Origin of the sequence: Rhodovulum tesquicola (assembly GCF_024128855.1) — a bacterium.
In the GTDB taxonomy this organism is placed as follows: Bacteria; Pseudomonadota; Alphaproteobacteria; order Rhodobacterales; family Rhodobacteraceae; genus Rhodovulum; species Rhodovulum tesquicola.
Window position 1 is genome coordinate 1 of sequence record NZ_JAMYDV010000010.1, and the last position, 57,225, is coordinate 57,225.

Sequence of the window (57,225 nt, forward strand, 5' to 3'; positions counted from 1 at the left end):
TTCCGGCGCGAAAGCCTCGTCCAGACGATGCGTCAGATCGCCGGAGGACAGCGCCGTCAGACCCCGCCCCAGCCGCTCCACCGCAACCGCCTGCTCCGCGCGCGACCGCTCGCGCTCGGCATCGGCCGCTTCGGCGGCGGCAAGCTTGTCGCGGAAGGCGAAGAGGCTCCGCCCGAGAACCCCGAACTCGTCTCTCCGGTTTTCGACCTCGATCACCGTGGTGTAGCGTTCACTGGCCACGTCGTTCATCGCGCCAAGCGTGCTTGCAAGGGGCGCGGTGATGCTGCGCACCAGAAAGTAGGACGTCGCCGCCAGAAACAGCAGGCCGACCGCCAGTGCCGCAAGCGCGGTATTGCGCTTGGCGGCGAGGTCGGCCTGGATGTCCGAGACATAGGCACCGGTGCCGATCATCCAGCCCCAGGGCGCGAAGGCGGCAACATAGCCCATCTTCATTTCGGGGATGTCGGTGCCCGGCTTGTTGAACCAGTAATCGATCCGGCCGGCGCCGTCCCTCTTCGCGATCCGGTGCATTTCCTGGAAGAACATCAGGCCCTTCACATCCCGGAACCCGGACTGATCCGCGCCGATCCAGTCCGGACGGAAGGGATGCACCTGGAAGACCAGATCGTCGTCGAAGGCGAAAAAATAGCCGTCTCGCCCGAACCGATAGGTCGACAGGGTCTGGCGGCCCATGTCCTGCGCCGCTTCGAGCGACAGCGTGCCCTCGGCGACCTGGCGGTCGAGATCGGCCAGTTGGCTGATCGCTGCGTCGGAAAGGGCGCCAAGTTCGGCCTCGCGCATGTCATAGGCGATTTCGACGGCCCGCAGCATCAGGAAGCTCGCCAGCGCAAGGGACAGCAGCAGCGCCAGAACGACGATCGCGTAGATCCGGGTGGAAATCCTGTGGAGCATCGTGGTCATGGCTGGTCCCTTTTGATGGCATGCCGGATGATGGTCGGAGTGATCCGACCCCATGATGAAGTCCGAGAGTGCGGAGCCTGCGTCGTCGCGGTCGCGCGGCAAGCCGGGGTTCGGGACCGCGGCGCCGCAGCCCCTGGATCGCGGCGGCGGCCGATCCGCGCTGCGGCTGGCGTGTGTGGCATGCGTCCGACCTCCTGCTTGTTGACGCGCCACGCGGGCACGCATTCTCCCACAAGGCCATGGCGGGGATTGCCATCCGGTTACCCGGGCCGCATCCCGATCGGGAAACTGCGACAAAATCGATCAAAAGACGTCGATATGGCCGCCGGAATGGGGCGCCTCGCGGCGGGTCGGCCCGCCGAACAGGGCGCGCAGCTGGTCCAGACGCAGATCCTCGAGCACGCTGCCGGGAATGCAGGTATCGGCGGGCGTCTCGCGGGCCAGACGCTCGGCCAGCGGACCCAGATCGTCGAGGATCTGGATCACCAGGTCGACAAGCTGCAATTCGCGCGCCCCGCCCGCGGAGGGTGCGGGCGTCCCCGTGCGCGCGAGCACCGCACGTTCATAGCGACGCAACAGATCGGCGGCATGGCCGAGCTCATGCCCCAGCCCCCCGAGCAGCCGCGCCAGGTCGAGCGGCGCGGCCTCGCCGGGCAGGTCGATCCGGACCGGGGCGGTCACAACCGGCCTACCACGGCCTCGATGGCCTTCTTCATGGTGGCGGTGGTGAAGGGCTTCTTGACGAGATTGTTCAGGCCCAGTTGCTGGCCCTTCTGGATCAGTTCGGGCGTCGGCGTGCCGGTCACCAGGATATAGCCGATGCGATGGGTCGACCGGTTGCGCCGCAACCCCTCGAGCAGTTGCAGCCCGTCCATGCCGGGCATGTTGTGATCGGCAAGGACAAGGTGGACCGGGTCGGCGACAAGCCGGTTCAGCGCGGATTTCCCGTTGTTTTCCGCGCTGATCTGGAAAATCCCGATCTCTTCCAGCGACTGGGTGACCAGGCCGCGGCTGACGGCCATATCGTCCACGACCATGACGCGAAGCGAATCCTTGAGCGACATCTTCAGTCCTTTCCTTCTGGTAACGATGGCCTCGGCGCGCCCTGGGCGCACTTGCGGTAGGCGGTGACCCCGGCGGTCTCGAGCAGGCCGGTGGCCGGGCCGGTCACCCGCTCGGAATGGCCGATGAAGAGCATGCCGCCCGCGGGCAGCTTCTCGGCGAAGCGCAGCCAGAGCGATTGCTGGGTGGCCTTGTCGAAATAGATCGCCATGTTGCGGCACATGATCGCGTCGAACAGGCCCGGCATCGGCCAGGGGCCGTTGATGTTCAGCCGCCGGAAGGTGATGAGCGGGCGCAGCTCGGGGCGGATCTGGCGCTGCGCCTTGTTGCGCTCGACCGGGTCGAAGATGCGCGCCTCCCAGTCGCCGGGCGGCGTCTTGCAATCCTCGGCGGGATAGCGCCCCTCCTCGGCCCGCCGGAGCACGAACGGGTCGAGATCGGTGGCCAGGATCTTGATGTCGAGCCGGGCGGCCTCGGGGCAGAGCTTCAGGACACTGCCCGCCAGCGAATAGGGTTCCTGCCCGCTGGAACAGCCCGCCGACCACAGCCGCACCCGCCCGCGATTGCGCGCCCGCGCGATCAGCGGCGGCAGCACCTCGTCCTCGAGCTGGGTGAAATGGTGATGCTCGCGATAGAAATGGGTGACATTCGTGGTGAGGGCCGAGATGAAGTGATCGCTCTCCTGCTCGAGATTGGCCTGAAGATAGGCGTGATAGGCGCTGAAATCCTCCAGGCCGAGGACGACGATCCGCTTGCCCAGCCTGGAATGGATCATGGCCTTCTTCGAGGGTTCCAGATGCAGCCCGTATTCCGTCTTCGCGAATCCGGCGATCCGGGCGAAATCGCTTTCGACGAACGGAATGTCCGCGGAACGCCGGAAGGCGGAAGAGGTGGGCTGCGCGGTCATGCGACTTCCCGCAACACGCTGGGCAGCAGCACCGAGGGCGAGAGGATGCGCGACATGCCTTCCTCGATCGAGATCAGGCCGAGGATGCTGTTGGGCACGTCGCCGCGGCCCATGGCGGGCGCCTCGCAGATCTGCTCGCCGCTGACGGTCAGGATTTCCGACACCGAGTCGACCAGCAGGCCCACGGTCTTGTCGCCCACGGCGACGACCATGATGACATGGCGGGGCGAGGCGTCGCATTTGCCAAGCCCGAGCCGCGCGGCCAGGTCGACGATCGGGATCACCGCCCCGCGCAGGTTCATCACGCCCAGCACGGCGCTTTCCGCCTGCGGCAGCGCGGTCACCGGCGACCAGCGCCGGATCTCGCGGATCTGCGTGATCTCGATGCAATAGCTCTGGCCGCCCGCCTTCAGGGTCACGAACTCCAGAACGTCGTCCTCAGACCATTGCTGCGGTCTTGCCATGCTGCGTCTCCTCTATCAGCGCCACGTCCCGGCCGAGATCTCCGGCAAGGGTTAGGATGGCATCGGTGTCGATGATCAGGGCGATACGGCCATCGCCCAGGATTGTGGCGGCCGAGATCCCCTCGATCGCGCCGTAATTGCCCTCGAGGCTCTTGACCACGACCTGCCGCTGGTCGGAAATCTCGTCCACGGCCAGGGCGACATGGCCCGAGCGTTCCGAGCGGATCAGGATCAGGATATTCTCCGAGGAGATCTCGTCCCCGCAGGTGAAGCCGAGCAGGTTGCCCAGATGCACGATCGGCACATAGGTGCCGCGGATCGACAGCAGCCGACCCTCGCGGCCATAGGGCACGATATCCTGCGGGCGCGGGCGGATCGTTTCCAGCACGCTAGAGAGCGGCGCGACCAGCGTCTGGCCGGCGGCGTGGATCACCATCCCGTCCATCACCGCAAGCGTCAGCGGCAGCGAGATCGAGAACAGCGTGCCCTCGCCCGGGCGGCTGGAGATCGTCACCTTGCCGCCCAGCGTGGTGATCGCGGTCTTGACCACGTCCATCCCCACGCCACGGCCCGACAGGTTGGTCACCTTCTCGGCGGTCGAGAACCCGGCCATGAACAGCAGGTTGTCGATCTCGGGCTCGCTGAGCTTGGCATCCGCCGGCACCAGGCCCTTGGACACCGCGATCTCGAGGATGCGCTTGCGGTTCAGCCCGGCACCGTCATCGGCGATTTCGATCAGCACATCGCCCGAACGATGCGCGGCCGAAAGCCGGATCGTGCCCATCACCGGCTTGCCCGCGGCGATGCGTTTCTCGGGGCTTTCGATGCCGTGATCGACGGCGTTGCGGATCATGTGGGTCAGCGGTTCGGCAAGACGCTCGACCAGGGTCTTGTCGATCTCCGTCCCCTCGCCTTCGGCAACCAGGACGACCTCCTTGCCCAGGCTGTCCGCGGCCTCGCGCACGATGCGCTGCATCCGCTGGAACAGGGGCTTGACCGGCTGGGCGCGGATCGCCATGACGCCTTCCTGCAACTCGCGGGCGAGATACTGGTAGTCGTCCAGATCGCTCATGATGTCGGAATTCGAGGCCAGCCCGGTCTCCTGCAGTTTCTGCGCGATCACCGCCTGGTTGATGATCAGTTCGCCCACCGTGTTGATCAGCCGGTCCACCCTTTCGGGATCGACCCTGAGCGTGGTCTGCGGCACGGGTGACGCGGCCTTCGCGGCGCCCTTCGCCGGGTTGACCGGCTCGGCGGCGACCGGGGCGCGCGTTTCGGCGGCAAGCGCCAGCTCGATCGGCGCCGGTGCCGTCTCGCGCGGGGCGGCGGCGCGGAACTCCACCTGCGGCGGCGCGGTCTCTTCGGCCACGGACGGGGGCGGGAGGTCCGGCACGGGTTCGGCCCCGTCCGCGCCGGGATCGTCGACCGCCTCGATCTGGCAGAGATCCTCGAGGAACATGAAGACGTCGCGCACGGCATCCTCGGTCATCTGCCCACGCAGCGTCAGGTCCCAGTTGAGATAGCACCGCTCCGGGTCGAACGCGTCCGCCTCGGGCAGCGCCGACAGGTCGCAGCGGGTCTCCACATGGCCGAGCATGGCAAGCTCGGAGAACAGCAGGACCGGGTCATGGCCGTTGCGGAACAGATCGGAGGACGCGGTCAGGCGGATGCGGAAGCAGGTCTCGCCCGCCTGCGCGGGCGCCGTGTCCTCGTCCCCCTCCTCGCCGAGCGGGTCCAGAACGAGCGGCTGGAACCCGAAGAAGTCCATGTCCGCGCCCATGTCCGCCGCGGCGTCCCCCGCGTCCTCCGCCGCCGTGCCCGACAGCTCGTTCAGCTTGTCGAGGATGGCGGGCATCGCCTCGGGGATCTCGGTGCTGTCGGCCTGGGCAAGTTCCACCAGATCGGCCAGCATGTCGCCCGAGCGCAGGATCGTGTGCAGCGCATCGGTATCGGGCACCAGCTCGCCCGAGCGCACCCGGTCGAGCACCGTCTCGAAGCAATGGGCGAAGGTGACCAGGTTCTCCAGCCCGAAGGCCCCGGCCGCGCCCTTGATCGAATGCACCGCGCGGAAGATCGCGTTCACCGTGTCGTCGTCGGCACTGCCGGCGATCATGTCCTGCGAACCTTCGGACAGCTGTTCCAGAAGGTCCTCGCACTCGGCGAAGAAAGTGGCCTTGAGATCATCGCGAGACATGGTCAGCGCACCCCCGTCACACGGCGGATCACGCTGATCAGGCCTTCGTCCTCGAACGGCTTGACGATCCAGCCCGTCGCCCCGGCATTGCGCGCGCGTTCCTTCAGCGCGGGGCCGCTTTCGGTGGTCAGCACCAGGATCGGCACGCGCGCGTTCACGCCGCCGCCGCGGATCGATTCGATCACGCCGAACCCGTCCATCTTGGGCATGTTGATGTCGGTGATGACCGCGTCGTACTGGTCCTGCTGGAACACGTCGACGCCATGCACGCCGTCATTCGCCGTGGTCACCGAGAAGCCGGCCGAGCTCAGCACCTCGCGCACCATCTCTCGCATGGTCAGGGAATCGTCGATGGCAAGAATGTTGATCATTACTGCACTCCTTCGGTGCCGAGAATCGCCTCGCCCAGGCCGAGCAGCCGCAACCCCTCGACGAAGCCCTCGGAGGGCTCGAGGATGTCGAAACTGCCGCCGCCGGCCTCGACATGGCGCCTGAGAAAGGCAAGAAGCTGGGCCGCGAGCGCGGTGGGCGCATCGGCCCCGTCGGCGTGCAGGGTCACGGCATGCGGCCCGTCCCCCAGCACCGCCTTCACGATCTCGCCGGGCGCGTCGGCCCAGGCGGGATCGCGGATATCGAGATCCAGGTGACGATCAGGCTCCATTCCGAATCCCCGTTTTCCTGTGTGTCAATCAATGTCTCTGTCTGTCTAAGCCCGCGAAGCCTAAGAACTGGTGAACATGTCCCGTCCGGCCCGCCCCCCACAAAGGCACCCCGCGGAGCCCCTGCCTATCGCCGCCCGATGGGTCGGTTTTTGGGCGGCGGCTGGACGTCTCGGTGGCACGGGCATGTCATCGGCGGCGCGGGGCCCAGCCTGTCGGGGGGCCAGGGGCCGTCGCCGGGAGGGGCGGCAAACCGATTCGCACGGGGCATCCGGGGCGGGTCGTCCGGGCCGATCCGGGGAATGCACCGCGCGGGGAAGGGCCGGAGGCCGAAACGGGCGGACCCGGGACGCGTCGGGGGGCATCGCAGGGGTCGAACCGCCCGCCGACGCGCCCCTGCGCCGCATGCGGGCGACCGGCGCCGCTAGGCCGCCGAGGCGCGCAGCGGCACCGCCCCGTGAGCGGCCGCATGGAACCGCGCCACCAGCGCGCGCAGCCGTTCGCCCTCGGCCTGGAGCGTGTCGCTCGCCGCCGTCGTCTCCTCGAACATCGCCGCGTTGTGCTGGGTCACATGGTCGAGCTGGCCGACCGCGATGTTGATCTCGCCCAGGCCCACGGATTGCTCTCCGGCCAGCTTGGCGATCTCGCTGACCCGGTCGGTGACGCCCTCGACCGCCGCGACGATGGCGTCCAGCGCCTCGCCGGTGCGCCCGACAAGGCCCACGCCCAGCTTGACCTTCTCGCCCGAGGACGAGATCAGCGCGCCGATCTCGTGGGCGGCCTCGGCGGTGCGCTGGGCAAGCGCCCGCACTTCCGAGGCGACGACGCCGAAACCGCTGCCCGCACCGCCCGCCCGCGCCGCCTCGACCCCGGCATTCAGCGCCAGCAGGTTGGTCTGGAAAGCGATGTCGTCGATCACATGGATGATCCGCGCGATCTCTCCGGCCGAGGCGTCGATCTCGCCCATCGCGCGCACCGTCTCGCCCACGATCTGCGCGCCGGACTGGGCCTTGCCGATGGCATCCCGGCCGATCGCGTCGGCGCCGCGCGCGCCCTCGGCGGTGGCGCCGATCGAGGTGGTCAGATCCTGCAGGGCCGCCGCGGTCTCTTCCAGCGTGGCGGCCGCATTCTCGGTCCGCTGCGACAGCTCATGCGCCGAGCCGTTGATCGCGGCGACGCTGGCATTGATCGTCTGGGCCGAATCCGTGATGTCGGCGATCAGTTCCCCAAGGCTGGCAACCGTGGCATTGTAGTCGCGGCGCAGCGCGTCGTAGCCTTCGCCCAGATCGGCGTCGATATGCGCCCCCATATCGCCCGCGGCCAGCCGCCTCAGCCCCTCGGCCAGGGTGTCCACCACTGCCTTCTGATGCGCCTGGGCGGCGTCGCGGTCGCGTTTCAGCGCATGTTCCTTGGCGATGCTTTCGCGGAAATGGACCAGCGCCTCGGCCATCTGCCCGATCTCGCCACCGACCTTGCGGTCGGCCTGGAAATCGAGGTCGAGATCGCCCCCGGCCAGCCGCCGCATCTTGGCGATCATCCGCAAGAGCGCCTTCGAGATCTGCCCGCTGAACAGCACCGCAAGGCCCAACCCCGCCAGCAGCGCCACCGCCCCGGCCCCGAAGGCCAGCAGGCGCATCTGCCCCGCGATCGCCAGATAGGCGCTGCGCGGCACCATGACATGCACGAGCCCCGCGGTATTGCCTGCGAAATCGGCCACCGGAATGATCCGCGCGGCATAGCTCTGCCCGGCGATTTGCAGTTCGCGCGCGGCGTTCGCCTCGTCCTCGGCCGCCTCCGCCGCAGCGGGCGTCAGCAACGGGTCACCGGCGATGGTGGCCACCGCGCGCTGGATCGTGGCATCCGTGGCCGAAAAGCCCGCGATGCTGGTATCGGGCAGGATGTAGAATTCAAGCTGCGTGTCGCTGTTGCGCACCAGCCCCTGAAAGAACGCCGCATCCAGATCGAGCCCGATCTCGACCGTGCCGACATGCCGCCCCTGATGGGCCACGGGGCTGATGCCGCGAATGCCCAGCCCGCCCCGGCCGCGTTCCAGACCGGCCAGCGGCGCCTTGCGCGCATTGGCCTCGATCACCGTCTTGCGGAAGGCCGACAGGTCGTCGCCGAACTGGTCGGGCTGATGCACCCGGAACAGCGAGGTGGCGGGCGGTTCGTGGAACTGGAACTGCACGATGCCGCGCTCGGCGCGCATCTGCGCGAAACCGGGCACGAACAGCGCGGCCAGCCGGTCGCGGTCCTGCGCGGCGGCGGCGGCTTGCACCTCGGGGATCGCGGCGACAAGGGCGGCGGTGGTCAGCGCGCTGCCGATCCGGTCGTCGATCGCCGCCTGAAGGCGCAGCTCGAACTGGTCCAGCTCGCGCAGCGTGCCGCGGTCGATCAGGCCCTTCATGCCCCAGAGCATCGGCGCCAGCACCAGTCCGGCGGTCATCAGGACCGACACGGAAATCGCCAGGATAATTCTTTTTCTGAAGGACATGGAACGCTCCCCCTTGTCCGGGACTGGGCGCCGCGAAACATCGGCACGCGCGAGGAAGCATTCAGAACAGATGTTACTTCGGGCTTAAGCCGCCTGTCGGGGATCCTTCGGATTTTACCGATCCCGCGCTGCGGGGCGCCTCAGACGCCCAGATAGCGTTTCAGAACCTCGGGCCGGGCGCGCAGATCGGCGGCGTCCACCGTCTCGCGGCTTTGGCCGTTCTCGACGAACACCACCCGGTCGGCGGCCGACAGGACCGCGTCAAGCCGTTGTTCGACCAGCAGGATCGCCACGCCCTCGGATTTCAGCCGGACCACCACCTGCCTTATCGCCTCGATCATCGAGGGTTGCAGCCCCTCGGTCGGCTCGTCCAGCAACAGCACCCGCGGCTCAAGGCACAGCGCGCGGGCGGTCGCCAGCATCTGCTGCTCGCCCCCCGACAGGGTTTCGGCGCGCTGGCCCATCCGGTCGGCCAGCCGCGGGAACAGATCCAGCACCCGGGCCAGCACATGGCGCGGGCTGTTCCGCGTCATCAGACCGATTTCCAGGTTCTGCGCGACCGTCAGCTCGGCAAACAGCCGCCGCCCCTGCGGGATATAGCCGATCCCGCGCCGGGGCACCTCATGGGCGGGCAACCGGCCGATATCCTCGCCCTCCAGCGTGATCCGGCCCGCGCTCAGCGGCAAGAGCCCCATGATCGCCTTCATCGTCGTGGTCTTGCCCGCGCCGTTGCGGCCCAGCAGGCAGGTGATCTCGCCCGGCCGCACGGCCAGCGACAGCCCGCGCAGCACCTGCACCGGGCCATAGCCCGCGTCGATGCCGGTCACCTCAAGCATCCGCGCCGGTCCCCAGATAGGCCGCCTGCACCGCGGCCGAGCCATGGATCTCGGCCGGGCTGCCCTCGGCCAGCACCTCGCCGAAATCCAGAACCGTGATCCGGTCGGCCAGCGCCATGACCACGCCCATGTTGTGCTCGATCAGCAGGACCGTCGCCTCGGCCGCGACATCGCGGATCAGCCGCCTGAACGCCGCGATCTCGCCCTCGGCCAGCCCCTGCGTCGGCTCGTCCAGGATCAGCAGGCGCGGCGCCTGCGCCAGCCCCATCGCCAGTTCCACAAGCCGCTGGTGGCCATAGCTCAGATCGCCCGCCAGCGCATCGCCATGGCCCGCAAGCCCCACCCGTTCCAGCACCGCAGCCGTCTCGCGCGCCACCGCGGCCCGGTCGCCGCCCAGCCTGCGCCGCGCGGCCAGCGCCACGTTCTCGGCCACGTCGAGCCGCGCGAAGACCGAGGTGATCTGGAACGTGTAGGCCATGCCCAGCCGCACCCGCGCATGCGCCGGCAGCCGGGTGATGTCGCGCCCCTCGAAATGGATGGTCCCCGATGTGGGCGCCACCCGTCCGATCAGCATCGACACGAAGGTGGTCTTGCCCGCCCCGTTCGGCCCGATCAGCGCCCGGATCTCGCCCGGTTCCAGGTCGAAATCGACCTCATGCACCGCGCGCAGCCCGGCAAAGGATTTCGACAGCGCCCGCGTGGACAGAAGCGCGCTCATGGCAGCCACCGCAGCCAGCGCCGCCGCACCTCGCCCACCAGCCCCTGCGGCGCGAACAGCGTCAACAGCACCAGCGCCACGCCCGCGACCAGCATGTAGGCCGGTGTCAGCCCCGACGAGATGTCGATCAGGTAGAACATGAACAGCACGCCGAAGAACGGCCCGATCACCGTGCCCGCGCCGCCTAGCAGCACCCACAGAAGCGGGAATATCGAGAAATGCACCTCGGCGAAACTGGCGCCGACATAGCCGAACATCAGCCCGTAGGCCGCCCCCGCCGCCCCCGAGAACATCCCCGACAGCACCACCGCCGCCAGCTTGTGGCGGAAGATGTCATAGCCCAGCAATTCGGCCCGCTCGGGGTTCTCGCGGATCGCGACCAGCACCCGGCCAAAGGGCCGCCGCACCAGCCACAGCGCCGCGGACAGGCACAGCGCGAACAGCCCCAGCGCCAGCAGGTAGCGGATATCCGGATCGGTCAGGTCCAGCCCGAAAAGCACCCGGTCCGCCCCGGCCAGCACCAGCCCCTCGTCGCCCCGCGTCCAGCGCGCGGCCAGCAGGATCGCCAGATAGAAGGCCTGCGAAAACATCAGCGTCACGATCATGAAGGCCACGCCCACCGTCCGCAACGCGAGCAGGCCGACCACCAGCGCCAGCCCCCCGGCCGCCGCGATCCCGGCCAGAAAGGCCAGTTCCGCCCCCAGCCCCAGATGGTAGAGCGGCATCCCCATCCCGTACATTCCGGCTGCAAAGAACATCGCATGCCCAAGGCTCAGAAGCCCGGTATAGCCGAACAGCAGGTTGTAGCCGATCGCATAGCAGGCCAGCACCATGACCCGCGCCAGATTGCCATGGTGATAGACCGGCAGCACGAAATGCAGCGCCAGCAACAGCGCGAGCAACCCGCCATGCAGCGCGAGGATCCGGGCATTCATCGCGCGGGCTTTCCCATCAGCCCCTGCGGGCGGAACACCAGCACCAGGGCCACCAGAAGCGTCGCGACGATCTTGGCCAGCGTCGGCGAGAAGAACACCGACAGGATGCCATCCGACAGCCCGATCAGCAGCGCCGCGATCAGCGTGCCGGGCAGGCTGCCCAGCCCCCCGATGATAACCACGATGAAGGACAGCAGCAGCGCATCGCCCCCCATCAGGTAATGCGCCTGCTGGATCGGCACGATCAGCACGCCCGCCAGCGCCGCCAGCCCCGCCCCCAGCCCGAAGACCAACGCATAGACCCGCTCCACCGGGATGCCGAAGGCCTGCGCCGTCTCGCGATCCAGTTGCGTGGCGCGCATCACCAGCCCGATCCGCGTGCGCGTCATCAGGATCCACAGCAAGGCCAGAACCACGACCGCCGCTCCGATCACGAACAGCTTGTAAGAGGTGATCGACAGCCCCCAGGGCCAGTAAAGCGACGGGCCGCCCGCGCCCCACTCGACCCAGGGCAGCGCGATGCGCTGGTTGAAGGGGGCCGCCACCGGCCGCGCATCCGGGCCATAGCCCATCAGCGTCACCTGCTGAAGTATGTAGAGAATCCCGATGGTCGCGACGATGGTCCGCTCGGGGTCATAGCCCACCCGTTTCAGCACCGTGACATCGGCCGCCACCGCCAGCGCGCCCACGATCAGCGGCACCGCGACCAGCGCCGCGACGAAGCCCAGGGCGCCCCCGCCCGCCATGCCCGCGACGACAAAGGCCAGCACCGCGCCCAGCATGTAGAATTCGCCATGCGCGACATTGACCACCCGCATCACCCCGAAGACAAGGCTCAGCCCCGCGGCCATCAGCGCCAGCACCGCGGCCGTCACCGCGCCTTCCAGCGCTGCCAGCATCAGGTAGGGACCGAACTCCATGCGGTCGCGTTCTCCTGTCGGGGGGACGGGCGGCGCTCAGAACGGGCGCGTGGTGTAGTCCACCTCGTCGGGATAGAAGGTCTCCTCCAGCGGCACGGTGCGCACCACGTCCAGACGCCCGTTTTCCAGCCTGGAGACATGCTGCTGGCCGAACACCTGATGCGTCCGCCCGTTGAACAGCTTGGCGCCCTGCGGATGCTCGTTCGATTCCGGCATGTCGGTCATCGCCTCGACCGCCTCGACCAGTTTCTGGCGATCCTGCGGCCCGGCATAGCCCGCCGCCTCCATCCCGCGCTTGATGACGTGAAGCGTCTCCCAGCAGCCGAACATGTGGGCATAGGTCGACACGTCGCGCGGGTCGCGCACCGAGGCGCCGTTCTCGTCGATGCCGACTTCGGCGCGGAAATGGCGGTCGAACCCGGTCTGGTCGGGCTGGATGTAACGCGGCATGCCCTCCCAGAAATAGCTGCCTTCCAGGAATTCGAGCCCGGGGCTGCGCAGGTCCACCGCCTCCAGGCTGTCGATGAAGCCGAAGATCGCCGGGCGCGAGGGGCCGAAGAACTCGCCCATCTCCTTGACGAAGGTCAGCACCGCGGGGCCGACCATGACGTGATAGATCACCTCGGTCTCGCGCGGGATGCGGGGGAAATACCTGGTGAACGAGGTCTCGGTGGGCGGGATCGCCAGCTTGGCAATCACCTCGCCGCCCTGCGCCGCGATCGCCTCGGAGAAGAAGTCGCGATGGTCATGGCCGAAGGCGTAATCGGGAAAGATCATCGTGACCTTCCTGCCCAGCGTCTCGGCCACGAAGGGCGCCATGGCCAGAACCTGGCTCTTCACATCCGTGATGCCGGGCTGCAAGGTCCAGCGGTTCAGCATTCCGCTGGCGACGTGATGGCCCTCGGAGACCACGAAATAGGGCAGCTTCAACTCGCCCGCCCGCGGGGCGGATCCGATCACCACATGGCTGAACAGCGTGCCGAAGGCCACGTCCACCCGATGCTGGTTGGCGAATTTCTCGACCACCTCGGCGCCGCGCCGCGGGTCGGTGCCGTCATCCTCGGTCACGATTTCCAGCGGCCTGCCATTGATGCCGCCCGCCGCGTTGATCACCCGCGCCGCGGCCTGCGTGGTGCGGTCATACCAGCGCCCATAGGCCGCCCCGATGCCGGTCGCATGCATCTGGAACCCCACGCGGATCGGCGCGGCGCTCTGGGCATGGGTGTAGCGCGCCCAGAGCGGCAGCGCGGCAGCGGCGGTCCCCGCCCCGGCCAGCGTCTTCAGCGCGGCGCGGCGGGGGGGATCGGCGGGCGTGGCGCCCGGTTTGGTCGGATCTGACATGGCTTCATCCCCCGGCAAGGAACGGCGTTGTGGCGTCTTGCGCGCCAGTCTGTCGGGCTGCGCGGGCTTTGTCCATGTCTGACGGTCCCGCGGCGCCGCAGAGCCCGCCGGAACAGGGGCCTGCCCGCCCTGCCCCGACACAAGCGCGGCCCGGCGAATCGATGACGCCCGGCGACATGGAAATCAGGTTGCGCGCCTGCGGCGCATTGCATTGTCTCGCCAGCGGCTTGCGCCGCTTGCTCGGATCTGCCTCCGGCGGGGATATTTGGGGCCAGAAGAAGGACGCAGGCCCGCCTATTGGGGCCGACAGTCGCAGCCGGTCGGCAGGCCCTTCTCGTCGAGCTCGGGCGAGCAGCATTGCTGCCCTTCCTGTGTCGTGCAGCAATAGATCTCGCGCCCGGCCACGCCTTGCCCGGGCCAGGGGCAGGGCGCGGCCGGGGCCGGTATGGCCAGCGTCGCCAGCATCGTCAGAAATGTCATCATCCGCCTTGCTCCCTTGCCCTGGCCCCGCGCAGGGGCGTCATTCCGCCGCGAAGCGCGGAAAGACCCCCCGGATCACCGCGCGCAGCCTGTCCGGATCCGCGTCTGGCGCGCGCTCTGCCGTTGCGGCCAGATAGGCCTTGACCGCCTCCAGCGTCCGCGGCCCGGCGATGCCATCGACCCGGCCCGCATCGAAGCCCGCGGCGTTCAGTTCCTCCTGCAGCAGGCGCACGGAATGGAACCCGGCGGGCAGCCCCGCCCCTTCGGGCAGCGCGGCGGGCGCGCGCAGCACCGTCAGCACCCGTTCCGCGCCGAACCGGTTCTCGCCGGTCACGAGCGCGGCATAGCCGCCATCGGGGCTGATCTCGATGCCCTGCACGGGGGCGGCAAGCTCGATCCCCCCCCGTGCGCGCAGCCGCCCATCGTCATCCACCCCGAAGCGCAGCACCCGGCGCATCGACGTGCCGGAGACGAGGATCTCGGCCCCGTCGCCGCTGGCGGCCAGCAGGCCGAAGGCGCCGGTCCGCCCCTCGGCGGCCGCGCCGTCCAGCGCATCGAGGCCGATCTCGGAGGAAAGCGCGCGCGAGATAAGCACCTCGCCTGCGGCAATGATGATCTCGAAGAAATAGAGCCGCCCGATATTGGGATCGAGCGCCAGAACCCCGCGCCAGGGCGGTCCCCCCTCTTTGGCGGGGGGGCGCTCGATCAGCGCGTGACGCACCGAGAAGAAGGTCGTGACCGGGGTTTTCTGGGCATAGATGTTGGCGACGCGGAAGCATTCGACATGACCGGGCTTTTCCTCCGGCCCGGCCAGTCGGCCGAATTCCAGCGCCGCCCCCTCGATGGTCGAGGACACATAATATATCTGGCCCTCATCCTCCAAGATCGACAATTGCGCGGAGGCCCCGCAGCGCAGATCGAAGGTTCGCCGTTCCGTGCCGGGCGCGACATCGGAGAAATCGTCCGGCACGGACAGGATCGAGAAGGCCACCGGACTGCCGAAATGGGCCATCCCCGAGGCATCGAAGGCGACCGACGAGAACTGGCTGATCCCGGCGGCGTTGTCGGCCACCTGGTAGAGCCGGAACCAGTCCTCGATGCCTTCCCCCGGCGCGATCGGAAAGGCCAGGATGCTGCCGCCCAGCAGCATCAGGCTTTCGCGGTTCCAGCGCTGGCCGGCCACGAACAGGTTGCCCGCCGGGCTGATCGCCAGGTCCGAGGCCAGCGTGTCCAGTTCGAGGCTGGCGCGCAGTTCGAGCGGGAACAGCGACCAGTGCATCAGCCGCCCGTCGGCGATGGCGAAGAGCCCGGCATGGGCCGGATCGAAGGCCATGCTTTCGACATTGCGCAGCGAAAGGACCGCATCGGCCTCGGCCCGAACGTCCCGGGCGGCAGCGGGGGCAGCCAGCACGAGCGCCAGTGCAAGCGTTATGAGGGATCGGAATGGCATGTCTCGTTCTGGTCCAGCCTAGGGGTCTCGGAACTCAGAAGGTCGCTCATCTGCCGCGCCGGGTCGAGGGGCAGCATGCCGCCGCCGGTGGCGCCGTTCCCGGCGCTGTAGACCTTGCAGGGCAGGATAACGGGGCTGTCATAGCCCTCCTCCTCGTCGATGGTGGCGTCGATGATGGCGCGCAGCACGATTTCCGGGGCCGTGCCGGCGGTGCCGGACGCCTCGCGGACCACCTGAAGGTAATACCACCCGTTCCAGGGTTCCAGCCCGCCCGCCGCATGCCGCGCCTCGGCGGCGAAGTAATGCTGCTGCACGAAATTCTCGGCATAGGGATACTGGTACTGCCCGCTCGGCGCGAGCAGCGGCGCGCCCTCGCCGCCCGGCGCGGGGCCGCGGCCCGACAAGCCGGCATGGTCGATCGACTGGCAGGTGCGCACGATCGCGGGATTGCTGCGGAACCGCTCGTCCAGCAGGGTGAAATAGCCCCGCACCGTGGGCATTTCCGACACGGTGACATCGGCCCCCGCCGCGGGCAGGAACAGCGGCGTCAGGCAGAAGCGCAGCGCGGGGCTGAAGACGGGCGCCGAGATCTGGCGTTCATAGGCCAGCGTCATCGTCACCCAGCCGCCCTCGATGCGGCCGGAAAAGCGCCAGACCGGCTTGGCGAGGTCGTCATAGATCTCGTCCAGCGTGCGGCGGATCGGGCGGCCCTGCAACGCCTCGGCCACGGCCTGCTCGAAGGTCTGCTGGGCCTGGCGCTGGACGATGTCCTCGATCCGGCCCGCGAGGCTTTCGAAGGTCTTGTCGGCCACGGTCTTGGTGGTGTTGAAGGCCGCGCGCAGCTTCTGCATGTCCGCCGACAGAAGCCCGGTGCTTTTCTCGACCGCACCGGCGCGGGCCTCCAACGCCTCGGCGCGCGCGCCCATCGCGTCGATCCGCGCGCCGATCTCGGACCGGGCGGCGGCCAGATCCTCGGCCAGATCGTCGATCCGCGCCGCCAGTTCCGCAGGCCCCGGCAGGTCGGGATAGCAGCCCGCCACGTTCTCGCTCAGCCGGAAGGTCGCCGAGGTGATCGCCGCGATCGGGGTCATGCCGTAGTAGTCCGGCTCGCCGATCGCGCTGATCTCGACGCCCGAGACGATGCCGATCAGGCTGGTCTCGTCCTCGGCCAGGATCGGCCCGCCGCTCATCCCCTGCGCCAGCAGGCTGTCGGTCTCGATCACGCCATCGGGCGTGGTCTCGGTGGTCGAGAGGATCCCCGCCCGGAACGAGGGGCGAAAGCTGCGCGTGCCGTTCGGAAAGCCGGCGGCGAAGATGCGCTTGCGGATCATCCGCTCGTCCAGCCGGCAATAGCGCAGGAAGGGATAGACCTGCGTCTCGGCGAATTTCAGCAGCGCCACGTCATATTCGCCCGGCACCCGTTCGGGTTGCAGCACCATGACCCGCGCATTGTTCGGATCGGCCACGCCCGGCAACCCGCGGCACTGGCTGCCCGCGGGCGCGACATGGCGGGCGGTCAGCACATGGCCCTCGGCGCTGACCAGCACGCCCGAACCGACGCGCTTGCGGCCCTCGGGATCGGTGCATTCGATATAGACGACCGTATCGGCCACCGGATCGGCGCGCAGCGCCCCGCCCGTTCCCACCACCGCCAGCGCCGCCAGAACCAGCCCCCGCCCGATCATCGCCCCGCCTCCGCGCCCTGGTCCGCGATCCATTCGGCGATCCGGCGCATCCGCTCGGGCGTGATCCGGGTAAAGGCGTTGTGGCTCGCCCAGGGCTCCTCGCCATGCAGCCCGTTGGTATGCACGCCGACCAGAACCGCGCGATCCGCGCCCAGGAAGACCGGCGAACCGGAGGTGCCGCCATAGGTATCGTTCAGATAGAACCCCTTGAGATCCCGCAATATCCGCAGGCTGTCGGTGCTGACCCATTGCCGCCCCGGCGGCGCCTTGTCGGCGGCATAGCCCTGCACCACCGTCACGGCACCCAGTTCGGCCTCGTCCAGCACCCGCACCCCCGCCCAGCCCGTCGCCTCGCCCACCCGGCAATCGAGCTTCAGCGCCCCGAGGTCGTAATCGCGCGCCTCCTCGGCGCTGGTGGCCGCGGTCCAGCCCTGCAACACATGCGCGCGCCGCACCCCGCATTCGCCAAAGGGCGTGGCCGCGCGGTTGCGGCCGGGCAGCACGCGATAAGCCGAATAGGCCCGCCCGAACACCGTGCCACCATGGATGCAATGGGCCGCCGTCAGCACGGTATCGGCCGAGACCATCATCCCCGAACACAGGCTCGTGCCGCCAAAGGCGTTCCGGAACAGGATCTGCACGATGGCGCGTTCGGGAAACCCTGTCGTGTCGTTCACCGCCACGCGCTCGTCCTCGCCGATCACCGAGAACGGCACCCAGGTCTCGGGCCTGACCGACAGCCCGCCCATCTCGTATTGCGCATAGATCGCCGAGGCGTCCGACAGTTCCGCCGCCAGGTCGGGCGCCATGGTGGGCTGGGCGACGGTCCGGCCGGTGCCGGTTGCGGGCGGCAGGTCCACCGGCGCGGCCGCACCCGCATCGCCGCCCAGGTCGAAACTGACGCTTGCCTCGGGCGCGGACAGCGCCGGGCGCGGCGCGCCCGCCTCGGTCATCGGCTCGAACAGCGCCGCCCGCGTCGCCCCGTCCATCAGCCCCGTCTCGGGCAGGCCAAGCTCGTGCTGCAAGGCCCGGATCGCCCGCTCGCGCCGGACCTCATCGGCCCCCACAGCCCCCGCTTGCAGCAGCGCCGCAAGCACCAGAACCAGAGCGAACCGCATACCCCCAGACCTCCCCCACGGGTGGACTGCCCGGCAACAGGGCGCAATCGCAACGAAAAACCCATGCGAACTGTCGCGCCCGCGCCCCGGTCCTGTCAACGGTCCTGTCAACCTCGGCGCGCAGGCGCGTCAGTCCAGCGGCCCGAATTCCGCGACCGCCGCCCCCGGCGCCAGCAGCGGCTGGTCCTCCATCGCGCCCGATTCCGTGCCGGTCGCGGACAGCACCGTGCCCAACAGCGCCAGCACCTGATCGTCGCGGATGCCCCAGACCAGGTCCTGCCCGCGCAGCGTGACCGTGCCGCCCGCGCTGCCCGTGACCTCGGATTTCAGCGCGGCGGCCAGATCGCGCTGCACATCCATCGCCACCGACCCGTCCGCGCCGCTGCGCGTCGTGGCGGTATAGGTCACATCCGCCATCAGCGCGGCTTTTATCATGGTCAGCGGCTGGCCCGCCGACAGCCGCAGCGCCACCGCCTCGGCGCAGGCGGCATCGCGCCGGGGCAGGCCCCGGATCACGTCGTCGTCGGACAGTTCCAGGATCCGCACATTGCCCAGCGTGATGCGGATCTCGCTGATCTCCTCCAGCCGCCCGCCCGCCCTGATCCGGTCCAGCAGCCCCGCATCCAGCGCCAGCGTCCGGTTCAGCGCCGAGGAAAGCTCGGTCGAGATCGAGGCCGAGACCGGGATCTCGGCCAGTCCCAGCCCCAGCGCCTGTTCCGGGCGGCAGACCACGCCCAGCGCGACCGGCTCGGTCCCCGTGACCAGCACCAGCGTGCCGGGCAGCGCGCTTTGCGTGGGCGGGCGGAACTCGGTATAGCCGTTCTCGGCGAGGATCTCGCCGATCGTGGCCGGGCGCGCGCCGTCCATCAGGCCAAGCGCCACATAGCCGCCCACCCCCAACACGGCGAGTCCGCCCAGCCCGGCGATCAGCTTCCAGTTCATCCCGCTCCCCTCCCGCTCAGGCGCGGCCCCTGTCCGGCGGGGCAAGCCTAGCACAGCGCCCGGCCCGGGTCGCGGGTGATCTGGCCGCCCGGTCCGGCGGGATCCGACCGGCCATGGGCGCGGATCGGCGCAAGGAGATTTGCCATATGAAAACCCGATGGAAGTCCGACGAAAGTCCGATGGAATTCCGATATCCCGTTCCGCCCGCCGCGCAGGCCCCGCCGCCCCACGCTCCCGGCCCGCGCAATGGGCTTGACTCGAATCCGGGCATCCTTGACGCTCAAGGGGTTAGGCATGATCAGAGGCGTGTCTCGAAGGTATGCCGGCGATGCCGCGACCGCATGCATCAGGTATTGCGCATGCGCCGGGGTGTTGCCCTGCTGTCCTGTGGGGGGATGGAATTTTTGTTCGAGTAAAAGGCTTTAGCTGGTAAATTTCCGCGCGCCCGGCGGCTTGCAGGCGCGCTTTCCTGGGATGTCGGGCTTTCGACGCGCTGTTGATGCAAGGAGCATCCAATGGCTGTCGCAGTCTCCTATCCCGGTGTATACATTCAGGAAATTCCCTCCGGCACCCGCGCCATCGCCGGCGTGCCCACCTCGATCGCCGGTTTCGTCGGCTACACCGCCCGCGGCCCGGTCAACGCCCCCGTCCAGCTTTTCAGCTATGCCGATTTCGAGCGCAATTTCGGGGGGTTGCATCTCGACAGCCCGCTGTCCTACGCGGTCAGCCATTTCTTCCTGAACGGCGGCGCCAGCGCCTGGGTGGTCCGCGTGGCCGAAGGCGCGGTGCCCGCCGCCATCGGTATGCGCACCGGGGCAGGTGACCTGACCCTGACCGCCACCGCCGCCAGCGAGGGGGCCTGGGGTAACGCCTTGGTTCTGAACGTCGATTACGACACCGCGAACCCCGACGAGAGCTTCAACCTGACCGTTACCGAGTTCATCGACCGCGCCGGCCGCATGGTCCCCGCCCGGACCGAGGCGCATCGCAACCTGTCGATGGACCCCAATGCCGCGACCTATGCCCCGACCGTCCTTGAGGCCGATTCCCGGATGATCCGGCTGACCGACGAGGGCGCGGGCGGTGCGGCGGCCGGAATGGCGCGTTCCGGGCCGCTCACCGATGCCGAGATTGCCGCGCTGGACGACACTGCACGGCGGCTGGCGATCTCGATCGACGGCGGGCCGTTCATCGAGTTCGACCTGTTCGGCGAAGGCGGCGGGCTGGCCACGCTGGCCGCGCTGCGCACCGCGCTGAATACCATCGTGCCCACGCTGGAGCCTGCAAACCCCGGATTTTCCGGCTTTTCCTGCGCCATAGACGGCGACCGTCTGGTGGCGACATCGGGCAGCACCTCGCGGCAAAGCTCGGTCCGGTTCCGCCGCGCCTCGATCCGGTCCGCGGCGGCGCGGCTGCGACTGGGCCTGGCCCAGGGCGGGCGCGAGATCCATGGCTCGGCCCCGACACGCCCCGTGCAAAGCGGCACCGCTGGCGCGCGGATCGAGGATTTCGACGCGCTCGATTTCAGCACCGATCCGATGACCATGTCGGTTCAGGCGCTGGATACCGCGGGTGCCGCGCTGGCCGATATCACCGTGGTCCTTCAGGACAGCGGCGCCACGCCCCCCGTGCCCGCCCCCACGACGCTCGCCGAGGCGCGCGCGCGGATCGAGACGGGGCTGCGCACCGCGACCAACGAAGCGCTTTCGCGCGCCAGCGTCCAGACCATCGGCGGCGCGATCGTGGCGCGCGCGGGCGGGGCGGATCCGTCGGTCCGGCTCGATTTCGGCGGGGCGGGGGCTGCGACGCTGGGGATCGGCGGCGGCGGCGAATTCGTCAATGTCGCGGGCTACCGCATGGGGTCGGGTCCAGATCTGGCCGCGCAGGTGGGCGCGGTCGGCGGCGATGACGGCAGCGTGCCCGACGAGAACGCGATCCTGGGCTCGCGGGCAGCCAAGACCGGGCTTTTCGCGCTGGAGGATGTGCGCGATCTGAACATCCTGAACCTGCCCGAGGTGAATGACGCGGGCGTGCTGGCCAATGCCATCGCCTATGCCGAGGAACGGCGCGCGATGATCCTGATCGACATGCCCGGCAATGTCACCGATTTCGAGGGCGCGCGCGCCTGGATCGGGGATCCGGCCAATGCCGGGCTGCGCCACCAGAACGCCGCGGTCTATTTCCCCCGCGTGCGCATGCCCGACCCGCTGCAAGGCAACCGTCCGCGGTCCTTCGCGAATTCCGGCCTGATGGCCGGGCTTTACGCCCGCACCGATGCCGCCCGCGGCGTGTGGAAGGCCCCCGCGGGCATCGAGGCGCGACTGCGGGGGGTGACCGCGCTCGACTATGCGCTGTCCGACCCCGAGAACGGCGTGCTGAACCCGCTTGGCCTGAACTGCCTGCGCAGTTTCCCCGTCTTCGGCCAGGTCAGCTGGGGCGCGCGGACCATGGTGGGGGCGGATGCGCTGGCAAGCGAATGGAAATATGTCCCCGTGCGCCGGATCGCGCTGTTCATTCAGGAAAGCTTGTATCGCGGGACGCAATTCGTGGTGTTCGAGCCCAATGACGAACCGCTCTGGGCGCAGATCCGGCTGTCGGTCGGCAGTTTCATGAACCAGCTTTTCCGCCAGGGCGCGTTCCAGGGCGCGACCCCGCAAGAGGCCTATCTGGTGCGCTGCGACCGCACCACCACCACCCAGGCCGATATCGACCTCGGGATCGTCAACATCGTCGTGGGCTTTGCGCCGCTGAAACCGGCCGAGTTCGTCATCATCCAGATCCAGCAGCTTGCCGGACAGAGCCAGAGCTAGGGAAAGGCCGGGACCATGGCAGAATTCAGCGTCAATACCCACCGCTTCGACCCCTACAAGAACTTCAAGTTCCGCGTGAAATGGGATGGCCGCTATGTCGCGGGCATCTCGAAGGTCGGCGCGCTGAAACGCACGACCGAGGTGGTCGAGCATCGCGTCGGCGGCGACCCCTCGACCAGCCGCAAATCGCCCGGCCGGTCCAAGTTCGAGGCGATCACGCTGGAACGCGGCGTCACCCATGACCCCGAATTCGAGACCTGGGCGAACCTTGTCTGGAATGTCGAGGCCGGGCTGGGGGCCGAGGTCGCGCTCAAGGATTTCCGCAAGGACATCATCATCGAGATGTATAACGAGGCGGGCCAGCTGGCGCTGGCCTACAGCGTCTACCGCTGTTGGGTGTCCGAGTTCCAGGCCCTGCCCGAGCTTGACGCCAATGCCAATGCCGTGGCGATCCAGTCGATCAAGCTGGAAAACGAGGGCTGGCTGCGCGACCGCGAGGTGGTGGAACCGCAGGAATAGGGGCGCGAACGGGCAGACGGCCCGGGAGGGCCTTGAACGATGCGGGCAGGACTGAACCCAGAGGCGATGCTGATGGCCTGGGAGGCCGGGCTGGGCCGAGGTCCGCTTGACCGGGCGCTGGTGCTGCTCTGGGCGGGCGGGTACGGGGACACGGCCGATCTGGCGCTGGCCGAGCGTGACCGCTTGCTGCTGGCGTTGCGGCGGGCAACCTTCGGGCCGCTGCTCGACTGCGTGGCCGCCTGCCCCGCTTGCGGCGCGGATGTCGAGGTGACGCTGGAGGCCGACATGCTGGCGGGCGCACTTGCGGCGCCCGTGCCCGGCCCGCTGCGGATCGGCAGCCGCGCGGTGACGCTGGCGCCGCTGACCAGCCGCGATCTGGCCGCCGCACGCGGCGTCGCGCCCGAGGCGCTGCCGGGCTTCCTGCGCGCCCGCCTCGTGGCCGAAAGCGACCCGCTGTCCGAGACCGAGGCCCGCGCGATCGAGGCCGAGATCGAGGCCCGCGCGGCCGCGACCGAGGCGCGCTGCGTGCTGAGTTGCCCCGATTGCGGCGCCGACTGGCGTGAAAGCGTCGATATCGCCGCCCATCTCTGGGCCGAGGTCGAGGCCGCCGCCCTGCGCCTGCTGGCCGAGGTGGCGGAGCTTGCCCGCGCCTATGGATGGCGCGAAGCGGATGTGCTGGCGCTGTCGCCCGCCCGCCGCGCGGCCTATCTGCGCCTTGCGCGGGGGGCGGCATGAGCGCGCTGGCCCGCCTAATCGCCCGGGCAACCGGGCAGGCGCCCGCGGGGCTGCGCCCGCGCCTTGCCGCGCGGTTCGAAACCGGACCGGGCGCGGATGCGACACTCGCCGAAACCGTGACCGAGACGCTTGCCCCCCGCCCCGCCGCCGAAGCGGCCCCGGAGCCCCACCCCCGCCATACCCGCGCAAACCCGCCGCCCGATCCGGCCGCCGAACCGCGCCCGACCCCGCCCCCGTCGCGCGCCGCGCAGCCTGCGCCGCCTGCGCCGCTGGACCAACCCGCTCTGCCCCTTTCACAGGCGCAGAAGCCCGAGGCGCTGGCCGAGGCAAGGGTCCCGGCCGCCCCTGCCCCCGCGCCGGCTGCGCCGCCCCAACCGGCCCCCGCCCCGACAGCGGCCCGGCCCACACCCCTGTCCCCGCCGGAACCCGCATCCGCGATGCGGACGGCCCCGCCCCCCGCCGCCACGCTCGGCCCGCCGCCCGAACCGCTGCAACCGCCCGCCGCTGCGTTGCCCCGCGCTCCGCAGCCCGCCCCGCACGCGCCGCCACCGGTTGCGGCAACGCCGCCCCCTGCCCCGCCCCCGCCGCCCGAGATCACCATCCATATCGGCCGGTTGCACATCGTCGCCGACCCGCCCCGCGCGACACAGGACCCGCCCCGCACGCGCCGCGGCACGGCCCCGCTGGCCGATTACCTGCGCGGCAAGGAGGGCGGGCGATGAGCAATGTGCTTGCCCTGTCGGCCGTGACCCAGCTTCTGAAAAGCCTGCTGCATGACGCGCTGATCGAGGCCGATGCCAGCCAGGTGCTGGGCGGCGATTTCGCGGTCACGGCCCTGCCGCCCGACCGCATCCTGACCGACGATGCCGAGGCGCAAGGCAACCGGCTGAACCTTTACCTGCACCGGATCACCCCCAACGCCGCGTTGGGCAATGACGAGCTGCCCAGCCGCGATGCGCAGGGGCGGCTGACCCGGCGGCCGCGGCTGGCGTTGGACCTGCATTACCTGCTGACGGCGATCTCGGGCGAGCAACTGAATGCCGAGACGCTGCTGGGCTTTGCGATGCAGACCTTCCACGAAACCGCCATCGTCCCGCGCGAGGCGATCCGCAACGCCCTTGCCGCCGGGATCGCGGGCGATGTCAGCCCGACGCAAGGCTGGCTGGACCAGGCGGTGCGGCTGGCCGATCAGGTCGAGCGGATCAGGATCACGCCGCGCGCGCTGTCGCTTGACGACATGTCGCGGATCTGGACCGCGATGCAGACCAGCTATCGCACCACGGTCGCCTATGATGTCGCGCTGGTGCTGATCGAGCGCGAGATCGAGACGCGCCCCAGTCTGCCGGTGCTCAGCCGCGGCGGGCTGCGCGATGCCGAAAGCGGGCGCGATCCGGGCGTGGCGCTGCGCCCCGATCTGCTGTCGGGGGTGCCGACGCTGATGGGGATCGAGCCGCTGGATGGCCAGCCGGTGATGCGACTGGGCCGCCGGATCGCGCTGAGCGGCAGCGCGCTGGACCGTGGCACGGCGACGGTGCGCTTCACGCGGCCCGATACCGGGCAGGTGCTGGAGCTTTCCCCGCCCGGCCCCTCGGCGCCGCACCGCATCGTGGTCGACCTGCCCGCCGGTCCGCCACGCCCGCCCGGCGATCCGCTGGCGGGCAGCGGCGCCGATCCGGGCGCGTGGCGGATCGGCCCCTATTCGGTCGCGCTGCATCTGCTGGGCGATGACGGGCGCGATGCGGCAACGAACGCGCTGGCCATCGCACTGGCCCCCGCCATCGCCGCCAGCGCCACGGCCACGGCCGGGGGCGTCACGGTCACCGTGACCTGCTCGCCACCGATCCGGCCGGGCCAGAGCGTCGCGATCCTTGTCGGCCAGCAGATGGCCCTGGTCGAGACACCCGCCGCCCCGACAACCACCGTCGCGGCCGAGTTCACGGGCCTTCCCCCCGGCGCGGCGCTGCCGGTGCGGCTGCGCGTCGATGGCATCGACAGCCCTGTGATCGACCGGCTGGCCGAGCCACCCGCGCTGAAAACGGTGACGATCCCATGACCGCCGATCCGCGCATAACCGCCGCCGAAACCGCAACGCAGGCAATGCGCGCCGCCCTAGCCCGCCATTGCGACACGCTGGCCGCCCGTGTCGCGGCACCGACCTCTCCCGGCCCGCTGCCGCGCGACGGCACCGCCGGATCGGCGCTGGAAACCCTGGCCCTGCGCTTCGGGCTGACGCCGATCGAGGCCGACCTGATGGCGCTGGCCGCCGGACCCGACCTGCATGCCGGGCTGGCCGAGGCCATCGCCGCCGCAACCGGGGGGGCGCGCGCCGATCTTTCGCTGGCGCTGGCGGTGCTGGGTCCCGAGGCATGGACCGCGCTTTGCCCCGCCGCGCCGCTGCGCCGCCACATGCTGCTGACGCTGGACGGCACCGGGCCGATGCTGCGCCGGACGCTGGTCGCGGATGAACGCGCGGTGCAGTTCCTGATGGGGCTGGGCTATCTCGACCCGCGTCTTGCGGCGCGTGTCCGCCCGCTGCCCCTGCCCGAGGCGCCCCCGACCGGCGCGGCGCGCGACAGTGCCGCCGCCATCGCGCGGGCCTGGGACATGCCCGGGCCGCTGCCCGTGCTGCTGCTGGCCGGTCCCGATGCGGCGGCCGCGCGCGCGGCGCTGGCGACGGCCGCCGCCGCGCTGGGCCTGTCGTCCTGGCGGATCGCGGCGGCCGACATTCCCGCCGACCCGGCCGAGCGTCACGCGCTGGCACTGCTGATCGACCGCGAGCTGGCCTTCGGCGATGGCGCCCTGCTGATCGAGGCGCAGCCCGAAACCGCCGATGCCGCCCGCGCGCTGGCCGATCTGCTGCATGGCCCCACCGCCATCGCCGCGCCCGATCCCGAGCCGCCCGAACGCGCGCCGCGCCTGCGGATCGAGACCCCGGCCCCCGACAGTACCGAACGCCGCGCGCTCTGGCACGCGATTCTGGGGCCGGGACGCGCCGCGGTGCTTGGCCCCGCGCTTGACCGGCTGGCGGGGCATTTCGCGCTGGACCGCGCAGGCATCGCCGCCGCCGCCGACATGCTGCCCCCCGGCAGCCCGCCCGAAACGCTTGCCCCCGCACTCTGGCGGGCAGCGCGGGTGCAGGGGCGGCGCCGTCTGGACGGGCTCGCGCAGCGGATCGACTCGCGCGCCACCTGGGGTGACCTGGTGCTGCCCGCGCCGCTGATCGCGCAGCTCAAGGACCTGGCCGCCCATGTCCGCCAATGCTGGCAGGTCAGCGACCAATGGGGCTGGCGCGAGAAAAGCCCCAGGGGCCTGGGTTCGGCGGCGCTGTTCGCGGGGGCCTCGGGCACCGGCAAGACGCTGGCGGCCGAGGTGATCGCGGGCGAGCTGTCGCTCGATCTTTTCCGGATCGACCTGAGCCAGGTGGTCAGCAAGTATATCGGCGAGACCGAGAAGAACCTGTCGCGCGTCTTTGCCGCCGCCGAGGCCAGCGGCGCGATCCTGCTGTTCGACGAGGCCGACGCGCTGTTCGGCAAACGCTCCGAGGTGCGCGACAGCCATGACCGCTATGCCAATATCGAGGTCAGCTACCTGTTGCAGCGGATGGAATCCTATCCCGGCCTCGCGATCCTGACGACGAACCAGAAATCGGCGCTGGATGCGGCCTTCCTGCGGCGGCTGCGCTTCGTCGTGACCTTCCCCTTCCCCGATGCGGCGGCGCGCGCCGCGATCTGGGCGCGGATCTTCCCCGCCGCCACGCCGACCTCGGGGCTCGATCCCGCGCGGCTGGCGCGGTTGAACCTTGCGGGCGGGGCGATCCGCTCGGTCGCACTGAACGCAAGTTACCTGGCCGCCGACACCGGCGGGCCGGTCACGATGGCCCACGTTCTGGCCGCCGCCGAACGCGAATACGCCAAGCTGGAAAAACCCTTCACCGCCGCGGAACGGAGGGCGCTGGAATGACGCCGCAACGCATCACGATCCGGATCGACGCGCTCAGCATCACGGGCGGGCCGGTCTCGCGCGGCTCGCTCGAACGCGCCATCGCCGGGGCGCTGGCCGAGGCGCTGGCTGGCAGCGCCCCGCTGACCCCCGCCCCGCAGGCCCGCGCAGGCATGGCGGCGCGGGCACAGGCCGACGCGGGCGAGGCCGGGATCGAACCCGCCATCGGGCGGGCGGTGGCCGGGCTGGCCCGCAGCGTGCTGGAAGGAACAGGCCCATGACCCACGCCCCGCCGCAACCCGCCCAACCCGCCACCGCCGCGCGCGTGCAGGCCAAGCCCATGCTCGGCCGCCCGGGCGACCGGTTCGAGCAGGAGGCCGACCGCATCGCCGATACCCTCACCGCCGACCGCCCCACGCCCCTGACCGGCCCCTTGCCGGTCACGCCGCTGATCCAGCGCCAGCCCGACGAGGAAGAGAAGCGCAAGAAGGAGGACGAGGTGCAGATGAAATCCACCGGTGGACCCACGGCAACGGGGACCGCGGTGGAATCCGCGGCAGCCGCCGTCGCGACCGGAGGCCGGCCGCTGTCGCGCGCCGAGCGGGGCTTTTTCGAACCCCGCTTCGGCCGCGACCTGTCTGCGGTGCGCCTGCACGAGGGCGCGCGCGCGGGCGCGGCTGCCCGCGGCATCGGCGCACGCGCCTACACGCTGGGACAGAACATCGCCTTCGCCCCGGGCGAATACACCCCCGGAAGCCCGAGGGGCCGACACCTGATGGCGCATGAACTGACCCATACGCTTCAGCAGCGCACGGCAGGCAGCGCAAGCGCGGCAGCGGCCATCGAGACCGAGGCCGAGCGCAGCGTCGGGCATCTGGCGGCGGGCATGCGCCCGGAAATCCGCCACAGCCTTGCGCCCCGAAGCATTGTCCGGTTCGGCCAGCCCCAGCATGTGCCCGATCAGACCTTCATCGCCGATCCCGCGGGCGACGGCTTCCTGACCCAGGCCGACAGCTATCATCGGGCCTGGGGCCTGAACCCGCAGGCGATCAACAGCATCGCAGGCATTGTCGAGCGACTTGCCGCCAGCACCGGAGCCCTGAGCCGGATCAGGCTGGTTACACATGCCGACCGGAACAACCTTTTCATCCGGATGTTCGAGGGCGGCACCCAGGGCGTGCTTGAACCGCACTTGCGCGGCTTTGCGCAGAATCAGGGACGCGGCCTTGAATCCTATCTGACGACGCAGTTGCTCAATCAATCCTCGATAGACACGGTCGTGGACGCCACCCGCGCCGAACATACCGCGCTGATGTCGACCTTCGGCCTTGGCCAGTCCGGGGCCAGACCGCAACCCGTGATCGCCAATTTCCTGCGCCGCACCGTCGAGCACTGGATGTTCCAGGAAGGCGCGCCCGACAGCGCGCTTTCACCGGACGAACAGCAGACGGTACAGACGCAATCCGCGACGATGGAGCAATCTCTGCGGATCATCCTTAACCAGATCAATCTCGACCTGCTCGCCGAACTCGAACGTCTCTCGGTGGCGCTGCGGACCAAGGCAACCGAAATCCTGCGGTTTCCGAACGGGCTCGGCTTGCAGGATCCCGACCTGATATCCGACCTAGCAGCCGCGAATACCGGGGCGAACGCGCAATTCTATGAAAGGCTGACGCAGGTGCGGGAGCGGTTCTCGGCCAGCAGCACGATCGACCTTCGCGGATGCCGCGTCGGCGGAAACGCCAGCTATATGAGCGCGGTCGGCACGTTCTTCGGCAAGAACGGCACCAATCCCACCGTCACCGGGCCTGACTGGTGGCAATCCTTCCCCACGCTTGGCTTCCGCTCCATTCCGGACAACGAAATCCCGACCCAGGCGGCGAATGCGGATGTCATGGCCTCGCTGCGCCACTGGTTCGGCGAAATGGGCATACAGGACACGTTCTCTACAGACGAGGAAAGGCTGCGCCACTTCCTGAACCAACCGATGGTCCTGCCGGTGCGGCAAAGATCAGTGGCGCCAGACGCCTACGAATTCCTGGCGCTTCACCCCATCCGCGACCAGGCGATCAGCGCGTGGCTTGGCGGGGTCTGGTCAAGCCAGGCTCCGCAGCTTGCCGCAATGCAGCAGGCCGGGATCATGAATCCAGCGAACCGGCAGGTCGAGGCGCTGACCGACCAGGATCCGGACGGAACGATCACCGAAATCGTGATCTCGCCCGACAGCCGCTACGCAGCGCATATCAGAAACACATAAGGAGACGTGCATGGCCCCCGCGACACGCTCCCGCCGCTGCCCATCAGCTACCCCAGCGCATGCGGAGGGCTGCCCATGACCGGCTTTCCCCGTTCCCCCCGTCTGACCCGCGCGGGGCTGGTGCTGATCGAGCCGGGCAGCGGCGCGGTGCGCCGGATCGTGGCGCTGCAATATGCCGCCGAGACGCTGAGCCGTCGGCTGAGCGCGCAGGCGGTCGAGGGCGAGGGCGCGCGGGCGCATCCGCTGCGGCTGACCGGCCCCGCGGTCGAGACGATCACCTTCGAGGCGGAACTGGACGCGACCGACCAGCTTGAATTTCCCGACAGCAACGCCGCCGCGGTCGAGACCGGGCTGTTCCCCGCACTTGCCGCGCTGGAATCGATGCTGCACCCGACGGTCGCGCAACTCGAACGCCAGGGCGCCCAGCGCCGCAGCGGCAGTTTCGAGATCACGCCCGTCGAAACCCCGCTGGCGCTGTTCGTCTGGAGCCGCAGCCGCGTGGTGCCGGTGCGGCTGGCCGAACTGTCGATCACCGAGGAATTCTTCGATCCCGCGCTGAACCCGATCCGCGCGCGGGTCAGCCTGACGCTGCGGGTGCTGTCGGTCGCCGATCTGGGCTTCGACCATCGGGGCGGCGGGCTGTTCATGGCCTATCTGCAAGGCAAGGAGGCGCTGGCCGCACGCGCCGCCGCCGGGCAGCTGGGCGAATTGGGACTTGGGGGGCTGCCGGCATGAAGAACCCAATCCAGGCGATGTTCGAGGCGGGCATCATCGAGCGCACCGATTTCCCGCCCGAAAGCCGCTATCACGGCATCCCGACCGCGCAGGTCACCGGGCCGGACGGCCAGCCGGTGAGCTATCTGCAACGCCGCCTCTCGCCGCCGCCCGAGGAATTTGCCCTGCGCCACCTGCGCGAGACGAACCAGGGCGACCGGCTGGACCGCATCGCCGCGGCCGAGTCGGGCGATGCGGAAATGTTCTGGCTGCTGATGGATGCGAATGGCGCGATCTGGGCCGAGGACCTGGAGGAACCGGAGACCGCGATCCGCATCACCTGGCCGCGCGGCGTGCCCGCGCCGCCCGAGGAATAGCGCCATGATCAAGGGCATCGACCTGACGCTGCTGTTTGGCCCGGGCATCCCGGTGCCCGCGCCTGCCTCGGTCGTCGATGCCCTGCAATCGGTCAGCATCGAGGACAATTCCGGCGAGACGCAAAGCGGCTTTTCGATGGAATTCGCGGTCGAGAAGGACTCGCCGCTGAACACCGTCTTCCTGCTGGCGGGCGGTGCGGCGCTGCCGATCCTGCGGGTGGCGCTGGTGGCCACGGTGAACGGGCAGGCCAGCACGCTGATCAACGGCGTGGTCACCCGCACCGCGCTGACCCCCGGCACGGGCGGGGCACCCGGAACGCTCAGCGTGCAGGGCAAGGATCTGACCGCGGCGATGGAGATCGTCGATTTCTCGGGCCTGCCCTATCCCGCGATGCCGCCCTTTGCCCGCGTCGCGATGATCCTTGCGAAATACGCCTGGCTTGGCGTGATCCCGCAGGTGATCCCATCGGTCGAGGGGCCGCCGCTGCCGACCGAACGCATCCCGCGCCACCAGGATACCGACCTGGCCTATATCCGCGCGCTGGCCGATGCGGCGGGCTACACCTTCTTCATGAAGCCCGGCCCCGCGCCCGCGACCAGCTTTGCCTATTGGGGGCCAGAGGTGCGGATCGGCGCGATACAGCCCGCGCTGACCATCGATTCAGGCAGCGCCACCAATGCCCAGGAACTGCGCTTCACCTTCGACAAGGACGGCACCGAGATGCCGGTGGTGTTCATCCAGAACCGCGAGACCCGCGCGCCGATCCCCATTCCGATCCCGTCCGCGATCCCGTTTCATCCGCCCCTGGGCGCGATCCCGCCGCTGCCGCCGAAGATCCGGCGGCTCACCGACACCGCGCGGATGAACCCGATCGAGGCGCTGGCCCGCGGCTTTGCCCATGCCGCCCGCCATTCGGACGCGGTCACCGGGCGGGGCCGGATCGACGTGCTGCGCTATGGCCGCATCCTGAAAGCACGCGGGCTGGTGGGGGTGCGCGGCGCGGGCGCGGCCTTTGACGGGGTGCATTACGTCGCCAGCGTCACCCACGAGATCCGGCGCGGCAGCTACAGCCAGGGCTTTACCCTGAAACGCAACGGGCTTCTGCCCACCCAGGCATCGGTGCCGGCATGACGCAACGCTATTACGGGAAATATCGCGGCACGGTGCTGAACAATGTGGACCCGATGATGATGGGCCGCATCCAGGCCATGGTGACCGATGTCTCGTCGGTGGCGCTCAGCAGCTGGGCGATGCCCTGCTTTCCTGTGGCGGGGCTTCAGACCGGATCGGTCGCGGTGCCGCCGATCGGCGCGGGCGTCTGGATCGAGTTCGAACAGGGCGATCCCGACCATCCGATCTGGTCGGGCTGCTTCTTCGGCTCGGCCGCCGAGGTGCCCGCGCTGCACCTGATGACGCCGCCCGCGCTGTCGGCGCTGACCATGCAGACGCTGGGCCAGAACGGCGTCACGGTGACCGACCTGCCCGGCCCCACCGGGGGCATCGTCATCAAGACGACCGCCGGCGCCTCGCTCATCGTGAACGATACCGGCATCTACATCCAGAACGGCCGCGGCGCCTCGATCACGCTGATCGGCCCGACCGTCACCGTCAACAACGGCGCCCTGACCGTGATCTGAGGAGGAACGCCATGCCCGGACCCATCCTGCATCTTGGCGCGGTCGTCACCTGCGCGCATAGCGGTCCGGCCACGCCCACCGCGCCCTTTGCGCGCGTCCTGGTCTCGGGTCAGCCGGTCGCGACCCAGCCCGGCCCCTGGGCAATCACCGGCTGCGCCGCGATCCCCTGCGTCACGGGCAGCTACCTGGTCGCGGCAACGCGGGTCTTTGCGGGCGGCCAACCCGTGGTGCTGATGGACAGCGTTTCGACCACGACGCCGACGGGGTCGCCGATGATCCCGGTGATGGCCCAGACCCGCGTGATCGGGAGTTGAGGCGATGCAGATCGACTTTCCCTATCATTTCGACGGATCGGAACGCACCGCACGCGCCGCCGAGGCCAAGCACATTCGCGACCTGATCGAGCAGATCCTGTTCACCAATCCCGGCGAGCGGGTGAACCGCCCCGATTTCGGCGCGGGCGTGCTGCAACTGGTCTTTGCCGCCGCCAGCCCCGAGGCCGCGGCCACCGCCGAATTCCTGATCCGCGGCGCGCTGCAACAGCATATGGGCCAGCGCATCGAGATCGACGCCGTGGAAACCGAAGCCGAGAATGCCACCCTGCGCATCCGCATCGCCTATCGGCTGCGCGGCCGCGAGGGGCAGGAACTGGCCGAATTCGCGCTGGAGACGGGGACATGATCTATCGCTGCTGCCATCCCCGACGGCGCGAACTGGTGCTGGCGAACCCGCCGCTGAACGGCATCGACTTCCTCGAGGTTCTGGATGGCGAGGCGCCCGCCGACACGCCGCGCCAGCGCACGCTCCTGCTGCGCTTCCTGCGCGCCGCACCCGACCTGACGCCGGGCGATCTGGACCTGACGGGCGGCGAGCGGATCACCGGGGTCGGCATTACCTGGGTCATGCGCGCCGACACGCCCGACCCCGCGCTGGCCGAACCGGGGCTGATCGCCCATCTGGCCACGCTGGACCCCGAGGCGCAGGCCGCGACGCTGGTGCTGCGCACCGACAGCCATGGCGATCACGCCCGCTACACGCTGCGCCTGACCCGCGCGGGCGACCCGCTGTCGCCGCCGGACGGGATCGACCGGCTGCTGGCGCAAGTGGACTTCTCGTTCAAGGTGGAATGTCCCACCGATTTCGACTGCGCCCCCCGCACCGACTGCGCCCCGGACGCACCCGCGCCGCCCGCGATCAGCTATCTGGCCAAGGATTATCGCAGCTTCCGCCGGCTGATGCTGGGCCGGATGGCGCAGATCATGCCCGACTGGCGCGAACGCAACCCGGCCGATCTGGGCATCGCGCTGGTCGAGATGCTGGCCTATACCGGCGACCGGCTGAGCTATGCGCAGGATGCGGTGGCCACCGAAAGCTATCTGGCGACCGCGCGGCGGCGATCCTCGGTGCGCCGCCATGCCCGGCTGGTGGATTACCGGATGCATGACGGGGCGAATGCCCGGGTCTGGGTGCAGGTCCGCGTCACCGCCGAGGTCACGGCCGAACCGGCCGATCTGCAATTCCTCACCCGGCTGCCCGGCTTCGACCCGGTTCTGACGCCCGACCAGCGCGAGCGCGCGCTGGACCGCGACCCGCAGGTGTTCGAGCCGCTGCATCGCGGCACCTTCCGGCCAGCACATGACCGGATCGACTTCTATACTTGGGGCAGCGACGAATGTTGCCTGCCCAGGGGTGCCACGCGGGCCACGCTGGCGGGCGATTTCCCCCATCTGGCGCCCGGCGACATCCTTGTGCTTGCCGAAGGGCTGGGGCCGCGGACGGGACGTGCCGCCGATGCCGACCCGACGCGGCGCCATGCGGTGCGCCTGACCGCGGTGCAGGCCGGGCTGACCGACCCGCTGCCGCTGGAACCCGGTGCCGATCCCGCCCGGATCACCGAAATCCGCTGGGCCGAGGAAGACGCCCTGCCCTTTGCGCTGTGCCTGTCGGCCCGGCGCGACGATGCTGCGGGGGGCGGGGTGGTGACCGGGGTCAGCCATGCGCTGGGCAATATCGTGCTGGCCGATCATGGCCGCAGCATCGCGAACGAGCCGCTCGGCCGCGTGCCCGAGCCGCATCTAAGCCTTGTGCCCGCGCCCACGGGCGATCCCTGCACCCGCCCCGACCCCCGGCCCGTGCCACCCCGGTTCGCCCCCCTTCTGGCGCTTGGCCCCGTCACCCAGGCCGCCGTGATCCGCGACCCTGTGACGGGCGATGCGGTGGCCCATGACCCGCTGGCCACCCGATCCGCCCATGCCGCGATCCACCAGCCGCTGGCCGCCCGCGCGCCCGCCGTCACCCTGACCGATGACAGCCCGGCCCATGACGACTGGCAGGCGCGGGCGGATCTCTTGAACTCCTTTGCCGAGGATCGCCATTTCGTGGTCGAGACCGAACGCGACGGCCGTGCCCGGATCCGCTTTGGCGACGATCTGAACGGACGGCGGCCGAACGCGGGCACGGGGTTCGCCGCGCGCTACCGGGTGGGCAACGGCCCCGAGGGCAATGTGGGCGCGGGCGCGATTGCCCATGTAATCACCAACAAGGGCGGGATCGAGGCGGTGACGAACCCGCTGCCCGCCACGGGCGGGCTGGGCCCCGAAACCATCGACGAGGTGCGCGCCGCCGCCCCCTTTGCCTATCGCCGCCAGGAACGCGCGGTGACCGAGGCCGATTATGCCGAGATGGCCCGCCGTCACCCCGACGTGCAGCGCGCGGTCGCCACGCTGCGCTGGAACGGGCACGGGCACACCGTCTTCGTCACGGTGGACCGCTTCGGCGGGCGGCCCGTGACACCGGAGTTCCGCACCGAACTGGCCGAGTTTCTCGACCGCTACCGCATGGCGGGCTACGACCTTCAGATCGACGCGCCGCGCTTTGTCGCGCTGGAAATCGCGCTGTTCGTCTGTGCCGGTCCCGATCATTTCCGGGCCGGGATCCGGCGCGAGGTGCTGGACATGCTGTCAAGCGCGCGCCTGCCGGGCGGGCGCAAGGGCCTGTTCCACCCCGACAATTTCAGCTTTGGCGATCCTGTCTGGCTGAGCCGGATTCATGCCGCGGCGATGGGTGTCGAGGGGGTGACATCGGTCAAGGCGACCACCTTCCGCCGCCGCGGCACGACCGCGACCAAACCGCTGGAAGACGGCGTGATCCGGATGGGGCGGCTGGAAATCGCGCAATGCGAGAATGACCGCAACTTCCCCGAACGCGGTTCGCTTGCCATCACCATGGGAGGCGGCAAATGACCGACGCCCCGATCCGCATCGGCCATCCCGATACCCCCGCCGCGCCCGGCGATGCCTGCGGCTGCTGCGAGGGGGTGACGCTGTCCACCCCGCGCCCGGTCGAAAACCGCCCCGACCTGGGCCGGGTCCAGACCCGGACGGGCCTGCATGGCGATTTCAAGGCCTCGATGCTGGCCCGGCTTGCGTCATCCACCCTGCCGGCGCTGGCCCGCCTTGGCACGCGGGCCGATGACGATTTCACCATCGCACTGATCGACGCCTGGGCGTCGGTGCTGGACGTGCTGACCTTCTACAACGAGCGCCACGCGACCGAAGCCTATATCGACACCGCCAACGAACGCTTCTCGATCGCCGAGATCGCCCGGCTGATCGGCTACCGGCTGCATCCGGGATCCGCGGCCGAGACCGATCTGGTCTTCCTGATGGAGGATCCGCCCGGTGCCGCGCCGGATGTGGCCGAACTGACCATCCCCGCCGGGACCCGGGTGCAAAGCACGCCCGGCCCCGACGAGACCGCGCAAGTCTTTGAAACGCTAGCCGATCTGGAGGCCCGCGTCGCCTGGAACCGGATGCGCCCGCGGCAGAACCGGCGCGTGACGCTGGCCGAGGGCGACACCGGCACCTGGCTTGCCGGGCAGGCGACGGGGCTGGCAACCGGGGATGCGATCCTGATCGTCCACCCGCAACGCTTCGACAACGGCTGGCCCGGGTTTTCCACCGGCTCGGCGCTTTGGGCGGTGCGGCGGCTGACCCGCGTCGCGCCCGATCCCGCGCTGGACCGCACATGGATCGAGTGGGCGGGCGCGCTTGGCACGCTAAGCCCCGCGGGCGAGGACGAACCCGTGCACCGCGTCTATGCCCTGCGCCGCCAGACCGCGCTTTTCGGCCATAACGCGCCGCATCCGGCGGTCCTGGCCTCGTCCACACGCACGGCTTTCGGCTTTGTGGGAACGGCGCCGGAAAATTCGCCCTCGCCGATCACCGGCAGCAGCGGCAATGTGGGCGACTGGGATTTCGCCGGGCGTCAGGCGGACACGCGCATCGTGCTGGATGCCGTCCACCGGGAGTTCACGCCCGGCGGCTGGGCGGTGCTGAGCAGCCCCGGCGCCGCGCCCCAGCTTTTCCGCATCGCATCCGTCACCGCCGAGGCCGAGGCGCGCTATGCGATCAGCGGGCGCGCCACGGTGCTGACCCCGGACCGCTCCGGCTGGGTCGCGGATTTCGCGGGCGATTACCGCCGGGTTGCCGTGCATGGCGGCAGCGAGGAACTGGTGCTGGCCGAAACCCCCGAACGCGATTTCCTTCACGGCGCCGATATCACGCTGGACGGGGTTGTGCCCGACCTGCCCGAGGGTCGCCTCGTCTATCTGAAAGGCCGCCGCGCGCAGGTCGAGACCGCGATTGCCCGGCTGACGGTGCTGCGCGCCGATGGCACGCTCGACAGCGTGGCGCGCGGCACGCGGCTGACGGTCCAGGCGGTCCTGTTCGCCCCCGCCGCGCCGCTGCTTGGCCTGTGGCTGGTCACCGATCCCGAGGGGCGGCTGGCCCTGACGCTGGCCCTGCGCGGCCAGTTGCCCCCGGTCGCGGCCGACGAGACCAGCCCCGCAATCGTCCAGCGCCACCGGATCGCCGGTTTCGACCAGTCCGATCCGCTGCATGGCAGGATCACGCTGGCGGACCCGATCCTGTCCCCCCTCGACCGGGCCAGCGCGGTGATCCATGGCAATATCGCGCGCGCCTCGCATGGCGAGGGGGCGTCCGAGATCCTGGGCGCGGGCGATCCCGCGCAGCCCTTCCAGCGCTTTGCGCTGAAACAGGCGCCGGTGACGCATCTGGTCGCCTCGACCGAAACCGGCGTGGCGTCGAGCCTGCGGATCCGCATCGACGGGGTGGAATGGGCCGAGGTGCCCGACCTTTACCAGCGCGGTCCGACCGCGCGGGTCTTTGCCACGACGCTGGCCGATAGCGGTGAAACCACGGTGCGCTTCGGCGACGGGATCTCGGGTGCAAGGCCACCAGCGGGGCGCGACAATATCGAGGCCGAGTATCGCAAGGGGCTGGGCCGCGCGGGCAATCTGCGGGCGGGGCAATTGTCGCTGGCGATCGACCGCCCGCTCGGGCTGAAGGAGGTGACGAACCCCGCCGCGGCCAGCGGCGGCGCCGATCCCGAAAGCGCCGGGGCCGCGCGGCGCAACGCGCCGATCCGCACGCTGACGCTGGGCCGGATCGTCTCGATCACCGATTACCGCGATTTCGCGCTGGGTTATCCGGGCATCGCGCGGGCCGATGCGCGCTGGGTCTGGCAGGGCGAAAGCCGCCGGATCGTCGTCACCGTCGCGGGCGAGGATGGCGCGGTGCTGGCAGGCTCGGGGCCGGTCCTGAAGGCGCTCGGGGATGCCTACCGAACCTATGGCGACCCGCTGGCAAGCTTCGAGCTTCTGTCCTACGCCCCCGCGCGTTTCCGGCTGGGGCTGAAGGTCGCGGTCGATCCCGCGCATGACACGCCCAGCGTTCTGGCGGCGGTCGAGACGGCGCTGCGCGCGGCCTATGCCTTCCAGAACCGCGATTTCGCCCAGCCCGTAGCGCTGTCCGATGTCGCCGCCGCGGCGCATCGGGTGGCCGGCGTGCGCGCGGTCGATATCGACCGGCTCTATCGCGAAAGCGGGCCGCAATCGACGCCGACCGACCACATGCTGCTTGCCGCGCGCACCGGCCGCACCGGCAGCGACGGCGCGCTGCTGGCGGCCGAGATCCTGACGCTTTCGCCCGCGCCCTTCGACCACCTGGAGGCGATGCCATGACCCGCGTCACGCCAGAAGCGTTATACGCGCTGCTGCCCGCGATCCACCGGCTGCGCGATGCCGACGAGGGCGGTCCGCTGGCCGCGCTGGTCGACGTGCTGGCCCGCGAGGGCGCGGTGGTCGAGGAAAGCATCGAGCAATTGCTCGACGACCTGTTCATAGAGACCTGCGCCCCCTGGGCCGCGCCCTATATCGGCGGACTGGTCGGCTACCGCACGCTGCATCCGGTCGAGGGGCTGGCGGCGGGCAGCCGGGCCGAGATTGCCAACACCATCGCCTATCGCCGCCGCAAGGGCACCGCGGAGGTGCTGGAACAACTGGCCCGCGACGTGACCGGCTGGCCCGCCTCGGCAGTGGAATATGTCCAGCGCACCGCCTGTTGTCAGCACATGAACGTCGCCCGCCCCGGGGCACAGACCACGGCGAACCTGCGCAACCCGCTGGCGCTGGAACGGCTGGGCGGGGCCTTCGACATTGGGGCGCGGTCGGTCGATGTCCGTTCGATCACGCAAGGCCAGGGGCGGCGCGGCATCGGCGGGCGGCACAACCTGCCCAATGTCGGGCTGCATCTGTGGCGGCTTCAGGCGATGCGCCAGAGCCTTGTGCCCGCGACTTCGGTGGATGACCGGCGCTTTCTGTTCGACCCTCTGGGCGCGCCGCGCCAACTGGTCAACCGGCAGGAGGCCGAGCGCGAGATCACCGCGCTGGCCGGGCCGGTGAACGTGCCGGGCGCGATCACCCGGCGGATGCTGGACGCCACACCCGCAGCCTGGATCCGCGGCGACGCGCCGGGCGGGCTGCGCGCCCTCGATATCTTTGTGGGGGGCGCGCCGGTGCCGGTTTCGGATATCGCCGCCTGCGATCTGTCCGATGACGGGGCGGGCTGGGCGCATGTCCCCCATCCCCCCGATCCGGCGGGCAGCCTGCGGCCCGTGCGCGTCGATCCCGTGCTTGGCCGCATCGCCTTTCGCGACCCGCCCGGGGGCGAGGTGCGGGTCAGCTTTCACACCGCCTTTCCCGGCCCCATCGGCGGCGGCGAATACAACCGCGCCGCCAGCCTGCCGCCGCCCGCGGGCACGGGGCGGCTGATCCGCTTTCCCGACAGCGGCCATGTCAGCCTGCAAGACGCGCTGGACAGCATCGGCCCCGAGGGCGGCATCGTCGAGATCACCGAGAACGGCATCTACCCCGCCCCCGCCACGATCCGCGCGCCCGAGAATGCCGGGATCGGGCTGCGCAGCGCGGACGGGGTGCGGGCGATCCTGCGCGGCAGCGATCCGGTCACGATCAGCGGCGCGGCCCGGGGCCGCGTCACGCTGAACGGGCTGGTGCTGGATGGCTGCGCGCTGGAGGTCGTGCCCGAGGGCGGCGTGTCGCTGGCCGCGCTGGACCTCGCGCATGTCACGCTGATCCCGGGGCTGTCCTTCACCGCTCAGGGCCGCCCGGCCAGCCCGGGCGCGGTCAGCCTGCGGGTCACGGCCACGGGCGTCGCGGTCAGTATCGCGCGCTCGATCCTCGGGCCGGTGCGGATGACCGACACCGCAAGCCTGCGGCTGGAGGACAGCATCCTTGACGCCGCCGCCGCCGATCCGGCCGACAGCCCCGCGGGACTGGCCATCGCGGGGCTTGCGGACAATGCCCCGGCGGGGGCCGTGACGATCCTGCGGGCAAGCGTGATCGGCCGCATCCGCGCACGCGCACTGCCGCTGGTGTCGGATGCGATCCTGTTCGCCCGCCCCGCCAGCCCCGGCGAGCCACCCGTGCGCGCCGAGCGGCGGCAAGAGGGATGCCTACGCTTTTCCTATGTGCCGCCGGGCTCGATCGTGCCGCGCCGCTTCCGCTGCCAGCCGCAACTGGCCATCGACGAGGCGATCGCTTCGCGCGCCGTCCTTCTTGGCGGGCCGGTGCCGCTGGCCGAACGGCAGCTGATCCGTGCCCGCATCCTGCCCTGGCTGGTGCCCGCCTTTACCGCGCTGTCGGCCAGCGCGCCCGCCTATGCCCAGTTGCGCCAGAGCGCACCGGCCGAGATCCGCAAGGGGGCGTCCGACGAGGGCGAGATGGGCGCCTGGCATCTGCTGCACCAGCCCCAGCGCGAAACGAACCTGCGCCTGCGCCTTGACGAATACCTCCGGTTCGGCCTCGCGGCCGGGCTGATCTTCGAAACCTGACCGAAAGGACCCGAGCGATGGGCGGCGATTACAGCAAGGACAGTTTCGACGCGCTGCGCGACTATGCCGGGGTGTTCCTGCAACAGGGCCGGCCGGTGCTGGACTCCGACTGGAACGAGATGGTGCGCGTTCTGGAGCGGCGCATCCGGGCGGGCACGGTGGACACGATCGGCCGCGCCGTGGTCACGCGCGAGACGGAAACCGGCTTTCACATCCGCCTTGCAGGCGGCGGGATCGAGATCGGGCCGGGGCGGCTTTATCTTGGCGGGATGCTGGTGGAAAACCACGGCAATGCCGATTTCGCGCGGGCGGGCGACGGCCCCGTCCCGGTCTTCGACCGCGGCACCGGCCCCGCGACCGCGCCGCAAGGCGTTCTGGACGAACTGGCCTCGCCCCCCGAGGGCTATGTCGCCTACAGCGCCCAGCCCTGGTGGCCGACGCCCGAGGATCCGCCCCGGGTCAGCGGGCCGGTGCTGGCCTATCTGGTCGCCTGGCAGCGCGAGGTGACGGCGCTGATGGACCCGACGCTGCTGGACCCCGCGCTGGGCGGGGTGGACAGCGCGACGCGCTGGCAGACAGTCTGGCAGGTGCGGCTCTTGGGCGGGATCGGCACGGGGGCCAGTTGCGCCACGCCCGACGAGGCACTGACCGGCTGGGCCGCGACCATCGCGCCCTCGACCGCGCGGCTGAGCACCGATACCGTCGATGTCGAGGATCCCGAAGATCCCTGCCTTGTGCCGCCGACCGATGGCTATACCGGGCTTGAGAACCAGTTCTACCGGGTGGAAATCCATCAGGTCGGCGACAGCGGCGCCCAGACCGATGCGTGGTTCAAGTATTCGCGCGAGAATGCCTCGGTCGCGGCCGCCATCGAGAGCTTTGCCGCCTCGGCCGACCGGATCACCGTGCGCAGCATCGGCCGCGACGAGATCCTGCGCTTTCGCGAGGGCAACTGGGTCGAGATCACCGATGACCGGCGCGAGTTCGACCATCGCTCGGGCCAGATCCTGCGCATCGCCGCGGTGCGCGAGGACATGCGCGAAATCGAGCTTGAGGGGACCATAGACCCCGACCTGATCCCCACCGGCCTTGACGGTGACACCCCGCGCGCACGCCATTCCCGGCTGATCCGCTGGGACCAGACCGGCGTGATCCGCAACATCGCCGACAATTCCGTATGGTGGGATCTGGACGCCGAGAACCCCGGCGCGCCGCCCGGGCTGATCCCGGTGCCGCCCGCGGGCACGGTCCTGCTGCTGGAATCGGGGATCACGGTGGCCTTCTCGACCGCGCCGGGCGCGGGGCGGTATCGGGCGATGGATGCCTGGCGGTTCCGCGCGCGCACCGCGGGCACCCAGATCGAGCGGTTGACCGAGGCCCCGCCCGACAGCGTCCAGCGCCATTACTGCAAGCTCGCGGTCCTGACCTCGCCCAGCGCCGCGCCGGACGATTGCCGCATCTTCTGGCCGCCCGACCCCACGCAGGTCCCCGCCGGCGAAGGCTGCGCCTGTTCGGTCTGCGTCACCCCCGAAAGCCATGCCTCGGGCCCGCTGACGATCCAGGCGGGCATCGACCGCGTGGCGGCGGCGGGCGGCGGCACGGTCTGCCTGAACCCCGGGCGCTACGAATTGCGCGAACCGTTGCGCATGGCGAACCTGTTCGGCGTCACGCTGAAGGGGCACGGGATCACGACGGTCATCTCGTTGCAGAACGCCGTGGGCGCGGCCATCGAGATCGACACCTGCATAGACATCCGCATCGAGGATCTGTCGATCATCGTTGCGCCCGAAAGCGCGGGGTCCACCGCGCCCGGCGCGGCCTCGGCGCATGGGCTCAGGGCGACGCATACCGCGACGATGGCGCTGCGCCGCCTGGCGATCCTGGTGCTGGCCTCGGGGCCGACACGGCAGGATCATGGCATCGTGCTCGAAGGCATCGTGATGGCCGCCAAGATCGAGGAATGCCTGATCGCGGCGCCGATGGGAATCGGCTCGGTCTCGGCCTTCGACGCGATGGGCGGCGGCGGGGTGGTCGCCGCGGTCGAGCCCCGCCCGGGCTGGCTGGCGCTGGCCGAATTGCGGATGCTCGACAACATCGTGTTCGCGGACAATGTCGGGCTGCGGCTGGTGGGCCTTGCCTTCAGCCTTGCAGGCACGACCATGGCGCGCAACGTCTTCTCGGGCTCGATGGCGGGGGTTGCGCTGAACTGGTTCGAACTGCCCACGGGCGGCACAGCACTTGACGGCAACACGATCCAGTCCGAAGGCCCCGCCGCCGTGATCGGCGTGAACGACATCCGCCTTCAGGACAACGAGATCAGCGGCGGACCGGTTGCGGCCGACGGTATCCTGATAATGCCCAACGTGGTGCCCGAGGTGCCGGTCTCGGCGCAACTGATCGGCAACCGCATCTCGGATCTGGGCGGCGTGGGCATCCGGATCGCGGGCGAGTATGATGCCCTGCTCATCAAGCGCAACCTGATCCGGCGCTGCGGGCTGGCCGGGATCATGTCCCAACCGGGCTTTGCCGGGCGCCATATCGCCATCGAGGACAACGTGATCGAGGATATCCGCGGCGGGCCGGATGGCGTGGGCGCGGCGGGGATCGTCCTGCTCGGCGTGATCGAGGGGCAGGCGCGCGGCAATTCGATCCGCGGGATCGGACGGGAAATGCCCGACCGCTCGCAGAATGCCGGAATCGCGCTGCAAGGGGTGCTTGCCCTCGCGATCGAGGGCAACACGATCACCGAGATCGGCCCCGACCGCGCCGAGGCGCGGGCCTGGGGCGTGCTGGGCCGTCCGCCCTGGTTCCAGCTTTCGGTCCGGGACAACCGCATCGACGGCACCACGGAACGGCGCGGCGAATTCACTGCCTGGCAGGCCATCGAGATCGGCTCGGAGGAGGATATCGCGCGGATCGGCGATGGCGCGGCCCTGCGTGAGGCGTTCACCGGCACGATGGGGGCGGTCCCGGGCATCGAGCGGCGCGACATCGGCTATGCCGCCATCGACGGGCGGCTTTACGCGCTGACCCATCGCGACGCGTTCGAGGTGGCGCCGATCCTGCCCGTCCAACTGGGCGTGGCGGGCAACCAGGTGATCCATTTCGCCCCACAGATTGCCCCGGTCGTCGTCATCGCCGCGCCCGGCACCGCCTCGGTCGATTTCAGCCGCAACCAGTGCGACCTGCTGGGCGGCGCGAATATCGCGGCGCAGGTGGTGATCGCCGCCGAACGGATCACCGCGGGCGCCAACAGCCTGCGCCACCCGCGCGAGGCGGGGCTGTCGCTGCTTCTGGCAACGCGCGCGGCGACCCCCGTGGGCAACATCACCTCGGCCGGCGTTCAGGTCACGCCCGCGGGCCTGCCTGCGGCCTTTGCCGCGCTCAACATCATTGCCCCCTGAGACAGAAAGGACGCATCATGGCCGACAGGATCGCCCGAGTGGCCCGCGAGCGCAGCCTCAAGACGCTTGCCCAGCGGCTTTTCGTGATCGAGGAACCCGAGGCCGAGCGCAAGCTGCAACTGGCTGAGGCCGCGCTGTTGCGCGCGAACCCGGAGCTTGCCACGCCCGAAGGCTTTGCCAGCGGCAAGGCCATCGTCATTCCCGGCGATATCGGCCTGCCGCGCACCGACCGGGTGATCGCGGCGCGGGCGGATGCGGGCGGCATACTGGACGAAACCGGCACCCGGCTGGAGCTTGCCGGGCGGGTGCTTTCGGACCGCTTCGCCGCCTCGGGCAAGGCGACCGAACGGGGGCTGGCGCGGCTGGGCGACCGGGCCTTCGCCCAGCAGGTGCGCCGGGCGCTGCCCGAAAGCGCCGAGCTTGCATCAAAGGCCCGCGAGGCGCTGGCCAAGCGGCAGGAGGAGGACAAGACCCGCGCCGAACGCTTCGCCAAGGCGCTGGACGAGGCGCAGGAGCGGCTGGCCGCCCTCAGGGCGCTGGCCGAACGCCAGCGCTGAGGGCGGCGCAGCGCCCCTTACCGGCTGCCGGGCAGGCTGCCGCGCCCCTGCCCCGCCAGCCCGCCCGAAACCTCCTCGGTCGCCTCGGAGGGCAGGTCATCGGGCAGCGCGAGGTTCAGCCCGATCGCGATCAGCGCAGCGGGCAGGATGCCGCTGGTCATCAGGATGCGCAGCGTCTCGGGCAGGTGCTGCACCGCCGAGGGTTCAAGCTGCAAGCCCAGCCCGACCGACAGCGCGATGGCAAAGATCACCATGTTGCGCCGGTTCCAGTGCACATCCGACAGCATCGAGACACCCGCCGCGACCACCATGCCGAACATCACGATGACGCCGCCGCCCAGAACCTCGATCGGGATGGTGCGGATCAACGCGCCGACCTTGGGCACCAGACCGCACAGGATAAGGAACAGCGCGCCGATGGTCACGACATGGCGGCTCATCACACCGGTCATGGCAATCAGGCCGACATTCTGGCTGAATGAGGTGTTGGGCAAGCCGCCGAAGACACCGGCAACCGCCGTGCCGACCCCGTCGGCATAGGTCGCGCCCTGAATTTCCTTCTCGGTCGCCTCGCGCCCGGCGCCGCCCTTGGTGATCCCCGAGACATCGCCCACGGTTTCCACCGCCGAGACAAAGGCCATCAGGCAGAAGCCCACGATGGCCGCCACCGAGAATTCAAGCCCGTACTTGAACGGCACCGGCACCTCGATCAGGCCCGCCCGGCCCCAGCTTGTCGCGATGCCCTGAAAGGTGACCATGCCGATGGCCAGCGCATAGACATAGCCGACAAGAATGCCCACCGCGACCGCCGAGACCGACAGCATCCCGCGGGCATAGAATTTCAACCCCAGCGTGACGAACACCACCACCAGCGCCGCCGACCAGCTGCGCAGGCTGCCGAATTCCGGCGTGCCCATGGCCGGAACGCCGCCCGCGGCATACTGGATGCCCACCTTGACCAGCGCGAGCCCGATCATCGTGACCACAAGCCCCGTCACCAGCGGCGGCAGCGCAAAGCGGATGCGCCCGATCACCGTGCCCAGCGCGGCATGGAACAGCCCGCCCACCAGCACGCCGCCAAAGATCACCGGCAGCGCCTCGACCCCCTTGCCCGCGACCAGCGGGATCATGATCGGGATGAAGGCGAAACTGGTGCCCTGCACGATCGGCAGCCGTGCGCCCACCGGGCCGATGCCGATGGTCTGGAACAGCGTGGCGATGCCCGCGAACAGCATCGACATCTGTATCAGATAGGACATGTCCGGAAAGCCCTGCGCCCCCGCGGCCGAGCCGAAGCCGAAGCCCGCCGCACCGGCCAGGATGATCGCGGGCGTCACGTTCGAGACGAACATCGCCAGAACGTGCTGGATGCCGAGCGGCACCGCCTTGTAGAGCGCGGGCGTGTAGTTCGGGTCGCGGAGTTGTTCCGGCGTCCCGATGGTGCTGTCTGCCATCGTCCTTCTCCCTGTTTTTGCGCGCCGCCCTTACGGGGTGACGCGGATGGGCCGGCCCAGGCGGTGCTCCTCAAGGTTTCCTCCCGCACCGATGCGGTCGATGACCGCGAAAAGGCCCGGGCCGGCAATCGGACACAGAACGCCATGCCAAGTGTTCCGTGCGATGTTCACGCATTGGTATCCTTCGGCAACGAAGGCACGGGGAGTTCCCGGCGCCCCGCCCTCGTCTGGCGCGACAATCACCAGATATCGGCCGCCCTGCATCGGAATGAAGCATTGCGAGCCCAGCGGATGACGTTCCAGCAGCGTGCAGTCATGGGGCAGGCTGCGGATCTCGGCCTGAAACAGGCTGAGGCCCGGCCGCCCGTCGACGATATCCAGCGTGGCAAGGTCGGTGAAGCGGCGGCAGGCGCCCTCGTTGATCAGCCTGAAATCGCCGCCCGGCTCGATCACCTCGCCGAAAGAGGCGAAGGCGTCGGCGGTCAGGGGGGCCGCGGTCAGGCTCATGCGCCGGGCAGCGCGAGTGCCGGATGGCGGTTCACGTCCTTGTAGAGCAGATAGCGGAACCGCCCCGGCCCGCCCGCGTAACAGGCCTGCGGGCAGAAGGCCCGCAACCACATGAAATCGCCCGCCTCGACCTCGACCCAGTCGCGGTTCAGCCGGTAGACGGCTTTCCCCTCCAGAACGTAAAGCCCGTGCTCCATCACATGCGTTTCCTCGAAGGGGATCAGGCCGCCGGGCTGGAAGGTGACGATGTTCACATGCATGTCGTGGCGCAGGTCGTCCGGATCGACAAAGCGCGTCGTGGCCCAGCGCCCATCCGTGCCGGGCATGGCGACCGGCGCGATCTCGGTCTCGCTGGCGAAGAAGGGTTCGGGCATCTCGATTCCCTCGACCGCCTGATAGCGCTTGCGGATCCAGTGAAACCGGGCCGGATGCTCGCCCAGCGCCCTCAGCCGCCAGCCGCAGCCGGGCGGCAGATAGGCATAGCCGCCGGGCTCGACCAGATGGGCAATCTCGCCCAGCGCGATCTCGATGGCGCCCTCGGCGACGAAGATCACGCCCTGGGCGCCCGGATCGGGCTCGGGCGCGTCGCTGCCGCCGCCGGGTGCCACTTCCATCACATATTGCGCAAAGGTCTCGGCAAAGCCGGTCATCGGCCGGGCAATGATCCAGGCCCGGGTATCCCGCCAATGCGGCAGGTTCGAGGTCACGATATCGCGCATCACGCCCCTGGGGATCACCGCATAGGCTTCGGTGAACACCGCGCGGCCGGTATGCAGCGCCTCCTGCCCCGGCAGCCCGCCATGGGGCGCGAAATAGGGGGGATGGGTCATTGCGGCAGCATCTCCTTCAGGCGGTGAAGCGCGATCCGTTCGACCTGGCGGCAGGCTTCGGCGAATTCCTGATCGGCGTCGTTCTCAAGCCGCCGTTCAAAACCCGCAAGGATCGACGCCTTGTCGTGGTCGCGCACGGCTATGATGAAGGGAAAGCCGAAGCGCGCGGTATAGCGGGCATTCAGGTCCTGAAACCGCGCGCGCTCGGCATCGGTCAGCGCGTCGAGCCCGGCGGAGGCCTGTTCCGCCGTCGAGTCGGGCGTCAGCCGTCTGGCCTGCGCAAGTTTCCCCGCCAGATCGGGATGGGCGCGCAGAACGGCCAGCCGCCGATCCGCATCCGCCATCCGGAACACCCGCGCCAGCGCATTGTGCAGCCCCAAGGCGCAATCATGCGCGGGGCCAAGTTCCAGCCCATGCGCCCCCTCGGCGATCCAGGGCGAATGTTCGAACACGCCGCCGAAGCGGTCCACGAACCGCGCACGGTCCATCTGCGAGGGGCGTTCCCAGACCACCGGGGGATGGGTCGCGGCCCAGTGATCCGCAATGTCGATCCGGCGCGCGACCCACACATCGTCATGCTGCGCGACATAGTCCAGAAACCGCGCCAGCGCCGCCGCCCGGCCGGGCCGGCCCACCAGCCGGCAATGCAGCCCCACCGACATCATTTTCGGCGCCCCCGCCCGCCCCTCGGCCAGCAGCACGTCGAAACTGTCCTTGAGATAGGCGTAGAACTGGTCGCCCGCGTTGAAGCCCTGCGGCGTGGCGAACCGCATGTCGTTGGCGTCCAGCGTATAGGGCACGATCAACTGGTGGCGCTCGCCAAAGCTCATCCAGAATGGCAATTCGTCGGCGTAACTGTCTGCCACATAGGCAAAACCGCCATTCTCGGCGGCCAGCCGCACGGTGTTCATCGAGGTCCGCCCGGTATACCAGCCGCGCGGGGTCGCGCCGGTCACCGCCTCGTGCAACCGCTTGGCCTCTTGCATATGCGCGCGCTCGTCGGCCTCGGACCAGTCCCTGTACTCGATCCATTTCAGGCCGTGGCTGGCGATTTCCCAGCCCGCCGCCTGCATCGCGACCACCTGCTCGGGGCTGCGGGCCAGAGCAGTGGCGACGCCGTAGACCGTCACCGGCATGTCGCGTTCCGTGAACAGGCGATGCAGCCGCCAGAACCCGGCCCGCGCGCCGTAGTCGTAGATCGTCTCCATGTTCCAGTGGCGCTGGCCTTGCCAGGGGGCTGCGCCCACGATCTCGGACAGGAACGCCTCGGACGCTTCGTCGCCATGGAGAATGCAGTTCTCTCCACCCTCCTCGTAGTTGACGACGAACTGCACGGCGAGCTTCGCGCCGCCGGGCCATTTCGGGTCCGGCGGCGTGGCCCCATACCCCCTGAGATCGCGCGGATACCTGTTCATGCGCCCTCCGATCGCTTCACTTTCGCATAATCCAAGAAGACCCCTGCCGTCTTTCAAAAAAATCCTGAAAGTGTTTCGGGCCGCGGGGCGTTTATAGTCCTCCCGCGCTCGGGCATGACCGGGAAAACGGCACAGGAGGCATGCGATGCCCGGATATCTGACGACCCATGTTCTGGACACGGCGCGCGGCTGCCCGGCCGCGGGGCTGCGGATCGAGCTTTTTCGGCTCGACGGCGCGGATCGCGAGACCATGGCCGAGATGCGCACCAATGCCGATGGCCGCACCGACGCGCCGATCCTGCCCGAAGACGCCTTCGCGCCGGGGAGCTACGAGCTGGTGTTCCACGCGGGCGACTACCTGCGCGGGCTCGGGCTCGCGGCCGATTTCCTCGACGTGATCCCGCTGCGCTTCACGATGGCCGAGGCAGATCACTACCACGTCCCGCTCCTGCTCTCGCCCTACGGCTATTCCACCTATCGCGGCAGCTGATAGGCGCGCTCTCGCGCCTTGAGTTCCGCCTTGATGCGCTCGGCCATGAACTCGATGAAGAGCCGACTCTTGGGGTCCTGGTTGCGCTTGTGCGGAAACAGGCAGGCGAGCTGCGCATCGGGCGGCGGCGTCGATTCGGCCACCGGCACCAGCGCGCCCGAGGCCAGGTGCTCGGCCACGTCGAAGACCGCCTTCATCACGACCCCGCGCCCGTCCAGCGCCCATTCCGTCAGCACATCGCCATCGTCGCAGGCATAGGGCCCCTTGATGTCGAAGCGCTGCGGCCCCTCGGGCGTGCGCAGCGTCCAGCGGAATTCGGTCGAGCCGGGGAAGCGCAGCAACAGGCAGTCATGCCCTTGCGCCACCAGATCGGCCCCCGCCCGCGGCATCCCGCGCCGCTCGAGATAGGCGGGCGCGGCGCACAGAACCCGCGGGCAATCGGCCAGCATCCGCACGCGCAGTCCCGAATCGGGCAGATCGCCCAGCGCGAAACTGACATCCAGCCCCTCGCCCGTCACATCCACCCGGCGGTCCGACAGCCGCAACCGGACATGCACCTCGGGGTATTTCTCGTGAAATTGCGCCACGTTGGGCGCGATCAGCCGCCGCCCCACCCCCAGCGGCGCCGAGACGAAGATCGACCCGCGCGGGTTCAGCGTCACCTCGTGCACCGCCGCCTCGGCCTCTTCCAGCGCCTCGAGCACCTTGAGTGCCTTGGGATAGTAGATCCGCCCCTGCTCGGTCGGCTGGATCGACCGCGTGGTGCGCACGAATAGCCGGATGCCCAGATGCCGCTCGAGCTCCGCGATCCGGGACGAGGCCACCGCCGCCGAGACCTGAAGATCGCGCGCGGCGGCGGACATGTTCTCCAGCTCGTAGACGCGCACGAACATGCGGATATTGTTGAGACTGGTCACGGATCGGTCACGGGGCGATTGTTCGGGTATTCTTGAAACTGATCGGCGGTTTCAGGAATTATCAGAAAGCCCAGGGTCCGTATAGCGTGCCGGAAGGACCGCAAGGAGACCCCAGATGTTCGACACCGCGATGATCCTCGACTGGCTGGAATTCGCCATCCGCTGGCTGCATGTCATCACCGGCATCGCCTGGATCGGATCGTCCTTCTATTTCATCGCGCTGGATCTGGGGCTGCAAAAGGTGCCGAACATGCCCCGGGGCGTGCTGGGCGAGGAATGGCAGGTGCATGGCGGGGGCTTCTACCATATCCGGAAATACACCGTGGCCCCCGATCACATGCCCGAACACCTGACCTGGTTCAAATGGGAGGCTTACTGGACCTGGATCTCGGGCTTTGCGCTGCTGGCTGTTGTCTACTGGGTCGGGGCGGAGCTTTACCTCATCGATTACACGAAGATGGACCTGACCCAATGGCAGGCCATCGCGATCTCGGCGGGGTCGCTGGCGCTGGGCTGGGTGCTCTACGACCTGTTGTGCCGCAGCAAGCTGGGCCGACAACCGACCACGCTGATGCTGATCCTGTTTGCCATTCTCGTCGTCATGTCATGGGCTTACACGCAGGTCTTCACGGGCCGCGCGGCGCTTTTGCATCTGGGCGCGTTCACCGGCACGATCATGGTGGCCAATGTCTTCCTCGTCATCATGCCGAACCAGCGAATCGTGGTGGCCGACCTCAAGGCGGGCCGCACGCCCGACCCGAAATATGGCGCGATCGCCAAGCTGCGCTCGATGCATAACAATTACCTGACGCTGCCGGTGATCTTCCTGATGCTGTCGAACCACTACCCGCTGGCCTTTGCCAGCGAGTACAACTGGATCATCGCCAGCCTCGTCTTCCTGATGGGGGTCACGATCCGGCATTATTTCAACACGATGCACGCCCGCAAGGGCCGCCCGAACTGGACCTGGGGGGCGACGGCGGCGGTGTTCCTGGCGATCATGGCGCTGTCGGCCGCGCCGATGCTGAAGGGCGCGGAGCCGGTTCAGGACACCGCCCTGCCCGCCCACCTGGCCCCGGCGGTCGCCGCCGCCCATTTCGCCGAGGTGCGCGAGATCGTCGAGACGCGCTGCGCGATGTGCCACGCCGCCGAACCGCTCTGGCCGGGGCTTGCCACCGCGCCCAGGGGCGTGCGGCTTGAGACCGAGGCCCAGATCGCGACGCAGGCGCGGGCGATCTACCTTCAGGCGGGCATCACCCATGCCATGCCGCCCGGCAACCTCATGCAGATCGAGGAGGCAGAACGCGCCCGGATCGTGGCCTGGTATCGCAGCATCGGCGCGGCGCGGCAGATGGCCCGCGCGCAATAGCCCAGCGCCTGCCCGCGGCCCCGATCTCACCTTCTTCCTGGCCGAAATACCCCGGGGGTCGCCATTGAAGCGCCGTGGCCATTGTCGCTCGAACCAATGGCGCACCAATGGCAACTCCGAGCGACAATGGCGACGGGCAGCGCCCCCGGGCGGGTCGCCCCGGCGCCAGCGGGGCGAAACCGCGCCTAGCCCAGTTCCAGCGTCGCCACCGCGGAAATCACGTCACCGCCCACCGGCGCCTCGCCCCGGTACATCCGCGCCGTCTCGAACACCGGCACCATCCCAAGTCCGGCGCAATGGGCCGAAAGCCACCGCCCGTCGGCGGGAAGGTCGATCATCACCGCCGCCTCGCCCGTCACCACCCCCGCCGCCTCGATCAGCGCCGCGGCAATCGCCTCGGTGCGCGCCACCAGCGGGCCGATCTTGTAGCCCTCGCGGCATTCGCGCAGCGTGACGAAGCCCGCGATCTCGCCCTCGGCGCGCGCCACCAGGGTCTTGCGCGTGGCCGTGTCGGCCAGCCATCCGGACAGGAAGCGCGGCTTCTCATGGCCCGCGGCGCGCGCTTCCAGCGCGATCAGCCCGGGCCGTTCGCGCGCGCCGGCCGGTCCGATGCCCGCATGCGGCGCTCCCGGCAGCACCCCCGCAAAGCGCACCGTGCGTCCCGCCATCGCGAAGCCCGATCGGGCATAGTTCGCCTGCTGCGCCGCCACCCCGTCCAGCCCCACGCTACGCGGCCCGGCATGCTCCAGCGCATGCTGCCACAGGTGCAGGCCGACCCCCTTGCCGCGATAGTCCGGGTGGCAGATGTAAAGCCCCAGAAACGCCACCCTGTCGGAATGGTTCACCACCGAGATCGCGGCCGCCACCCTGCCATCCAGTTCGGCGACGAAGAACCCCTCGGGATCGGTTGCGTGGAACGGCTCGGCATCCTCCAGCCCCGGGTTCCAGCCCTCCTCGGCGGCCCAGCCCAGCACGAGGTCGAGTTCCCTTCGGCTCATGGTCCTTGGTTTCATGCCCGCCCCAGCGCCTCTTTGAGCGAGCGCCGCTGCCCCGGCGCCTCGCGCAGGTCGAGAGAGGACAACAGGTCCAGCAGGTGCCCCTTCATCAGGTCTTCGGCCAGCGCCCCGTCCCGGTCGGCCAGTGCCTTGAGCAGCGCGTCATGGGCATGGCTTTCGCAGAGCGCGTTGCGCCGCCGCCAGTATAGCGCGATCACCAGCGACGAGCGCGATACAAGCTGGCCGATGAACTCGGCGATGGTGGCCTGGTCGGCGATGCGGGCGATCTCGATATGAAAAAGCCCCGACAGCCGCAGCGCCGCGCCGTCCTGCCCGGCATGCAGCGCGGCATGTTCCTGCGCGATGTGGCGGCGCAGGATCGCGATATCCTCGGGCGTGGCGCGCTCTGCGGCGGAGCGCGCGGTGCGCGGCTCCAGCAGCGCGCGCGCCTCGAACACCTCGCGCGCCTCGCGCACCGAGGGCTGGGCGACAAAGGCGCCGCGATGCGGCTCGATCGTCACAAGCTGGTCATGGGCAAGCTGTTGCAGCGCGGCGCGCACGATGGTCCGGCTGACGCCGAAAATCTCGCCCACCTCGTCCTCGGACAGCTTCATCCCCGGCCCCAGCCGGTGTTCGTGGATCGCGCGGGTCAGGCTGTCGGCCACCTCCCGCGCGCGCGTGGCACGGCCGCTTTCACGACCGGCCGCATGCGCGCTGGGGATGCCAAGCTCGTTCACCGGATGACTTTCTTTTCTGGGGCGGGGCGGGGGCCCGTTTGCCCCTGTTTGGCGAAATACCGGACGGGGCTCAAGATTCGCGAGGGCGGGGCGGGTTCGGACACATGATCGTATACAATCTGCGCACCTCTTGCAGACATTCCCGCTCACAATCGCCCATTCCGCGGGCAGTTGAAGAATCCCCCCGCCCCGGCCGCGCCTTGCGGTTCCCCGGCGCAGGCCCACGCGAGAGTGTGGGTCAGCAGCGATGGAAACGCCCATGCGATCGGACCTCGACCTTGAACTTGTCGCTCTGACCAAGCGGTACGGCCAGAGCCTTGCGGTGGATGGCATCCACCATCTGTTTCACGCGGGCAGCTATGCCTGCCTGCTGGGTCCGTCGGGCTGCGGCAAATCCTCGACGCTCAGGATGATCGCGGGCCACGAGGACGTTTCGGACGGCGCCATCGTGCTGGGCGGTCACGACATCGCGCATCTGCCGCCCGCGAAACGCGGCACCGCGATGATGTTCCAGAACTACGCGCTGTTTCCCCATCTCAGCGTCACCGACAACGTGGCCTTCAGCCTGAAAATGAAGGGCATCGACCGCGACATCCGCCGCAGGCAGGCGGGCGAGATGCTGGAACTCGTGCACATGCAGCATCTGGCCGACCGGCTGCCCGCGCAGCTTTCGGGCGGCCAGCAGCAGCGCGTGGCGCTGGCGCGGGCGCTGATCACCCGGCCGCAGGTGCTGTTGCTGGACGAACCGCTCTCCGCGCTCGACCCGTTCCTGCGCATCCGCATGCGGGCCGAGCTCAAGAAGCTTCAACGCGAACTGGGGATCACCTTCATCCATGTCACCCATGGCCAGGACGAGGCGCTGGCGCTGGCCGACGAGATCGTGGTGATGAACAACGCCCGCATCGAACAGGCCGGCCCCGCGCGCGAGGTGTTCAACGCGCCGCGCACCGAATTCGTCGCGCGTTTCATGGGCGGGCATAACGTGATCGCGCTGCCGCAGGGCCATTTCGCCATCCGCGCCGACCGGATCGCCCTGACCGGATCCGAAAAGGGCAGGCTGGAAGGCCGGGTGACAGGCATCGAATACCAGGGCGCCAGCGTCGCGCTGACCCTGCTGGCCGCGGGCGATCAGGAGATCACCGCGCTTCTGCCCGAGGAGCAGTATTTCGTCCAACCCATCCAGCCCGGCGACAGCGTCGGGCTGAGCTGGGACGACGCCAACCTGCACGCGCTTGGCGCGTGACACCAGACGTCCATCATGGAGAGACAGATGACCCAAGCGACCAAGACCGGCCTGAGCCGCCGGACCCTGCTGACGGGCGCCGCCGCGGGCGTGGCGGCCAGTGCCTTCCCCGCGCCGATGATCTGGGCGCAGAACATCAAGGACATCACGCTGCGCCAGTTCGGAACGGGGGTGTCGAACCTCAACGAGGTGGCGCAGAAGGTGAAGGAAGAACTGGGCTTCACGCTGGAAATGACAGCACTTGACAGCGATGCCGTGACCCAGCGCGCCGCGACCCAGCCGAAATCCTTCGACATCGCCGATATCGAATACTGGATCTGCAAGAAGATCTGGCCCACCGGCAACCTTCAGGCGATGGATACCTCGAAGATCGCGAATTACGACAAGATCGTGGGCATCTTCCGCTCGGGCAAGCTGACGCCGGAAAGCACCATCGCGCAGGGCACCGCGCCGCATAGCGTGGGCTTTACCTCCGGCCCCGGCGGCAAGGATTTCGTGGCCGAAGAGTCGGGCTGGATGACGCTGATCCCGACGATCTACAACGCCGACACGCTGGGCATCCGCCCCGACCTGATCGGGCGGCCCATCGAAAGCTGGACGGAACTGTTGAACCCCGAATTCAAGGGCAAGGCGTCGATCCTCGACATCAGCTCGATCGGCATCATGGACGCCGCCATGGTCTGCGAGGCGATGGGCGAGATCGCCTATGGCGACAAGGGCAACATGACCCGCGAAGAAATCGACAAGACCATGGCGATCTTCACCGAGGCCAAGAAGGCCGGCCAGTTCCGCGCCTTCTGGAAGACCTTCGACGAAAGCGTGAACCTGATGGCGAGCGGAGAGGTGGTGATCCAGTCGATGTGGTCGCCCGCCATCACGGCGGTCAAGTCGCGCGGCATCCCCTGCGTCTACCAGCCGCTGAAAGAGGGCTACCGCTCCTGGGGTGGTGGCATCGGGCTGTCGGCGAACCTGTCGGGGCTCGCGCTGGACGCGGCCTATGAATACATCAACTGGTATCTCTCGGGCTGGGTCGGCGGCTTCCTGATGCGGCAGGGCTATTACTCGGCGGTGCCCGAAACGTCGAAGGACTTCATGTCCGAAAACGAATGGGGCTACTGGTTCGAGGGCAAGCCCGCCACCGACACCATCACCAACCCGCAGGGCCAGCCGATGGCGCAGGCGGGCGACGTGCGCGATGGCGGATCGTTCCACGACCGCATGGGCGCGGTCGCCTGCTGGAACGCGGTGATGGACGAGAACCAGTACATGGTCCGCAAGTGGAACGAGTTCATCGCCGCCTGACGGCCTGACCAGACCCGGCGCGCGCCCGAGCCTTGCGCGCGCCGGTCCTTGCCCTTTGCGACAGGACATGCCGATGGCCGCACTTCTCAAGAACCGACATCTGACGGGCTGGCTCTTGGCCTCGCCGCTGGCGGCGGTGCTGGCGTTCTTTCTGGTGCTGCCGATCCTGATGATCGTGGTCGTCAGCTTCTGGGGCGCGACCGAATTCTCGATCTACCCGGCCTTTCAGTTCGACAATTACCACTTCCTGCTGACCTCGCCCGTCACCTTGCAGGTCTTCCTGAACACGTTCAAATACGCGCTGGTCACCTGGGCGCTGACGCTGGGCATCGGCTTTACCGTCGCCTATTTCCTGGCCTTCCATGTCCGCAGCCAGACCTGGCAGATCGCACTGTTCCTTTTGTGCACGATCCCGTTCTGGACATCGAACATCATCCGCATGATTTCATGGATCCCGTTTCTGGGGCGCAACGGTCTGGCCAATTCCACGCTGATTTCCTGGGAGGTGATCGATGAGCCGCTGGAATGGCTGCTGTTCTCGGATTTCTCGGTGATCCTGGCCTTTGTCCACCTTTACACGCTGTTCATGGTGGTGCCGATCTTCAACACCATGATGCGCATCGACCGCAGCCTGATCGAGGCCGCCAATGACGCGGGCGCCACCGGGTTCCAGATCCTGACCAATGTCATCATCCCGCTCTGCAAGCCCGGCATAATGATCGGCTCGATCTTCGTCGTCACGCTGGTCATGGGCGATTTCATCACCGTGCGCTTCATGTCCGGCAGCCAGTCCGCCAATGTCGGGCGGCTGATCTCGAACGACATCGCACTTCTGCAATACCCCTCGGCCGCGGCGACGGCGGTGATCCTGCTGGTCACGGTGCTGATGGTGATCGGCACGCTGCTGCGCTTTGTCGATATCCGCAAGGAGCTGTGACATGGACCGCCGCCGCCCCCGTTCCTTCTATCCGCTGGCTGCCTTTTTCGCGCTGTTCCTGCTGTTCCTTTACGGCCCCACCCTGACAATCGCGATCCTGTCCTTTCAGGGGCCAACTGGCGGGCTGACCTTTCCGATGCGGGGCGTGTCGCTGCACTGGTTCCACGACCTGTTCCAGCAACAGGCGGTGGGCGATATCTGGGGCAGCTTCCGGCGGTCATTCGCGCTGGGGCTGATGGTGATGGTGACGACCGTCGTCGTCTCGGTCATGGGCGGGCTGGCCTTTCGCAAGCGGTTCGCAGGCTCGGGCGTGCTGTTCTACCTTGTCGTCACGGCGCTGGTGATCCCCTCGATCCTGATCTCGCTGGGGGTGGGGCTGATCTTTAACCAGACCGGGCTTGACGTGCACTGGTCGACCAGCGGTTTTGGCGCGCAACTGACCTGGACGCTGCCCTTTGGCCTGCTGATCATGTTCGCGGTCTTCAACCGCTTCGACAAGAGCTATGAGGAAGCCGCCCGCGATCTGGGCGCCAGCCCCTGGCAGACCATCGCCCATGTCGTGCTGCCGATCATCGCGCCCTCGCTGATCGGCGTGGCGCTGTTCGGCTTCACGCTTTCCTATGATGAATTCGCCCGCACGCTGCTGACCGCGGGCAGCCGCAACACCCTGCCGCTGGAGATCTACGGCATGACCACCAATGTCACGACGCCGGTGATCTTTGCGCTGGGAACGCTGACGACA

General features: G+C 69.2%; 51 protein-coding genes (1 of these 51 only partly in view). 25 read left to right on the forward strand and 26 right to left on the reverse strand.

Annotated features, from left to right (window positions below; genetic code table 11):
* The 19 genes from NHN26_RS10115 to NHN26_RS10205 all read right to left on the reverse strand — a co-directional run.
* On the reverse strand, positions 1-921 hold a 921-nt coding region (locus NHN26_RS10115; RefSeq protein WP_253089363.1), incomplete at its 3' end, for a cache domain-containing protein.
* Between the two features lie 303 nt (positions 922-1,224).
* Positions 1,225-1,602 (reverse strand): hypothetical protein, encoded by a 378-nt coding sequence (locus NHN26_RS10120; protein WP_253089364.1) that lies wholly within the window; start codon positions 1,600-1,602, stop codon positions 1,225-1,227.
* A complete protein-coding gene (locus NHN26_RS10125) occupies positions 1,599-1,985 on the reverse strand; it encodes a response regulator (protein WP_253089365.1) in 387 nt (128 codons plus the stop codon). The genes NHN26_RS10120 and NHN26_RS10125 overlap by 4 nt, the downstream gene beginning before the upstream one ends.
* Positions 1,986-1,987: 2 nt before the next feature.
* Complete coding sequence (locus tag NHN26_RS10130) at positions 1,988-2,890, reverse strand: CheR family methyltransferase (RefSeq protein ID WP_253089366.1); 903 nt, start codon at positions 2,888-2,890, stop codon at positions 1,988-1,990.
* Positions 2,887-3,354, reverse strand: coding sequence for a chemotaxis protein CheW (locus NHN26_RS10135; RefSeq protein WP_253089367.1), 468 nt, complete (start codon positions 3,352-3,354; stop codon positions 2,887-2,889). The genes NHN26_RS10130 and NHN26_RS10135 overlap by 4 nt, the downstream gene beginning before the upstream one ends.
* Positions 3,329-5,548: a chemotaxis protein CheA gene (locus NHN26_RS10140; RefSeq protein ID WP_253089368.1), complete on the reverse strand. Its 2,220-nt coding sequence runs from the start codon at positions 5,546-5,548 to the stop codon at positions 3,329-3,331. Before NHN26_RS10140 ends, NHN26_RS10135 begins: the two co-directional genes overlap by 26 nt.
* Positions 5,549-5,550: 2 nt before the next feature.
* Positions 5,551-5,919, reverse strand: a complete 369-nt coding sequence (locus tag NHN26_RS10145; RefSeq protein WP_253089369.1) for a response regulator — start codon at positions 5,917-5,919, stop codon at positions 5,551-5,553.
* Entirely contained in the window at positions 5,919-6,209 is a 291-nt protein-coding gene (locus NHN26_RS10150) for a hypothetical protein (RefSeq protein ID WP_253089370.1), read from the reverse strand. The genes NHN26_RS10145 and NHN26_RS10150 overlap by 1 nt, the downstream gene beginning before the upstream one ends.
* A gap of 422 nt (positions 6,210-6,631) precedes the next feature.
* Positions 6,632-8,701 (reverse strand): methyl-accepting chemotaxis protein, encoded by a 2,070-nt coding sequence (locus NHN26_RS10155; RefSeq protein WP_253089371.1) that lies wholly within the window; start codon positions 8,699-8,701, stop codon positions 6,632-6,634.
* A 140-nt stretch (positions 8,702-8,841) separates the two neighbouring features.
* A complete protein-coding gene (locus NHN26_RS10160) occupies positions 8,842-9,537 on the reverse strand; it encodes an ABC transporter ATP-binding protein (protein ID WP_253089372.1) in 696 nt (231 codons plus the stop codon).
* Positions 9,530-10,255: an ABC transporter ATP-binding protein gene (locus NHN26_RS10165; RefSeq protein ID WP_253089373.1), complete on the reverse strand. Its 726-nt coding sequence runs from the start codon at positions 10,253-10,255 to the stop codon at positions 9,530-9,532. Before NHN26_RS10165 ends, NHN26_RS10160 begins: the two co-directional genes overlap by 8 nt.
* Positions 10,252-11,190 carry a branched-chain amino acid ABC transporter permease gene (locus tag NHN26_RS10170; protein ID WP_253089374.1) on the reverse strand — a complete coding sequence of 313 codons (939 nt, stop codon included), beginning with the start codon at positions 11,188-11,190 and terminating at the stop codon, positions 10,252-10,254. Before NHN26_RS10170 ends, NHN26_RS10165 begins: the two co-directional genes overlap by 4 nt.
* Positions 11,187-12,110: a branched-chain amino acid ABC transporter permease gene (locus NHN26_RS10175; RefSeq protein WP_253089375.1), complete on the reverse strand. Its 924-nt coding sequence runs from the start codon at positions 12,108-12,110 to the stop codon at positions 11,187-11,189. Before NHN26_RS10175 ends, NHN26_RS10170 begins: the two co-directional genes overlap by 4 nt.
* A gap of 36 nt (positions 12,111-12,146) precedes the next feature.
* Positions 12,147-13,451 carry an ABC transporter substrate-binding protein gene (locus NHN26_RS10180; protein WP_253089376.1) on the reverse strand — a complete coding sequence of 435 codons (1,305 nt, stop codon included), beginning with the start codon at positions 13,449-13,451 and terminating at the stop codon, positions 12,147-12,149.
* A gap of 294 nt (positions 13,452-13,745) precedes the next feature.
* Positions 13,746-13,934 (reverse strand): hypothetical protein, encoded by a 189-nt coding sequence (locus NHN26_RS10185; RefSeq protein WP_253089377.1) that lies wholly within the window; start codon positions 13,932-13,934, stop codon positions 13,746-13,748.
* A gap of 37 nt (positions 13,935-13,971) precedes the next feature.
* Entirely contained in the window at positions 13,972-15,381 is a 1,410-nt protein-coding gene (locus tag NHN26_RS10190) for a peptidoglycan-binding domain-containing protein (RefSeq protein WP_253089378.1), read from the reverse strand.
* A complete protein-coding gene (locus NHN26_RS10195; protein ID WP_253089379.1) occupies positions 15,360-17,066 on the reverse strand; it encodes a S1 family peptidase in 1,707 nt (568 codons plus the stop codon). The genes NHN26_RS10190 and NHN26_RS10195 overlap by 22 nt, the downstream gene beginning before the upstream one ends.
* Positions 17,063-18,184: a trypsin-like serine protease gene (locus NHN26_RS10200; RefSeq protein WP_253089380.1), complete on the reverse strand. Its 1,122-nt coding sequence runs from the start codon at positions 18,182-18,184 to the stop codon at positions 17,063-17,065. The genes NHN26_RS10195 and NHN26_RS10200 overlap by 4 nt, the downstream gene beginning before the upstream one ends.
* A gap of 129 nt (positions 18,185-18,313) precedes the next feature.
* Complete coding sequence (locus NHN26_RS10205) at positions 18,314-19,126, reverse strand: hypothetical protein (RefSeq protein WP_253089381.1); 813 nt, start codon at positions 19,124-19,126, stop codon at positions 18,314-18,316.
* A gap of 515 nt (positions 19,127-19,641) precedes the next feature.
* On the opposite strand from NHN26_RS10205, the gene NHN26_RS10210 reads away from it, so the two are divergent.
* The 19 genes from NHN26_RS10210 to NHN26_RS10300 all read left to right on the forward strand — a co-directional run bounded on the left by NHN26_RS10210 (position 19,642) and on the right by NHN26_RS10300 (position 44,287).
* Entirely contained in the window at positions 19,642-21,936 is a 2,295-nt protein-coding gene (locus NHN26_RS10210) for a phage tail sheath C-terminal domain-containing protein (protein ID WP_253089382.1), read from the forward strand.
* Positions 21,937-21,951: 15 nt separating this feature from the next.
* A complete protein-coding gene (locus NHN26_RS10215) occupies positions 21,952-22,455 on the forward strand; it encodes a phage tail protein (RefSeq protein WP_253089383.1) in 504 nt (167 codons plus the stop codon).
* 39 nt (positions 22,456-22,494) lie between these two features.
* Complete coding sequence (locus tag NHN26_RS10220) at positions 22,495-23,190, forward strand: hypothetical protein (protein WP_253089384.1); 696 nt, start codon at positions 22,495-22,497, stop codon at positions 23,188-23,190.
* Positions 23,187-23,912, forward strand: a complete 726-nt coding sequence (locus NHN26_RS10225) for a hypothetical protein (RefSeq protein ID WP_253089385.1) — start codon at positions 23,187-23,189, stop codon at positions 23,910-23,912. The genes NHN26_RS10220 and NHN26_RS10225 overlap by 4 nt, the downstream gene beginning before the upstream one ends.
* Positions 23,909-25,243: a Pvc16 family protein gene (locus NHN26_RS10230; RefSeq protein ID WP_253089386.1), complete on the forward strand. Its 1,335-nt coding sequence runs from the start codon at positions 23,909-23,911 to the stop codon at positions 25,241-25,243. The genes NHN26_RS10225 and NHN26_RS10230 overlap by 4 nt, the downstream gene beginning before the upstream one ends.
* Positions 25,240-27,150, forward strand: coding sequence for an ATP-binding protein (locus tag NHN26_RS10235; RefSeq protein WP_253089387.1), 1,911 nt, complete (start codon positions 25,240-25,242; stop codon positions 27,148-27,150). The genes NHN26_RS10230 and NHN26_RS10235 overlap by 4 nt, the downstream gene beginning before the upstream one ends.
* Positions 27,147-27,410, forward strand: a complete 264-nt coding sequence (locus NHN26_RS10240) for a hypothetical protein (protein WP_253089388.1) — start codon at positions 27,147-27,149, stop codon at positions 27,408-27,410. Before NHN26_RS10235 ends, NHN26_RS10240 begins: the two co-directional genes overlap by 4 nt.
* Positions 27,407-29,386, forward strand: coding sequence for an eCIS core domain-containing protein (locus NHN26_RS10245; protein ID WP_253089389.1), 1,980 nt, complete (start codon positions 27,407-27,409; stop codon positions 29,384-29,386). Before NHN26_RS10240 ends, NHN26_RS10245 begins: the two co-directional genes overlap by 4 nt.
* A gap of 75 nt (positions 29,387-29,461) precedes the next feature.
* On the forward strand, positions 29,462-30,121 hold the full coding sequence (locus tag NHN26_RS10250; RefSeq protein WP_253089390.1) for a hypothetical protein: 660 nt from the start codon (positions 29,462-29,464) through the stop codon (positions 30,119-30,121).
* On the forward strand, positions 30,118-30,477 hold the full coding sequence (locus NHN26_RS10255; RefSeq protein ID WP_253089391.1) for a hypothetical protein: 360 nt from the start codon (positions 30,118-30,120) through the stop codon (positions 30,475-30,477). The genes NHN26_RS10250 and NHN26_RS10255 overlap by 4 nt, the downstream gene beginning before the upstream one ends.
* A gap of 4 nt (positions 30,478-30,481) precedes the next feature.
* Positions 30,482-31,609 (forward strand): hypothetical protein, encoded by a 1,128-nt coding sequence (locus NHN26_RS10260; RefSeq protein WP_253089392.1) that lies wholly within the window; start codon positions 30,482-30,484, stop codon positions 31,607-31,609.
* Positions 31,606-32,115: a phage baseplate assembly protein V gene (locus tag NHN26_RS10265; protein ID WP_153747336.1), complete on the forward strand. Its 510-nt coding sequence runs from the start codon at positions 31,606-31,608 to the stop codon at positions 32,113-32,115. The genes NHN26_RS10260 and NHN26_RS10265 overlap by 4 nt, the downstream gene beginning before the upstream one ends.
* An 11-nt stretch (positions 32,116-32,126) precedes the next feature.
* Positions 32,127-32,429: a hypothetical protein gene (locus NHN26_RS10270; protein ID WP_253089393.1), complete on the forward strand. Its 303-nt coding sequence runs from the start codon at positions 32,127-32,129 to the stop codon at positions 32,427-32,429.
* Between the two features lie 4 nt (positions 32,430-32,433).
* A complete protein-coding gene (locus NHN26_RS10275; protein ID WP_253089394.1) occupies positions 32,434-32,796 on the forward strand; it encodes a GPW/gp25 family protein in 363 nt (120 codons plus the stop codon).
* A complete protein-coding gene (locus tag NHN26_RS10280; RefSeq protein ID WP_253089395.1) occupies positions 32,793-35,357 on the forward strand; it encodes a putative baseplate assembly protein in 2,565 nt (854 codons plus the stop codon). Before NHN26_RS10275 ends, NHN26_RS10280 begins: the two co-directional genes overlap by 4 nt.
* Positions 35,354-38,158 (forward strand): putative baseplate assembly protein, encoded by a 2,805-nt coding sequence (locus NHN26_RS10285; RefSeq protein WP_253089396.1) that lies wholly within the window; start codon positions 35,354-35,356, stop codon positions 38,156-38,158. Before NHN26_RS10280 ends, NHN26_RS10285 begins: the two co-directional genes overlap by 4 nt.
* Positions 38,155-40,326, forward strand: coding sequence for a hypothetical protein (locus tag NHN26_RS10290; RefSeq protein WP_253089397.1), 2,172 nt, complete (start codon positions 38,155-38,157; stop codon positions 40,324-40,326). Before NHN26_RS10285 ends, NHN26_RS10290 begins: the two co-directional genes overlap by 4 nt.
* A gap of 17 nt (positions 40,327-40,343) precedes the next feature.
* Complete coding sequence (locus tag NHN26_RS10295; RefSeq protein WP_253089398.1) at positions 40,344-43,730, forward strand: DUF6519 domain-containing protein; 3,387 nt, start codon at positions 40,344-40,346, stop codon at positions 43,728-43,730.
* Between the two features lie 17 nt (positions 43,731-43,747).
* A complete protein-coding gene (locus NHN26_RS10300) occupies positions 43,748-44,287 on the forward strand; it encodes a hypothetical protein (protein WP_253089399.1) in 540 nt (179 codons plus the stop codon).
* Positions 44,288-44,304: 17 nt separating this feature from the next.
* Here the strand turns inward: NHN26_RS10300 and NHN26_RS10305 are convergent, their stop codons facing one another.
* Genes NHN26_RS10305 through puuE form a run of 4 tightly spaced genes read right to left on the reverse strand, consistent with a single transcriptional unit; the run spans position 44,305 to position 48,493 of the window.
* Positions 44,305-45,741: a uracil-xanthine permease family protein gene (locus NHN26_RS10305; RefSeq protein WP_253089400.1), complete on the reverse strand. Its 1,437-nt coding sequence runs from the start codon at positions 45,739-45,741 to the stop codon at positions 44,305-44,307.
* Positions 45,742-45,771: 30 nt separating this feature from the next.
* Positions 45,772-46,248 (reverse strand): ureidoglycolate lyase, encoded by a 477-nt coding sequence (locus NHN26_RS10310; protein ID WP_253089401.1) that lies wholly within the window; start codon positions 46,246-46,248, stop codon positions 45,772-45,774.
* Positions 46,245-47,078, reverse strand: coding sequence for a bifunctional allantoicase/(S)-ureidoglycine aminohydrolase (locus NHN26_RS10315; protein ID WP_253089402.1), 834 nt, complete (start codon positions 47,076-47,078; stop codon positions 46,245-46,247). Before NHN26_RS10315 ends, NHN26_RS10310 begins: the two co-directional genes overlap by 4 nt.
* On the reverse strand, positions 47,075-48,493 hold the full coding sequence (gene puuE / locus NHN26_RS10320) for an allantoinase PuuE (protein WP_253089403.1): 1,419 nt from the start codon (positions 48,491-48,493) through the stop codon (positions 47,075-47,077). Before puuE ends, NHN26_RS10315 begins: the two co-directional genes overlap by 4 nt.
* A gap of 145 nt (positions 48,494-48,638) precedes the next feature.
* Between puuE and uraH the strand changes: the two genes are divergently transcribed.
* Positions 48,639-48,983: a hydroxyisourate hydrolase gene (gene uraH / locus NHN26_RS10325; protein WP_253089404.1), complete on the forward strand. Its 345-nt coding sequence runs from the start codon at positions 48,639-48,641 to the stop codon at positions 48,981-48,983.
* Here uraH and NHN26_RS10330 read toward each other — a convergent pair.
* Entirely contained in the window at positions 48,968-49,900 is a 933-nt protein-coding gene (locus NHN26_RS10330; protein WP_253089405.1) for a LysR family transcriptional regulator, read from the reverse strand. The two genes, uraH and NHN26_RS10330, sit on opposite strands and share 16 nt — an antisense overlap.
* A 115-nt stretch (positions 49,901-50,015) precedes the next feature.
* On the opposite strand from NHN26_RS10330, the gene NHN26_RS10335 reads away from it, so the two are divergent.
* Positions 50,016-51,269, forward strand: coding sequence for a urate hydroxylase PuuD (locus NHN26_RS10335; protein ID WP_253089406.1), 1,254 nt, complete (start codon positions 50,016-50,018; stop codon positions 51,267-51,269).
* A gap of 185 nt (positions 51,270-51,454) precedes the next feature.
* Here the strand turns inward: NHN26_RS10335 and NHN26_RS10340 are convergent, their stop codons facing one another.
* Entirely contained in the window at positions 51,455-52,267 is an 813-nt protein-coding gene (locus tag NHN26_RS10340) for a GNAT family N-acetyltransferase (protein ID WP_253089407.1), read from the reverse strand.
* 11 nt (positions 52,268-52,278) lie between these two features.
* A complete protein-coding gene (locus NHN26_RS10345) occupies positions 52,279-52,986 on the reverse strand; it encodes a GntR family transcriptional regulator (protein ID WP_435594199.1) in 708 nt (235 codons plus the stop codon).
* Positions 52,987-53,260: 274 nt separating this feature from the next.
* Between NHN26_RS10345 and NHN26_RS10350 the strand changes: the two genes are divergently transcribed.
* From NHN26_RS10350 to NHN26_RS10365, 4 genes are all read left to right on the forward strand, one after another.
* Positions 53,261-54,244, forward strand: coding sequence for an ABC transporter ATP-binding protein (locus NHN26_RS10350; RefSeq protein WP_253089408.1), 984 nt, complete (start codon positions 53,261-53,263; stop codon positions 54,242-54,244).
* A gap of 27 nt (positions 54,245-54,271) precedes the next feature.
* Positions 54,272-55,546, forward strand: coding sequence for an ABC transporter substrate-binding protein (locus NHN26_RS10355; protein ID WP_253089409.1), 1,275 nt, complete (start codon positions 54,272-54,274; stop codon positions 55,544-55,546).
* Between the two features lie 73 nt (positions 55,547-55,619).
* Positions 55,620-56,483 (forward strand): ABC transporter permease, encoded by an 864-nt coding sequence (locus NHN26_RS10360; RefSeq protein WP_253089410.1) that lies wholly within the window; start codon positions 55,620-55,622, stop codon positions 56,481-56,483.
* A 1-nt stretch (position 56,484) separates the two neighbouring features.
* On the forward strand, positions 56,485-57,225 hold the 5' portion of the coding sequence (locus tag NHN26_RS10365; RefSeq protein WP_253089411.1) for an ABC transporter permease. 102 nt of this gene lie beyond the right edge of the window; 741 of the gene's 843 nt are visible here — the first part of the coding sequence; the start codon lies at positions 56,485-56,487; the stop codon falls past the right edge of the window.

Bases quoted from the DNA above. Each gene is read 5' to 3' on its own strand.
- NHN26_RS10140 (WP_253089368.1), bottom strand. From the start codon at position 5,548: ATGTCTCGCGATGATCTCAAGGCCACTTTCTTCGCCGAGTGCGAGGAC.
- NHN26_RS10260 (WP_253089392.1), top strand. From the start codon at position 30,482: ATGATCAAGGGCATCGACCTGACGCTGCTGTTTGGCCCGGGCATCCCG.
- uraH (WP_253089404.1), top strand. From the start codon at position 48,639: ATGCCCGGATATCTGACGACCCATGTTCTGGACACGGCGCGCGGCTGC.
- NHN26_RS10165 (WP_253089373.1), bottom strand. From the start codon at position 10,255: ATGAGCGCGCTTCTGTCCACGCGGGCGCTGTCGAAATCCTTTGCCGGG.
- NHN26_RS10215 (WP_253089383.1), top strand. From the start codon at position 21,952: ATGGCAGAATTCAGCGTCAATACCCACCGCTTCGACCCCTACAAGAAC.
- NHN26_RS10250 (WP_253089390.1), top strand. From the start codon at position 29,462: ATGACCGGCTTTCCCCGTTCCCCCCGTCTGACCCGCGCGGGGCTGGTG.
- NHN26_RS10210 (WP_253089382.1), top strand. From the start codon at position 19,642: ATGGCTGTCGCAGTCTCCTATCCCGGTGTATACATTCAGGAAATTCCC.
- NHN26_RS10290 (WP_253089397.1), top strand. From the start codon at position 38,155: ATGACCCGCGTCACGCCAGAAGCGTTATACGCGCTGCTGCCCGCGATC.
- NHN26_RS10335 (WP_253089406.1), top strand. From the start codon at position 50,016: ATGTTCGACACCGCGATGATCCTCGACTGGCTGGAATTCGCCATCCGC.
- NHN26_RS10200 (WP_253089380.1), bottom strand. From the start codon at position 18,184: ATGCGGTTCGCTCTGGTTCTGGTGCTTGCGGCGCTGCTGCAAGCGGGG.
- NHN26_RS10245 (WP_253089389.1), top strand. From the start codon at position 27,407: ATGACCCACGCCCCGCCGCAACCCGCCCAACCCGCCACCGCCGCGCGC.
- NHN26_RS10295 (WP_253089398.1), top strand. From the start codon at position 40,344: ATGGGCGGCGATTACAGCAAGGACAGTTTCGACGCGCTGCGCGACTAT.
- NHN26_RS10125 (WP_253089365.1), bottom strand. From the start codon at position 1,985: ATGTCGCTCAAGGATTCGCTTCGCGTCATGGTCGTGGACGATATGGCC.
- NHN26_RS10160 (WP_253089372.1), bottom strand. From the start codon at position 9,537: ATGCTTGAGGTGACCGGCATCGACGCGGGCTATGGCCCGGTGCAGGTG.
- NHN26_RS10195 (WP_253089379.1), bottom strand. From the start codon at position 17,066: ATGATCGGGCGGGGGCTGGTTCTGGCGGCGCTGGCGGTGGTGGGAACG.
- NHN26_RS10265 (WP_153747336.1), top strand. From the start codon at position 31,606: ATGACGCAACGCTATTACGGGAAATATCGCGGCACGGTGCTGAACAAT.
- NHN26_RS10360 (WP_253089410.1), top strand. From the start codon at position 55,620: ATGGCCGCACTTCTCAAGAACCGACATCTGACGGGCTGGCTCTTGGCC.
- NHN26_RS10205 (WP_253089381.1), bottom strand. From the start codon at position 19,126: ATGAACTGGAAGCTGATCGCCGGGCTGGGCGGACTCGCCGTGTTGGGG.
- NHN26_RS10270 (WP_253089393.1), top strand. From the start codon at position 32,127: ATGCCCGGACCCATCCTGCATCTTGGCGCGGTCGTCACCTGCGCGCAT.
- NHN26_RS10135 (WP_253089367.1), bottom strand. From the start codon at position 3,354: ATGGCAAGACCGCAGCAATGGTCTGAGGACGACGTTCTGGAGTTCGTG.
- NHN26_RS10220 (WP_253089384.1), top strand. From the start codon at position 22,495: ATGCGGGCAGGACTGAACCCAGAGGCGATGCTGATGGCCTGGGAGGCC.
- NHN26_RS10180 (WP_253089376.1), bottom strand. From the start codon at position 13,451: ATGTCAGATCCGACCAAACCGGGCGCCACGCCCGCCGATCCCCCCCGC.
- NHN26_RS10155 (WP_253089371.1), bottom strand. From the start codon at position 8,701: ATGTCCTTCAGAAAAAGAATTATCCTGGCGATTTCCGTGTCGGTCCTG.
- NHN26_RS10230 (WP_253089386.1), top strand. From the start codon at position 23,909: ATGAGCAATGTGCTTGCCCTGTCGGCCGTGACCCAGCTTCTGAAAAGC.
- NHN26_RS10280 (WP_253089395.1), top strand. From the start codon at position 32,793: ATGATCTATCGCTGCTGCCATCCCCGACGGCGCGAACTGGTGCTGGCG.
- NHN26_RS10310 (WP_253089401.1), bottom strand. From the start codon at position 46,248: ATGAGCCTGACCGCGGCCCCCCTGACCGCCGACGCCTTCGCCTCTTTC.
- NHN26_RS10315 (WP_253089402.1), bottom strand. From the start codon at position 47,078: ATGACCCATCCCCCCTATTTCGCGCCCCATGGCGGGCTGCCGGGGCAG.
- NHN26_RS10255 (WP_253089391.1), top strand. From the start codon at position 30,118: ATGAAGAACCCAATCCAGGCGATGTTCGAGGCGGGCATCATCGAGCGC.
- NHN26_RS10150 (WP_253089370.1), bottom strand. From the start codon at position 6,209: ATGGAGCCTGATCGTCACCTGGATCTCGATATCCGCGATCCCGCCTGG.
- puuE (WP_253089403.1), bottom strand. From the start codon at position 48,493: ATGAACAGGTATCCGCGCGATCTCAGGGGGTATGGGGCCACGCCGCCG.
- NHN26_RS10185 (WP_253089377.1), bottom strand. From the start codon at position 13,934: ATGATGACATTTCTGACGATGCTGGCGACGCTGGCCATACCGGCCCCG.
- NHN26_RS10240 (WP_253089388.1), top strand. From the start codon at position 27,147: ATGACGCCGCAACGCATCACGATCCGGATCGACGCGCTCAGCATCACG.
- NHN26_RS10300 (WP_253089399.1), top strand. From the start codon at position 43,748: ATGGCCGACAGGATCGCCCGAGTGGCCCGCGAGCGCAGCCTCAAGACG.
- NHN26_RS10285 (WP_253089396.1), top strand. From the start codon at position 35,354: ATGACCGACGCCCCGATCCGCATCGGCCATCCCGATACCCCCGCCGCG.
- NHN26_RS10190 (WP_253089378.1), bottom strand. From the start codon at position 15,381: ATGCCATTCCGATCCCTCATAACGCTTGCACTGGCGCTCGTGCTGGCT.
- NHN26_RS10130 (WP_253089366.1), bottom strand. From the start codon at position 2,890: ATGACCGCGCAGCCCACCTCTTCCGCCTTCCGGCGTTCCGCGGACATT.
- NHN26_RS10145 (WP_253089369.1), bottom strand. From the start codon at position 5,919: ATGATCAACATTCTTGCCATCGACGATTCCCTGACCATGCGAGAGATG.
- NHN26_RS10305 (WP_253089400.1), bottom strand. From the start codon at position 45,741: ATGGCAGACAGCACCATCGGGACGCCGGAACAACTCCGCGACCCGAAC.
- NHN26_RS10175 (WP_253089375.1), bottom strand. From the start codon at position 12,110: ATGGAGTTCGGTCCCTACCTGATGCTGGCAGCGCTGGAAGGCGCGGTG.
- NHN26_RS10235 (WP_253089387.1), top strand. From the start codon at position 25,240: ATGACCGCCGATCCGCGCATAACCGCCGCCGAAACCGCAACGCAGGCA.
- NHN26_RS10350 (WP_253089408.1), top strand. From the start codon at position 53,261: ATGCGATCGGACCTCGACCTTGAACTTGTCGCTCTGACCAAGCGGTAC.
- NHN26_RS10170 (WP_253089374.1), bottom strand. From the start codon at position 11,190: ATGAATGCCCGGATCCTCGCGCTGCATGGCGGGTTGCTCGCGCTGTTG.
- NHN26_RS10275 (WP_253089394.1), top strand. From the start codon at position 32,434: ATGCAGATCGACTTTCCCTATCATTTCGACGGATCGGAACGCACCGCA.
- NHN26_RS10355 (WP_253089409.1), top strand. From the start codon at position 54,272: ATGACCCAAGCGACCAAGACCGGCCTGAGCCGCCGGACCCTGCTGACG.
- NHN26_RS10340 (WP_253089407.1), bottom strand. From the start codon at position 52,267: ATGAGCCGAAGGGAACTCGACCTCGTGCTGGGCTGGGCCGCCGAGGAG.
- NHN26_RS10225 (WP_253089385.1), top strand. From the start codon at position 23,187: ATGAGCGCGCTGGCCCGCCTAATCGCCCGGGCAACCGGGCAGGCGCCC.